General features: G+C 54.9%; 46 protein-coding genes and 1 pseudogene (1 of these 47 only partly in view). 6 read left to right on the top strand and 41 right to left on the bottom strand.

Translation table 11 applies throughout. The annotated features are described in order from the left end of the window. From ORG26_RS01310 to ORG26_RS01280, 8 genes and pseudogenes are all read right to left on the bottom strand, one after another. Positions 1-2,296 carry the 5' portion of a site-specific DNA-methyltransferase gene (locus tag ORG26_RS01310; RefSeq protein ID WP_266366641.1) on the bottom strand. Its footprint begins 239 nt before the window's first position, so 2,296 of the gene's 2,535 nt are visible here — the first part of the coding sequence; its start codon is at positions 2,294-2,296; its stop codon lies off the left edge, out of view. Between the two features lie 12 nt (positions 2,297-2,308). Further along, positions 2,309-5,446, bottom strand: coding sequence for a BPTD_3080 family restriction endonuclease (locus tag ORG26_RS01305; RefSeq protein ID WP_266366639.1), 3,138 nt, complete (start codon positions 5,444-5,446; stop codon positions 2,309-2,311). A gap of 246 nt (positions 5,447-5,692) precedes the next feature. Then, entirely contained in the window at positions 5,693-6,064 is a 372-nt protein-coding gene (locus ORG26_RS01300; protein WP_266366637.1) for a hypothetical protein, read from the bottom strand. Positions 6,065-6,112: 48 nt separating this feature from the next. Further along, entirely contained in the window at positions 6,113-6,742 is a 630-nt protein-coding gene (locus ORG26_RS01295) for a DUF6371 domain-containing protein (RefSeq protein WP_266366635.1), read from the bottom strand. Positions 6,743-6,856: 114 nt separating this feature from the next. Continuing rightward, a pseudogene (locus ORG26_RS23620) lies at positions 6,857-7,039 on the bottom strand (PG0870-related protein); the annotation flags it as partial. Between the two features lie 105 nt (positions 7,040-7,144). Next, positions 7,145-8,443, bottom strand: a complete 1,299-nt coding sequence (locus ORG26_RS01290) for an AAA family ATPase (protein ID WP_266366633.1) — start codon at positions 8,441-8,443, stop codon at positions 7,145-7,147. Positions 8,444-8,464: 21 nt separating this feature from the next. Continuing rightward, complete coding sequence (locus ORG26_RS01285) at positions 8,465-8,779, bottom strand: helix-turn-helix domain-containing protein (protein ID WP_266366631.1); 315 nt, start codon at positions 8,777-8,779, stop codon at positions 8,465-8,467. 208 nt (positions 8,780-8,987) lie between these two features. Continuing rightward, positions 8,988-10,370 (bottom strand): site-specific integrase, encoded by a 1,383-nt coding sequence (locus ORG26_RS01280; RefSeq protein ID WP_266366629.1) that lies wholly within the window; start codon positions 10,368-10,370, stop codon positions 8,988-8,990. A 455-nt stretch (positions 10,371-10,825) separates the two neighbouring features. Between ORG26_RS01280 and ORG26_RS01275 the strand changes: the two genes are divergently transcribed. After that, entirely contained in the window at positions 10,826-13,930 is a 3,105-nt protein-coding gene (locus tag ORG26_RS01275) for an ATP-binding protein (protein ID WP_266366627.1), read from the top strand. On the opposite strand, the gene ORG26_RS01270 is transcribed toward ORG26_RS01275, so the two are convergent. After that, positions 13,915-14,241 carry a hypothetical protein gene (locus tag ORG26_RS01270; RefSeq protein WP_266366625.1) on the bottom strand — a complete coding sequence of 109 codons (327 nt, stop codon included), beginning with the start codon at positions 14,239-14,241 and terminating at the stop codon, positions 13,915-13,917. The genes ORG26_RS01275 and ORG26_RS01270 overlap by 16 nt on opposite strands. A 164-nt stretch (positions 14,242-14,405) precedes the next feature. Further along, complete coding sequence (locus ORG26_RS01265; RefSeq protein ID WP_266366623.1) at positions 14,406-14,678, bottom strand: hypothetical protein; 273 nt, start codon at positions 14,676-14,678, stop codon at positions 14,406-14,408. Positions 14,679-14,890: 212 nt separating this feature from the next. Here ORG26_RS01265 and ORG26_RS01260 point away from each other — a divergent pair, with 212 nt between their 5' ends. After that, entirely contained in the window at positions 14,891-16,153 is a 1,263-nt protein-coding gene (locus ORG26_RS01260; RefSeq protein ID WP_266366621.1) for an MFS transporter, read from the top strand. 136 nt (positions 16,154-16,289) lie between these two features. Then, positions 16,290-17,186, top strand: a complete 897-nt coding sequence (locus ORG26_RS01255; protein WP_266366619.1) for a 3-hydroxyacyl-CoA dehydrogenase — start codon at positions 16,290-16,292, stop codon at positions 17,184-17,186. Between the two features lie 70 nt (positions 17,187-17,256). Here the strand turns inward: ORG26_RS01255 and ORG26_RS01250 are convergent, their stop codons facing one another. The 3 genes from ORG26_RS01250 to ORG26_RS01240 all read right to left on the bottom strand — a co-directional run bounded on the left by ORG26_RS01250 (position 17,257) and on the right by ORG26_RS01240 (position 20,460). Next, positions 17,257-18,444: a glycoside hydrolase family 88 protein gene (locus ORG26_RS01250; protein WP_266366617.1), complete on the bottom strand. Its 1,188-nt coding sequence runs from the start codon at positions 18,442-18,444 to the stop codon at positions 17,257-17,259. 264 nt (positions 18,445-18,708) lie between these two features. Next, on the bottom strand, positions 18,709-19,806 hold the full coding sequence (locus ORG26_RS01245; RefSeq protein ID WP_266366615.1) for a hypothetical protein: 1,098 nt from the start codon (positions 19,804-19,806) through the stop codon (positions 18,709-18,711). 240 nt (positions 19,807-20,046) lie between these two features. Continuing rightward, a complete protein-coding gene (locus tag ORG26_RS01240; protein ID WP_266366613.1) occupies positions 20,047-20,460 on the bottom strand; it encodes a hypothetical protein in 414 nt (137 codons plus the stop codon). Between the two features lie 150 nt (positions 20,461-20,610). Between ORG26_RS01240 and ORG26_RS01235 the strand changes: the two genes are divergently transcribed. Then, a complete protein-coding gene (locus ORG26_RS01235) occupies positions 20,611-21,156 on the top strand; it encodes a YciE/YciF ferroxidase family protein (RefSeq protein WP_266366611.1) in 546 nt (181 codons plus the stop codon). 92 nt (positions 21,157-21,248) lie between these two features. On the opposite strand, the gene ORG26_RS01230 is transcribed toward ORG26_RS01235, so the two are convergent. The 21 genes from ORG26_RS01230 to ORG26_RS01130 all read right to left on the bottom strand — a co-directional run bounded on the left by ORG26_RS01230 (position 21,249) and on the right by ORG26_RS01130 (position 46,258). Further along, entirely contained in the window at positions 21,249-22,457 is a 1,209-nt protein-coding gene (locus tag ORG26_RS01230) for an MraY family glycosyltransferase (protein WP_266366609.1), read from the bottom strand. A gap of 119 nt (positions 22,458-22,576) precedes the next feature. Beyond that, positions 22,577-23,365, bottom strand: a complete 789-nt coding sequence (locus ORG26_RS01225) for a glycosyltransferase family 2 protein (RefSeq protein ID WP_266366607.1) — start codon at positions 23,363-23,365, stop codon at positions 22,577-22,579. Then, positions 23,362-24,057 carry a WcaF family extracellular polysaccharide biosynthesis acetyltransferase gene (locus ORG26_RS01220; protein WP_266366605.1) on the bottom strand — a complete coding sequence of 232 codons (696 nt, stop codon included), beginning with the start codon at positions 24,055-24,057 and terminating at the stop codon, positions 23,362-23,364. The genes ORG26_RS01225 and ORG26_RS01220 overlap by 4 nt, the downstream gene beginning before the upstream one ends. Then, positions 23,948-24,946 carry a glycosyltransferase family 2 protein gene (locus ORG26_RS01215; RefSeq protein WP_266366603.1) on the bottom strand — a complete coding sequence of 333 codons (999 nt, stop codon included), beginning with the start codon at positions 24,944-24,946 and terminating at the stop codon, positions 23,948-23,950. The genes ORG26_RS01220 and ORG26_RS01215 overlap by 110 nt, the downstream gene beginning before the upstream one ends. Further along, a complete protein-coding gene (locus ORG26_RS01210; protein ID WP_266366601.1) occupies positions 24,943-26,130 on the bottom strand; it encodes a glycosyltransferase family 4 protein in 1,188 nt (395 codons plus the stop codon). Before ORG26_RS01210 ends, ORG26_RS01215 begins: the two co-directional genes overlap by 4 nt. An 8-nt stretch (positions 26,131-26,138) precedes the next feature. Further along, the gene (locus ORG26_RS01205) at positions 26,139-27,326 is read right to left on the bottom strand and encodes a glycosyltransferase (protein ID WP_266366599.1); all 1,188 of its coding nucleotides are present in this window, start codon (positions 27,324-27,326) and stop codon (positions 26,139-26,141) included. Positions 27,327-27,407: 81 nt separating this feature from the next. Next, positions 27,408-28,721, bottom strand: coding sequence for a hypothetical protein (locus ORG26_RS01200; protein WP_266366597.1), 1,314 nt, complete (start codon positions 28,719-28,721; stop codon positions 27,408-27,410). Between the two features lie 126 nt (positions 28,722-28,847). Further along, a complete protein-coding gene (locus ORG26_RS01195; RefSeq protein WP_266366595.1) occupies positions 28,848-29,741 on the bottom strand; it encodes a glycosyltransferase family 2 protein in 894 nt (297 codons plus the stop codon). A gap of 156 nt (positions 29,742-29,897) precedes the next feature. After that, positions 29,898-30,878, bottom strand: a complete 981-nt coding sequence (locus tag ORG26_RS01190; RefSeq protein WP_266366593.1) for a hypothetical protein — start codon at positions 30,876-30,878, stop codon at positions 29,898-29,900. A 3-nt stretch (positions 30,879-30,881) separates the two neighbouring features. Further along, a complete protein-coding gene (locus tag ORG26_RS01185; RefSeq protein ID WP_266366591.1) occupies positions 30,882-31,910 on the bottom strand; it encodes a glycosyltransferase family 9 protein in 1,029 nt (342 codons plus the stop codon). Positions 31,911-31,916: 6 nt separating this feature from the next. Further along, entirely contained in the window at positions 31,917-32,894 is a 978-nt protein-coding gene (locus tag ORG26_RS01180; protein WP_266366589.1) for a glycosyltransferase family protein, read from the bottom strand. Between the two features lie 5 nt (positions 32,895-32,899). Continuing rightward, a complete protein-coding gene (locus ORG26_RS01175) occupies positions 32,900-34,033 on the bottom strand; it encodes an acyltransferase family protein (protein ID WP_266366587.1) in 1,134 nt (377 codons plus the stop codon). A 34-nt stretch (positions 34,034-34,067) separates the two neighbouring features. Next, entirely contained in the window at positions 34,068-35,279 is a 1,212-nt protein-coding gene (locus ORG26_RS01170) for a glycosyltransferase family 4 protein (protein ID WP_266366585.1), read from the bottom strand. 75 nt (positions 35,280-35,354) lie between these two features. Further along, positions 35,355-36,008: an acetyltransferase gene (locus tag ORG26_RS01165; protein ID WP_266366583.1), complete on the bottom strand. Its 654-nt coding sequence runs from the start codon at positions 36,006-36,008 to the stop codon at positions 35,355-35,357. Positions 36,009-36,105: 97 nt separating this feature from the next. Beyond that, on the bottom strand, positions 36,106-36,804 hold the full coding sequence (locus ORG26_RS01160; RefSeq protein WP_266366581.1) for a WbqC family protein: 699 nt from the start codon (positions 36,802-36,804) through the stop codon (positions 36,106-36,108). A 75-nt stretch (positions 36,805-36,879) separates the two neighbouring features. After that, positions 36,880-38,910, bottom strand: coding sequence for an ArnT family glycosyltransferase (locus tag ORG26_RS01155; protein ID WP_266366579.1), 2,031 nt, complete (start codon positions 38,908-38,910; stop codon positions 36,880-36,882). 106 nt (positions 38,911-39,016) lie between these two features. Beyond that, entirely contained in the window at positions 39,017-40,105 is a 1,089-nt protein-coding gene (locus tag ORG26_RS01150; protein WP_266366577.1) for a DegT/DnrJ/EryC1/StrS family aminotransferase, read from the bottom strand. A 105-nt stretch (positions 40,106-40,210) separates the two neighbouring features. Next, positions 40,211-41,473, bottom strand: coding sequence for an ABC transporter ATP-binding protein (locus ORG26_RS01145; RefSeq protein ID WP_266366575.1), 1,263 nt, complete (start codon positions 41,471-41,473; stop codon positions 40,211-40,213). A gap of 111 nt (positions 41,474-41,584) precedes the next feature. Further along, positions 41,585-42,415 carry an ABC transporter permease gene (locus ORG26_RS01140; protein WP_266366573.1) on the bottom strand — a complete coding sequence of 277 codons (831 nt, stop codon included), beginning with the start codon at positions 42,413-42,415 and terminating at the stop codon, positions 41,585-41,587. A 135-nt stretch (positions 42,416-42,550) separates the two neighbouring features. Continuing rightward, positions 42,551-43,636: a hypothetical protein gene (locus ORG26_RS01135; RefSeq protein WP_266366571.1), complete on the bottom strand. Its 1,086-nt coding sequence runs from the start codon at positions 43,634-43,636 to the stop codon at positions 42,551-42,553. 21 nt (positions 43,637-43,657) lie between these two features. Then, positions 43,658-46,258, bottom strand: coding sequence for an SLBB domain-containing protein (locus tag ORG26_RS01130; RefSeq protein ID WP_266366569.1), 2,601 nt, complete (start codon positions 46,256-46,258; stop codon positions 43,658-43,660). A 316-nt stretch (positions 46,259-46,574) separates the two neighbouring features. Here ORG26_RS01130 and ORG26_RS01125 point away from each other — a divergent pair, with 316 nt between their 5' ends. Together ORG26_RS01125 and pheA are read left to right on the top strand one after the other, a co-directional pair. Then, positions 46,575-48,461 carry a DNA topoisomerase IV subunit B gene (locus tag ORG26_RS01125; RefSeq protein ID WP_266366567.1) on the top strand — a complete coding sequence of 629 codons (1,887 nt, stop codon included), beginning with the start codon at positions 46,575-46,577 and terminating at the stop codon, positions 48,459-48,461. 124 nt (positions 48,462-48,585) lie between these two features. Further along, a complete protein-coding gene (gene pheA, locus ORG26_RS01120; RefSeq protein WP_266366566.1) occupies positions 48,586-49,659 on the top strand; it encodes a prephenate dehydratase in 1,074 nt (357 codons plus the stop codon). 116 nt (positions 49,660-49,775) lie between these two features. Here the strand turns inward: pheA and ORG26_RS01115 are convergent, their stop codons facing one another. The 7 genes from ORG26_RS01115 to ORG26_RS01085 all read right to left on the bottom strand — a co-directional run bounded on the left by ORG26_RS01115 (position 49,776) and on the right by ORG26_RS01085 (position 57,323). Then, positions 49,776-51,998, bottom strand: coding sequence for a carbohydrate binding family 9 domain-containing protein (locus tag ORG26_RS01115; protein WP_266366564.1), 2,223 nt, complete (start codon positions 51,996-51,998; stop codon positions 49,776-49,778). Positions 51,999-52,087: 89 nt separating this feature from the next. After that, positions 52,088-53,035, bottom strand: coding sequence for a bifunctional riboflavin kinase/FAD synthetase (locus ORG26_RS01110; RefSeq protein WP_266366562.1), 948 nt, complete (start codon positions 53,033-53,035; stop codon positions 52,088-52,090). 48 nt (positions 53,036-53,083) lie between these two features. Continuing rightward, positions 53,084-53,803: a tRNA pseudouridine(55) synthase TruB gene (gene truB / locus ORG26_RS01105; RefSeq protein ID WP_266366560.1), complete on the bottom strand. Its 720-nt coding sequence runs from the start codon at positions 53,801-53,803 to the stop codon at positions 53,084-53,086. A 123-nt stretch (positions 53,804-53,926) separates the two neighbouring features. Next, positions 53,927-54,793 carry an undecaprenyl-diphosphate phosphatase gene (locus ORG26_RS01100; protein ID WP_266366559.1) on the bottom strand — a complete coding sequence of 289 codons (867 nt, stop codon included), beginning with the start codon at positions 54,791-54,793 and terminating at the stop codon, positions 53,927-53,929. Next, a complete protein-coding gene (locus ORG26_RS01095; RefSeq protein ID WP_266366557.1) occupies positions 54,790-55,008 on the bottom strand; it encodes a DUF3098 domain-containing protein in 219 nt (72 codons plus the stop codon). Before ORG26_RS01095 ends, ORG26_RS01100 begins: the two co-directional genes overlap by 4 nt. A gap of 88 nt (positions 55,009-55,096) precedes the next feature. Further along, positions 55,097-55,975 (bottom strand): cell division protein FtsX, encoded by an 879-nt coding sequence (locus ORG26_RS01090; protein ID WP_266366555.1) that lies wholly within the window; start codon positions 55,973-55,975, stop codon positions 55,097-55,099. A gap of 97 nt (positions 55,976-56,072) precedes the next feature. Next, complete coding sequence (locus ORG26_RS01085) at positions 56,073-57,323, bottom strand: serine hydrolase domain-containing protein (RefSeq protein WP_266366553.1); 1,251 nt, start codon at positions 57,321-57,323, stop codon at positions 56,073-56,075. Positions 57,324-57,671 lie beyond the last annotated feature (348 nt).

Here is a 57,671-nt window from a genome sequence, read left to right as displayed (position 1 = left end):
ATACTTGCTTCACGATGAAGTTGCTGCCGTCGTAGTCGTCATCTACCATCCAGTAAGCTATGTCGGCAATGTTGCGGGGCTTTACCTCGTCTTTCATCGGGTCGTAAATGTCCAGACCGCAGATTTCGACGGTTACCTCGTTACCTTGCCGGTGGAGGTTAATGTCGGGTTCACCAATGGTTACGAATGAGGCGGCTGTTTTAACTTTTTTAGTTAAACCTTCCTGCAATAAATCGTCGTGCATACGGACCTTCGTTACCTCGAATGTGCCTACGCTAGTAGTGACGTTCTGATTGCTGATGTCGGATTCGAACGAAAAGCCAAGAATGATAAGCCAATCGGCATCGCCAGCAGCGCGGCATTCTTTTACAGAATCGTTTACAGCCTGCTTGCTAACCGTTCCGAACTTAGGACCGATGTGGATGTATGCTTTGCGTTCTTTGCCTTCAGCGTCGTTATAAAAGCCTTCGGCGTGAAGCAATGCACTTCCTCTACGTTCTACCCGCTTGAAGACTGCATTCTCGTTACGGATGCCGTTTTTAATACCTGCCGACTTGAGGTGTTCGAAGATTCGTTGCTCGAATGCCGTAGTGTCTTCTATCTCTTGCGGGGTGATGCTGCCGCTGTCTAACTCCTGCGGTGATGCTGGTTCGAAGTTCTGTAAGGTTTCAACGGTAAACGGCCCTGCAACGCGAAGCTTCTTATTGTCCGGTTGTGGTTGGTCATACAGCGTTTCTTCATCAGCGGGGTCGTCGTTGGCAATATTCTTTAGTGTAATGTGCGAAACTTTCTTATAAATAAAGCCTTGCCTTATATCCTTGTTCTCCGTATCGTGAAGTCGATAGAAGGGATAAGTTGCGGTCATTAATCGAGTTTTAGCAATGTTTAATGCTATTCGACTGGTATCTATTGTTATCCACCTCCGGCCCCATTTCTCCGCTACATGTGCTGTAGTGCCACTACCGCAAGTTGGGTCTAAAACTAAATCACCTGGGTCTGTAGTCATTAATAAACAACGTTGTATTACCTCAGTACTAGTTTGCACTACATATAAGGGGTCAGATGCTCCACCTAGTCCACTCCACAAATTTGAGAATGCTCTATATGGAAAGTCATCAAAATAACTGATAAACCTTATACTATTCTCCGTTGCAGAGATACGGTTCGCTTTAATTACATTTTGAATCCCCTCTTTTGTGGTTCCCCACCACCTTTTACCTGATGTGTATATTCGGCCGTTATACTCAACGTCGAATTTAGAGCCAGGACCAGGTTTCGTCATAAGAACCGTCATAAAGGGCCTAGAGCCTTGTGGAAGAGGAATAAGACCTGATTTTTCATCTTGGGTCATTCCCCTTCTGTTACCGTTTTTTTCCTCTAGCATAACGTAGCCAGAAGAAACGGCATCGCCTTTCGCTTCGTATAAAGGTCTATACTTTATGTTATCAATGTCTTTACAATACCAGATGATATAGTCTAATACACTTCCAACTCGATTCGCCGCTCTAAGCCCTCCCGCAGCCTTTTGAAAGCTAATCATGCTTACGAAATTTTCACTACCGAACACCTCGTCCATGATACTTCTCACTAGATGTACATTATCATCTGAAATCTGAAGAAAGCATGATCCTGAATTACTAAGCAATTCTTTGGCAACTAAAAGCCGATCACGAAGATAACTGAGGTACGAATGAATCCCTTTTTCCCATGTATCCCTAAAAGCCTTAATCATTTCCGGTTCACCCGTCAGATGTTCGTCGGAGCCGTCTTTTACGTCGCGGTTATTCAGCTTTAATTGCCAGTTCGAGCCGTATTTAATGCCATAGGGAGGGTCGAAGTAAATGGTCTGTACTTTCCCCGCCATGCCTTCCCGTTCCAGTAATGAGGCCATCACCAGTAAGCTATCCCCCTGAATGAGCCGGTTTTTCCAGTTGTCCGAATATTGATAGTAGTCGGCTACCTTGTCGAGTTCATCCATTTGCAGGGTGTTACCAAACATCGAGAATAGGTCAAGCTGCGGGTTAGGTTGTTCCTTTAACTTGTACAAGTTCTGGATGAGTAGTTCAGGGCTGATGTGTTCGTGCCGGTAGAGGCTGCGAATGTCCACTTTCAGGAGTTCGTCACGGTCGTCGTTGCCGTACTTGTCCAGCCAATATAATTCAGGGTCTTGCCCGCGATGGGTAACCGGATTTTTCACGTAAGAGGCTTCTGTTTTGCTGGTAGGTTCCATGCCCGCTTCTTCCTTGCTGGGAATGTGGGCGCGTTTGTCCTGCGAATACTTAATGGATTCAATCATGGCGGAATAGGCTTACAGACTATTGATTAGGTCGGTGAGTTGATTCTTGATGGTGCGGATGTCGTTAGCGATTTCGATGAAATGCCACTCGTCCATGTCGTAATGTTCCCGAACGGCATTGACCGCAGGTAACCAGCGGTTTTCGACGTACCACTTCTTTTCGGCTTTTTCTTTGTTCATGCCGGTTACTTCCAGAATGAGGTTTATCGTATTTCCAGCCCCTGTACGGCATCGAATGATGAAGTCGGGTAAATACTGCCGGTCTCGTCCGTCAGCGGCTACATAAGGGATTTGAAAGCCAAGAAACGAGTTCTTGACGTAGCTAATAACCTGCGGCAGGTCGTCCAGCGTTTTGGCCGCAATGCCTTCCCAACCGGAATCCATCACCACTGAATTGACGTGACTTTTAATCGTGTCGTATACGTCCTTGCTGGTATTGCCGTTGACGTAAACCGTACTGCCGAACTTATTGTAGTGGTTGAAAATGGGCATGATTTTCTCCCGACCGCTTTGCTGGGAAAGGATACCCAGGTTAATATGGTCTACGATGGGTTTCATGCCGCCGTGGTCGAAACTGCCGTACATCACCAGTCGCTTGAGGGTAGGGTCTGTTTCCCCTACAAGTTGTAGCTTCGTCTCGTACCATTCATGAACGACTTTCCTGAGCTTGTTGAACTTCTGGAACTGCCGGTTACCGTCGATGTCGGCATAGTGGTAGCGGATGAGTTCTTTGGTCAGGTTATAAATGACCGTATTGTCCCGCAGGTTATCGCGAAAGTCCTTCAGTTCCAACGCTTCTTCCTTGTCCTGAAAGGCATTGCTCAGAACCGTTCTGACCGGAAAACGGGTAAAATCAAGCTGGTAGTTACCAAGACCAGTAAAGTCCGCTTTAATGTCGCCTTCTTCAACCTCCACCCGGTAACCAATGACGTTGGGAAAAGAAATCTCGTAGGCTATTTGCCGCTGAGGAATAGCCCGAATGTGCTTGTTCTCGGTCGGTTCTGGCAGGGTCGTCGTCGTGCCGCCTTTGAACATCTTGAAGGGAACACCGATGATGTGGGCGTACTCCGGGGGAAACTTCCAGATGAGGTTCTCTTCCTTGTAACGGAATACATCTTTGGTAGCAATAGGCTGACCGGATTCTCGGTTGTAAGCTTGCAGGATATAGGATTTACGCCGTAAGGCCCGTCCCGCTACCTGTTCGCAAAGAAGCTGAGACCCAAACGCCCGCAGACCCATGATGTGAGTGACCGTATTGGCATCCCATCCTTCTGTAAGCATGGATACTGATACTACGCAACGGATGTGAGAACCTAAAGCCCCTTTACGGCCTACGCTATTGACCACCTCCCGCAGGATGTCACCGTCTGTAATATTCTCAACTGACTTGTCTGGGTGCAGGATGCGGTATTCTCTCTTAAACTTCTGGATTTCAGTGGCAAAAACCTTCTTAAAATCCTCGTTGACCTGATTGCTGTTCTCTAAGGCGTCTGAGTCAATGAGAAGCGTAGGAGGCTTCTGGTACGGCTGTCGGGTTTGCGGGTTATAGTTGCTGAAGATGTCGTATTTGCCTGGAATTACTACCGCATTGCCTTCCTCGTCTACCGTTTCGTATCCGGCGATGTACTTATAAACTTCTTTTGAGACACCTGTATTGTTACAAACCGCGATGAAAACCGGTGGCTCACTGAAGAGATTAGCGCTACCTTCACCCATCGTGCGGAGGCCGTGGTCGTATTCGAGGTAGTGGTCTACAAACTGGTCCAATGCTGCAACCACCAGTGGAGGCAGATTGGGCTTTTCGTCGGTTTGCACCTTCCCGTTGCTTTTGGCGTCCTTCCGTTGGCGGGTTTGTCCTTTCTTGGGTAGTAAGTCCCGAACGTGTTCGTAGAGGTTACGCAGAACCGGCATGGTCAACTCCTGGGTGCTGTCCCGTTCCGGCAGGTAAGGAATCTTTACCAGCCCGCTTTCAATGGCTTCGATAAGGCCAAAATCAGAGGCTACCCAGGGAAACAATGAATAAGCGGGATAGCCGGAGCCGTTAAGGTAGTAGGGTGTTGCTGACAGGTCGTAGACGTGGCGTAGCTGATAACGCTGAGCAATTTCCCGCAGACCGGTAAACCAGACTGCAGCGCGGGCGTTTTCCTCTTCCGTATCGCCGTCTTCTGACTTAATACCCTTCATCTTGGGCAGGTAACAGTGGTGAGCCTCATCATTCAGCACCAGCAACCTACTACCAGTTTTGAACTTGCTGAGGATACGCTTGAAAACCTGATTGAAGTTCTCTTTGGCTTCCTGTTTCTTACCGTCCGCCCCAATCTTACCATCCATCGGACTACGCTTGTTCCCCTGCAAGGTACGAGGCTCGAACTGGTGGTAGTTGACAATGGTCATGCGGGCATTTAGTCCCTCCAAATGGGGTTCGTATTTGGCAGGAACCAAACCACGAAGCCGGTAGTAGTCGTTGATGGCGTTGTGGTTCTGCGTAATGGTATCGACATATAACACCCCTAGCCGGTCACGAATGGTGATGCCAGGAGCCACTAACAGGAAGTTGTCGGCAAATCGGTTATCGTTACGGTATTCCTGCCGATTGAAAAAGTGGTAAAGAATCAGCGTCGCCATCACAACGGTCTTCCCCGTACCGGTCGCCATTTTGAAGGCAAGTCGGGGTAACTGGTTTTCAGCCTGTTCCGATACGGTTTGCTGAGCTTCCCGTAGCCGGGCTAGGATGTTTGTACCAGCGTTCGAACGGTCGGCTACCTCGTTCAGCCAGATGGCGGTTTCAACGGCTTCCCGCTGAGCGAAGAACAGCCGTTTAGTGACAATCCGTTCGGGGTTATAGAACCAGAAGTCCAGTAATTCCTTCGTTACACGGGTTGTGTTCGGATAGCCATCGGCCCGCCACTTGCCGACTTCCCGACGAACGAGGTTGACGAGGTGTTCGCCGTACTGCGGTTCGAAGTCGTTTACGGAAAAGATGGACTTTTGTGAACCTTGCTTTTGAGGGATCACTTGAATATCGGGAGTGAAGATGCGCCGCCCGGTGCGGATGTCTTCATAGTTAAGATTGCCCTGTGCGTCGGTGGCATAGTGCAACACGGGTTCTTCGTAGGGGTTGTTAAGTATAGGGTTAGCGTCCTGAGCCATGGCGGGTACTGTTTGAGGGGCATAATCTACAAAGATTCAGCTATTTCAGCCATGACTAATTTTTTTATCGGCATACGTTTTTGTAATCCTCTGTAAGTCAGGGGCGACTTAAGGGTAGGAGTGCGGAAATCGAAAAAAAAGAAAAATAGGGTGATTTTGGGGTCGAGGACGCCCGCATGGATTCGGTCTGAGAGGGACCCAAAAAAAGCCGTACAGAATGCACGGCTTGAATTTTAGCACATTTATTTAACTTTTACGCAAATGTGGAGCTATTATCTCGTTAATCTTTACCCTTAAATTAGGCTCGGTTAAATAAGCAAGAAGTAAGGCCGTAATGTTACAAGCCTCGTCATTGGGGTTCGTTCCGTAGAGAGCTGGTTCATAGTTTAGCGCTATCTCTACCAGTTCTGCGGCCATATCAACATTCTTTGGTTTAGTGTTATAAAGGCCAGTAGGTCCACAGGTTGTTTTTCTTCTTGAGAACATACCTTTAAATGTAACGTGCTCATCTAACAGAGAGATCAACTTTTCATGTTCTAACTGGCGCTTTATAATAGCTTCTGACAAAAACATTGACCCAAAAGGGAGACCCACTCGGTCATAATCTTCCCATTTCATATCTTTAATTAATTTTTAGTGTAAGAAAATATTTTCGAATCCAGGCTATTAAGCCTTTAGGTTTGGGACTTGGCAGTATATTAAAAAGTCTGCTAAGTCTAAACTATCTTGCTTTTGCTGAGTAGTTGCAACATGTTCCAGAATATTGCTCACCTGGAAAGACGCGAGTTCTTGCAGCGCTTTGGCTTGATGCTGCCATTTTTCATAGGCTTTTAAATCAGGAAATAGATAGACACTTCGGCTTTTAAGGGAAAGACACCTTTCATGTGTTAGAAAACCCAGACCACCGCAGGCTAACCAGACATATTGGGGGAAGTAAACCGAAGCAATTAAGGCGGTTTTTTCACTTTCTACGACTGCAACCGGAGCTTGGGGGTGGGAGGACAGTAGATGCTCACCAAATAGGCATTGCTTGTATCTCGCGCCTGCTGGCTCGTTCTTGTGTACCCAAGTTATATGGTTGAAGGGATGTTTCACTCGCTTACCAGTATCGGCATTATACTGCATGACTTTGCCAGTGCGGACACGCCCAGTTGTGTCTACTTGCCAGAACACTACTGAACCAGGCCATACCTCCGATGTGCCGACATAATACCGACTGAATAATTCGGCCACTTTTTGTTCAGTAAATATGGTCTTCAGGAACCGAGCTAAATTATTCTGTCCGTAGTCCTTCATGCTATCCTCTACCAATTTAGGGGAAAGGAAAGAGATGATTTCAGGACTTGGTTCCAGGGGAGTTATGGAGCCAGCAAAATGCTTGTACTCATCTGGATTTAGCGAATAAAAGTCACGTGGACTTAGATGATAGCCACAATTGTTTTCGCGGCTACACCGGCCAACAAGGGGCGAAACGTGCTGCCCGCTCTGCGTATCAATGTACCGGCTGAATCGCTCAGGCTTGCCACATTGCGGGCATTCATATCGGGACGACCGACCGGAATAGGGCTCTAAAATATATCGGTGTATTGCCATTTCGTAACGGTTTATCTAACAGATGATTACCTTTTGTGTTGAGGCTGGCAAACTGGCAAGGCCCTATATAGGCGGTTGCCAGTTTGCCATGGTGCATTGCGTTCTTTATTTGGAAGCAATCGGCTCAAGTTTATAGTACATATGCCGGTCTTGGCGGTACTTCAACAGGCTTGCTTTGAATCCATCCGGACAAATGATGAGCGGCTGTTTCTCTACCTCGGATAGTCGGTCCCGTACGGTCCTATCGCTCGCCGAAAAGCGGTCCATCAGTTCCTTGATGATGGCTGAGTGGCTCAGCGGCCCCTCTGCCAGTAAGCATCCCAGTTCCTGACGGATTTCGTCGGTTCCCGCCTTTTGTTTGCGATTGTCCAGGTGTTGTGCCACGTCGTCGTCTTGGGCCAACACTAATCCCTTTTCGGTATCATCGTATTTGAGGTATATCTGGGCTGGTTTCTTGCCGTGTCGAAGCTTGAGAAACTTGAGCCGGATGAGGTCGTTGTTCTCGTTTTCGTAGCCGATCTGGATGACTGTGCTGGCCTTATTAATAGCTTCTGTCCCGACATGGCCTCGTGCTTTCTCTGAGCCAGGATTTTCGTGGATTACCAGCAGGAACGTAGAGTTAAACTCTTCGCAGAGTCTACCGGCAAAGTCGAACAGTTCCATGGCTTCTTTGTCATCGTTGAAACTGCCCACACAGTCGGTGACCACATCCAGCACCACAAACAGGTGGTCCGTAGTAGAACGTCGTAGCTCCTGAATAAATAGCCGTATTGCTAGCAGTCGCTGACTACGGGGATTATCTTTAATGCTGGTGAAGCGGAAGTTATCCGGTGTCTCTCCCAGGCTATACCCTGCCTTAAGCTTGATGTTTTGAATGGCCTTGGGTAATTCTTCGGTATTGTTCCTTTCGGTGTCGATATAGCAGACCGTAATTGGCTCGTCAGTTCCTCGCTCAAAGTCGAGGTTGCGGGCCGGAATCGGGTTAGTAGACAGCAGCAGTGCGGATAAGGTTTCGGCTATCCTCGACTTGTGTGAGCCATGGCGTCCCTGCACCACATTGAGAGTGCCTCGTCCCACAATGCCCACTCCTTGTCGGCTGATTAGAGAGGGGGAAAAAACCACTTCGGCACAGGCCCGCTCTTTCAGTCTGGCCTCTTTTTCTTTCAAGCGTCTAAGGACTTCTCCATCATCGCTGACTGGCTGTTTAGGCCGATGTACAAAGTGCCGTACGGGTTCAGGACTGACGTGAAGGGGCTGCAAGGGCAGTTCCACCACATGGGTATATAAGTCGGTGGCTGGAATGGGGCCAGATTCTCTTAGCCCCTCAATAGTTGCTCTTAAACGGGCCGTATCGGTAATAATTCCTGAAGCGCTTTGGTCGCTCAGGTGGACATTTGTTTTCATACCTTAACTGGTTTGCGTGAGTTAAATTTTAGCTTCAGTAGCGTCTTCTACGGTAACTATAGTCCCGGCAATCATCCAGGCATAAAGGGCTGATTTGCTGAACAAGAGCCGGTTTCCGCGCTTGGCAAAAGGGATGGATCGATTTTGCACATCCTTGTAAAGGGTAGCCACTGAGCGATTGGTGTAGGCGGAAGCCTCCTCAATAGTGAGTAATTCATCTTGAGGGGTAGTGGAAGACTCTCGAAGGTGCGTTACTTCTCTTTTTAGCTCTTCGACCATAGAGACTAAGTAGGCCATATACTTAGGCATCTGTTCAAAAGTGATTGATTGTGCCATAGGCGATATAAGTTTTGGTTTATATGAAGTTATCATCATTATTGGTAAAAGTCAATATCTGTTGGTAAATAAAATAATTTTTGTGTTTTGAATAATGTTTGAATTTAAGTTATAAGGGTAGAAAAAATAAAAAAGAGCCACTCGTTTGATGGCTCTTGTGGAAATGTGGAAATGTGGAAATGTGCAATTGTGTAAATGTGGAAGGCGGTCAAAGTAAGTTTCTGATTGCCTCGTCCACCATCTCGTTAGCGAATGATTCCAGGTAGACGGCCGTCACGGATTCGGATTTATGGCCCATTGCCTGACTAATGACAGCGGTGGATACTCCGCTTTGGCGAAGGTTGGTGGCAAACGAATGGCGGGCGACATAAGTGGTGATAGGGATAGTAATTCCCAGGCGCTCACCAATAGTTTTGAGGTCTTTGTTTACTTGCCCGCTCATCTTGTGGAGGCGGTTGGCCGTTTGGTTGTCGGTCTTGTGGCGCTTGTGGTCCAAAATAGGAAAGATATAGCTAGCGGGACCGTCAAAGGTCAAGGGCTTGAATTGCTCAATAATTGCCGCTGCCGGTTTCAGCAAAGCAAACGAAAACTTACCACCCGTTTTTTGCCGTTTATAAGTCAGGCGTAAACCGCCTTGGGCGTCATAAGAAAGATTCTCCCATCGAAGCTGGGCTAAATCAACAAAATTGATACCCCCAGCATAGAACGAAAACAGGAAGACGGCTTTCACCAGCCGCAGGCGCTCGATCTCGGCTTCATTCTTAATGCGGGCAATAGCTCTGGCATTTCGTTTACCTTTAAACTCCTCAGCGGTATGAACCCCAACTGGCTCATAAGCTTCAATTAACCGTATTTCTTCCCGGCTGATGGCTCTTTTCTGAGTGGTGGTGTCAAACTTGCCGATGCTGAATTTATGCTTCTCAGCGGTATTTCTGGCAAAAGGGTAGTGTTCAGACTTGACAATTCCTTCCGCGATAGCTCGGTTGAAGACAGCCCTTAAGGTACGGTAGCGATTGCTGAGGGTATTGTCGATGTTACCGCGCTGCCGAAGGAAAGTCTCTAACTGGTTACAGAAGCGGACATTGGCCTCGGCAAAAGTAATGTCAGAGGAACCCTCAAACTCGACAGTGAGAAAATCGGCTATCTGATTACGAAGGTCCCGGTACACGATGCTGTTGCCACGTCGGCCGCTTTTAACCATCGCTTCGACCAGTTCATCCATATAGGCCAGCAGTTTAATGCTACGGACTTTCTGACGGCTTTCAGCGGCTTTCGAGGCCACAGCAGCGGCGTCATGGGATTCGTCCAGAGCGGCTAAATCTTTGGCGGCTTTGGTATATTTTTCCTCGAGCTTCTTTAAGGCGTTAATCAAGTTCTCCCGGTGGGGTTCAGGATAGCTTCGCCGTATTTCGTTTTTTTCGGGGTTCCAGTATTTGGGGTGAAGGCTTAAGCCGGTGCTAATGTGCTGGCGGGTTTTGTCTTTGTGAATGCGAACAACGAAGGGATGCGACCCGTCAGCTAGGGTCTTGGAAGTGAAGTAAACAATCTTTACGCGGGCAGTGCCTTCTTTGTGTGAAGTTGTGCGGCTCATAAGTGGTTTGCAGGTCGGTTTGCACTATGGTTTGCATAAAGATAATTAAAAGATGAAAACTGATACCAGGGTATACAAACAAAAATGCTCAAAATGGCGATTTTTGGCTGTTTTTGCCAGTGCTTATAAGTTAAGGTAACATCCAATGGTATGCCTTCTAAGCAGACGGTCTTTGGTTCGAATCCAAACGGGATCGCGCCCGCCGCTTTACGACGTCGTAGAGCGGCTTTTTTATGGCCCGGTTTCCGGAATTATCCGGCTGGGAGCCGGACACCGAATTTCCCCGAGGTTTTAACTAAAGTTTAACCGCTTTTCGGCATGGTTGGACCGATTCTATGGGTTTACTTTGTGAGTAATTCCCGGCGGTGATTTCCCTTTAGTGATTATTGCTCACCCGATCTGGAGCCGTTTGCGGAATCAAGCTTTTCCCTTTTTCCGTAACGGGTAGTAATGTCATGCAAGATTCCAACCATAGCACCCCCCAGTTCTCTTCCAGCGACCTTCTGCAAAGTATCCTGAACACCTCCCTCAGCGGAATAACCGTATTCAGAAGCGTCCGGGATGAACAGGGGCAGATTGAGGACTTCGAATTTGTGCTGGTCAACCCCGTGGCCGAGCAACTGATGAACCGCTGCGGCCTGGTAGGGCAGAAACTCCGGGAAGTTCTTGGTCCGGCATGGACCCGCTACCTGCCCGATTACTTCCGGCAGGTCATCGAAACGGGGCAGCCCGTGCAGGTAGAACACCACCGCACGCTTCCCGGCCGCACAGAACCTGACTGGTTTAAAGTCTCCATTACTCCTCTGGGCGACGGCGTTACGGTCACCTACGACCTGATTACGGATTTGAAAAGGGCGGCCGGCCGCATTGAAAAGCAGGCCAGCCTGTTTGAACATACGCTCAACGGCGCGTCTCAGGGAGTGATTTCCTTCCGAACGATTCGAAACGAAGCCGGGCAGGTGTACGACTTTCAGGCTGTGCTTATCAACGAGGCGGGCCTCCGGTACGTGCCGTTTTCGAAGGAAACGATTCTTTCGCAGACCTGGCGGACCTGCCTGAGCGGCACCGACGATACGGCCGCGCAGCACGACCTGCTCGAACAGCTGCTGGCCGTTGCTGCTACCAACGAAGGCTTTTCCCGGGAAGGCTACTCGGACCTTCTTGATCGCTGGTTCGACTTTTCGGCCACTCTCTCCGAAGACGGGGTGATCGTGACCTTTACCGATATTGACGAACGGAAAAAGTCGCAGCTGGCCCTTCAGCAGGCTTCCAAGCGGCTGGACGAGCAGTCCCGGGAGTACAACGACGTGTTGAACAGTTCGGCCAACGGCATTCTCCGCTACCGCATTCTGCGCGACGCCACCGGGCGGCCGGTCGATTTTCAGGCCATTTACGTTAACGAAACGGCGGTGCGGGAGTCCGGCTTCTCCCGCGAAACCCTGCTGACACTGCCTTACAGCCAGATTCCCCGCGGACAGGAACGCCTGAATCTGCTCTCCTGGCTTTGCGCCGTTGCGGAAGAAGGGCAGAATGCATCCTGCCTCCTGGACGCCAGCGACCAGCGCCGCTACTACGAAGTAACCGCTACCCTGCACGGAACGGATGGCATGACGCTGACCTACAGTGATATAACGGACCTGCAGAGTCTGAAATTGAAACAGGAACAGGAAGCTGCCCGCCTGCGGGCGGTCCTGAACACGACGCAAACGGGGTTGTTTATCCTGACGCCTCTCCTGGACGAGATCGGCCAGATCACCGATTTTCGTTTTACGGATGTAAACAATACGGTCGGGGCGCTGGTCGGCCTGGAGCCGGAAGCGCTGCAGGGGAGCGTCGCCAGTCAGTTTTTCGGGGCTTACCTACAGAATGGGCTGTTTGACCGCTACCGCGATATTTACCAGCGCAAAGCGTCCGAGCGGTTCGAATTTCTCTACACGGGCGACGGGCTGAACGTCTGGTTCGACATCTCGGCCAAGCGGTTTGGCGAGGAGCTGCTGGTGAACTTTGTGGACATTACCGAAAGCAAAAATCTGCTTCTGAGTCAGGAACGAACCGTATCGCTGCTGCATACCGTCGTGGACAACATTCACTCCGGCATTGCCCTGCTGGAGCCCCTACGCGACGAGGCGGGCGAAGTAACGGACCTCAAGTTTCTGCTCGTCAACGACATCAATGCGGCCGTATCGGGCTATACGCCGGAAGAATTCCGGCAGGGCACCCAGCTGACGCTCTTTCCCGAATCGCGCCAAAGCGGCCTTTTTGACTGGATGGCCGAAGTGACCCGGACGGGACAATCCATCCGCCGCACGGTTCCGTACGGGCACGACAACATCAACGGCTGGTTTGACCTTTCCATCGTTCCGGCGGGCGACCTTGTGCTGTTTTCCTTTCTGGATGTCTCACAGACCAAGCAGGAGGAGGTGGCGCACCGCCGCACGGCCAATCTGTTGCAGACCATTCTTGACGTTGCCCCGGTGAATATTCTGGTGCTCGAAGCCATTCGCGAAAACCCGGAAGGGTCCGGCGATACCGGAAAAATCATTGATTTCAGGCATAAACTGGTCAACAGCCAGGCGTGCGAGTGGCTGGGCAACTCCTGCGAAAATTTCTACCGGATGACCGTCCGGGAAATCGAACCGGCCTTCCGGAACCCGGCTTTTCTGAATCGGTACGCGAGGGTTGTCGAGACCGGGGAACCGCTGACGCTGGAACTGGAACGAAACGGGGGATGGACGGCCGTTCAGATTGTGAAATTCGACGATGGGCTGATCGTGGCCGCGGTCGATATGACCGAAAACCACCAGTACCGGCAGACGCTCGAAAACAAAAACCGTGACCTCGAACGCTCGAACGAAAACCTGCGCCAGTTTGCCTACGTCGCTTCGCATGACCTGCAGGAACCGCTTCGCAAGATTCAGTCGTTCGGCGATATTCTCAATTCAAGGTACGCCCAGCAACTGGGCGGCCCGGCCCAGGACCTGATCGGCCGGATGCAGGCGGCTTCGCGGCGGATGTCGTCGCTGATCCACGACCTGCTGATGTTCAGCCGGGTATCTAACGAAGGGCTGAGCCCGACCCCGGTCATGCTGTCCACGGTCATCGACGGCATCGTTCAGGACCTCGACATTCTGCTGGGCGAAAGCGGCGGTCGGGTGCAGTCGGATACGCTGCCCGTTCTGCTGGGCGACGGCATGCAGCTGCAGCAGTTATTTCAGAACCTGATTACCAATTCCCTGAAGTTTCGCCGCCCCGACGTGCCGCCGCTGGTCCGCATCCGGGCCGAAAAAGTCAACGGCAGGAACCTCCCGACCGAAGTGGGCCTGGATGCCAGAAAGCCGTATTACCGGCTGGATGTCGAGGATAACGGAATCGGCTTTGACGAACGGTACCTCGACCGGATTTTCCAGATCTTTCAGCGTCTGCACGGCAAAACCAGTTATTCCGGAACCGGCATCGGGCTGGCCATCTGCAAAAAGGTTGTGGAGAATCACCACGGTTACATTACCGCCAGCAGCGAACCCGGCCGGGGAACTACCTTTTCCATCTACCTGCCCGCCTGATCGACGGCTTCGAGTTCGGGGACCGGGCGGTTCACGGACCGCCGCCGGGCCTGCTCACGCGCTTTCTGCCGGTTGGTGGCATCGCGGTCAATCCAGCCGAAGACCAGCAGACCGAAGAACGGAAACACCGCCGCCAGAATCAGTCCGGCGTGGGCATACAGCCAGCCAGCCGCCGGAAACCAGGTCTGTATTTTGGAAAGAAAAGAAAAACGCAGAGGAATATGCCGGACGCCGTAAAAGACGGTACACAGAACGCAGAGGACTACAAACGCAAGGCGGAGGGCCCGGGCAAAAAAACGCAGGTAATTCATTGGTGAGTACAAGTAAGTGGCGGATAATCAGGGAATCAACGCCCGTTTGCTCCCGCCGGAAGGAAAGGAGTTTCCCTTCAGCCGGGCGGCTGCCACAACCTGAGCAATAAATGTACCGGTTTTCATGCATTGCCCTGCGCACAAAAATCGAATATTTTGCCCGTTCACCCCGGGAGGCCGACCTGCCGGAGGTAGCGCCGGACCTCGTTTTCGTTGAACGGCAGGGGCAGATTCAGGCACCAGTTGGCCGCCACTATGCTGCGGTCGTCGCACAGGTGCAGCGCCAGCCGGCTGTCGGTAATCGTGGTCTGGCCGGGGAAGAAACCGTCTACGGGAGAGAGGTTCACAAACTCAAAGTCTTGGTCCGGGTCCTGCCCGAAAGCAAGCCTGAAAACCGCATAACACTCGTCACGGGTGAGGGTATCAATGGTACGCATTAAGTGGAAAATGTTGCTTTTTTGGATAGCTTTGTCGCCTGATTGTCTGTCCCGGCAGTCAGGAAAACGCGCAGGATGCATCCTGCAAAAATTACACCCGGTCTTTGCCGGAGCGGAAAATGCCCAAAACCGCTGTTGGTCTGGATCGCTTCCGTTTAGACGGAGGCGGGTCACATACCCGGAAGTCGCAACCCTTACACAAGCTCTCCCTGATGGAAACCCGCCCGCTCACCGCCCCGGCTTTTACGACGTACCAGAAATTTCTGATTGGTGTTCTGGCGCTGCTGCAGTTTACGGTCGTACTCGATTTCATGGTGCTTTCTCCGCTGGGAGACCTGTTGATGAAGACGCTGGACATGGGCCCGACGGGCTTCGGACTGGTCGTTTCGGCCTATGCCTTCAGCGCCGGTGGGGGCGGAATCCTGGCGGCGGGCTTTGCCGACCGCTACGACCGGAAGAAGCTGCTGCTCTTTTTCTACGCCGGCTTTATCGTGGGAACGCTTTTCTGTGGCCTCGCCGATAGTTTCTGGATGCTGCTGTCGGCCCGGATCGTGACGGGCCTGTTTGGCGGGGTGATCGGGTCTGTTTCGATGGCCATCATCACCGACCTGTTCGCCCTGAACCAGCGGGGACGCGTGATGGGGGCCGTTCAGATGGGTTTTGCGGCCAGTTCCGTGCTGGGTATTCCCATCAGCCTGTACCTGGCGACGCTCTGGGGCTGGCATGCCGCCTTTCTGATGATCGTGCTGCTGGCCTCGGTCATTTTTGTGGCCGTTCTGGTCAAAATGGCCCCGGTTACGGCCCACCTGGAGCTTCAGTCGGACAACAACGCCTTCCGGCATCTGTGGCACACTCTCACGGTCAAAAGCTACCAGACGGGCTATCTGGCTATCGCCTTTCTGTCCATCGGCGGATTTATGCTGATGCCGTTTACCAGTGCTTTTCTGATCAACAACGTGGGGCTGAAACAGGAAGAACTGCCGCTGGTGTACATGTTTACCGGGATTTCCTCGATTCTGGTAATGCCGTTGATCGGTCGGCTCAGCGATCGGTACAGCAAATTTCTGATTTTCACGGTCGGCTCGGTGCTGGCCATCCTGTCGTCCCTTGTTTACACCAACATCCCGCCGGTGCCGCTCTGGATCGTGGTCGCCGTCAACATCGTGATGCTCACCGGCGTAACCAGCCGCATGATCCCGGCGGCCACCCTCAACACCAGCGTCCCCGACCTTCGTGACCGCGGTGCCTATATGAGCATCACGTCCTCCCTGCAGCAGATGGCCGGAGGCGTCGCCGCCATCGCGGGCGGCCTGATCGTCACGCAGCCGGACCGGAACCGCCCCATCGAGCATTTCGACACGCTGGGCTACGTGGTCTCCCTCGTCTTTGTCCTCTGCATCTTTTTTGTGTACCGGGTCGATAAACTGGTGGTGCAGAAGAATGCCGTGAACCAGCCGGCAGAACCGATTCATTAACGCGGCGCACCCAGACCGTTCCATCACCAATAACCTCCGTTCGGGCCAACTTCCCCGTCGCATCTCGTTGTGACCTTTCAGGGCGGCCCGGTTGACACAATCCGGTCCTGTCGCAGGCTATCACAACGAACAGGTTATGGAAATAAAAAATGTCACTGTCTTCGGGTCCGGCGTTCTGGGCGGACAGATTGCCTTTCAGACGGCGTATCACGGATTCAACGTCGTGGTCTACGACATCAAAGAGGAGTTTTTGCAGAAAGCAAAGGAGAAATTCGCCGAGCTGGGCAGGCGGTACCAAAAGGATCTGGGCGCGAAACCGGAAGAACTCGAAGCGGCCATGAGCCGGTTAGCCTACACGACCGACCTGGCGGAGTCGGTCCGTGATGCCGATCTGGCCATTGAAGCCATTCCCGAAAACATTCAGATCAAAAAAGATTTTTACACCCAGCTCGGAAAAGTGGCGCCGGAAAAGACCATTTTCTGTACCAATTCCTCGACCCTGCTGCCCAGCCAGATTGCGGCGGAAACCGGTCGGCCGGAGCGTTTTCTGGCGCTGCATTTTGCCAACGAAATCTGGAAAAACAACACGGCCGAAATCATGGGCCATCCGGGCACCGATCCCGGCAACTTCCAGATTGTGGTCGATTTCGCCAAAGCCATCGGCATGATGGCGATTCCGATTCACAAGGAGCAGCCCGGTTACGTGCTCAATTCGCTGCTGGTGCCGTTCCTGCGGGCGGCCCTCGAACTGTATTTTAAAGGCGTGGCCGACCCGCAAACCATCGACCGGACCTGGATGAAGGCCACCGGCGCCCCAACCGGGCCGTTTGCCATTTACGATGTCGTCGGGCTGACCACGGCCTACAACATCACCAAAATGAACGCCGATGCCACGGGCGATCAGGCCATGCAGCAGGCGGCCCAGGCGATCAAGGAGAATTTTATCGACAAAGGAAAACTGGGCGTCGCTACCGGCGAAGGCTTCTACAAATACCCCAATCCGGCTTACCAGAACCCCGATTTTCTGAAATAAGTCCTTTCCGAAAATAAAAAATCCCTTCCGAAGCGCCGTCCGGAAGGGATTTTTTAGTGAAAGACAGGGATCAACTGCGTTTTTTCTGCATCGCGTCGTACCGCAGCAGGGCTTCCAGAAAGTAGTAATCGGCATACACCAGCGGCACGTCGATTTCGCTCTTACCGGGTTTGTGACCCACGCTGTGCCGGAGCAGGAAGTAGTTGTTCTCGCCGAGCTTCGCCTTGTAGGCCGGACTGGCCAGACTTTGCAGAATCTGCTCCGCCGCCGAGAAATATTCCTTTTTCGATTTGGGCGAATACGTGCTCAGTTCGAGCAGGGCCGACGCCACGATGGCCCCCGCCGAAGCGTCCCGCTCTTCGTTCGGAATGTTAGGCGCGTTGAAATCCCAGTAGGGAACCTTGTCGGCGGGCAGGTTGGGGTGTTTCAGGTAGAAATCCGCAATCCGCTGGGCCTGCGTCAGGTACTTTTTGTCTTTGGTTTCGCGGTACATGGTGGTGTAGCCGTACAGCGCCCACGCCTGTCCGCGGGCCCAGGCCGATTCGTCGGCGTAGCCCTGGTGCGTCCGCCGGGCCAGTACCTTGCCGCCATCGCCGTACAGCACGACGTGGTAACTGCTGGCATCCGGGCGAAAGTGGTTTTCGAGCGTTTTGTCGGCATGCGCCACGCTGAGGTCATAGAGTTGCTTGTCGCCGGATTCGCGGGCGGCCCAGAACAGGAACTCCAGGTTCATCATGTTGTCCACAATCACCGGATAATCGTACCGCTGTCCAGCCCGGTCCTTGAACGTTTCCCAGGATTTGATGACGCCGTAATCGGGCCGGAAGCGGGTCGCCAGCGACTTGGCTCCGGTAAGCATAATGGGCTTGTAGGCCGGATTTTTGGTGAGCCGATAGCCGTTTCCGAACGGGCAGTAGAGCATAAAGCCCAGGTCGTGGGTGCGGGTGTTGTACTGTTCCTTGGCCACGGCCATGGTCCAGCGGTGGGCGGCGTCCTTCCAGACCGGGTCTTTGGTGTATTCGTAGAGATACCAAAGCGAGCCGCCAAAAAAGCCGCTGCACCACCAGGACGAGGACATGTTGCGCGGACTGCCGTCGGGGTTGGTCGATTGCGGAAACTTGGTGGTGTCGGGGTGGGCTTTGAGCATCTGCTCGTACTGTTTGGCGGCAAAGGCAAACTCTTCCCGGACGTTGATCGGGCGCTGGGCCTTCGCCGTGCCGATGCCTAGCAGCGCCACAAAAAGGGCTATTTTTTTCATAGAAAAAGGGTACGTGTATGACTATGCGTTTTCTGATGTTTTCCGATTCGGTGCCCTTCGGCCGATGCGCTCAGCGGCGGGCCGGGTCGGTCAACGTCTAATAAGGAGCCAGCGGGGTAAAAAATACTGACTTCATCGACCGCATCCTTGCCCGAAACCGGAAATCAGGCGGGAACCGTCGGGGAGGAACAGGTTTTCGGGAACGCCGGAAACGCAAAAAGCAGGAATCGCTCCCTGCTTTTGCTCAATGTATGGGTCGTCCGGTCAGAACATGAAGCCGGTGGAGGCGCTGAAGACCTGCTGGAACATCCGCGTGTCCCGCATCAGGCTTTCTGCCCGGATGCCAAAGAACGCGTTGCGGGTCTGCAAACCGACTTCGGCCAGGGGACCGGCCACACCATTTTTGGGCTTATAGGCCAGAAACGAACTCCGTTTGGCCCCGGTCGCACCACTGACAATCCCGATGCCGACATAAGGCCGGATCAGCCCTTTGGGGGAGGAATAGCGCAGCATGGCGGCAAAGTCGATGTAATTCAGGCGCCGTTCGTCATTGTAGCCGACCAGCGTGTTTTTCTGGCTGAACAGGGCTTCACAGCGCAGACTCAGGTGGCGGTCGAGGCCCTCCAGCGGCACGTCGATGAAGGCCCCGAACACTTTTCCGCGCATGGTGCTGACGGTGCCCTGGTATTCCTGCACCTGCACGGTCGAGAGATTTTCGCCGTACTTAACGCCAACGCCGATGGATTTGCGGTTGTGGGCTTCGTACTTGCGGGCGGTGGCGGTATGCTCATCCAGATTGGACTGATACACGGCGGCCACCAGGTCTTCCTGCCGGAAGCGAGTTTCGCGCGTCAGCGGACGTTCCGGTTTCAGGACGTCGTTCAGGACGGTCAGATAAACGTATTCGGTCGGTTTGACTTTGCCGTCCGGACCGGGCAGCGGATCAGGTTTGTAGTTTTCGAGTTCGATCAGTTTGCCGTTCCGTTCCACGAAGAACAGAACCCGGCCCATACCTTCGGTGAGGCGGTACAAAGCGGTCTGTCCGCTGGCCAGAATCTGCAGGAAAGCCCGGCGTTCGAGCGTGCGGTCGCCAAGACGGTACCGGACCGTGCGGCTGACGTAATTTTCTTTGTCGAGTTGAAAAGACCGGAGGTCTGCCGGGGAAAGTCGCTGTTCGCGCCCATGCCGTTTGTTGCCCCGGAACAGGACTTGCCGCGAATCGTGGAGGGAGTTGAGGTAGCCGCGAAGAGTATCGCCGCTGTTTTTAACGAGGGTAACCGGCATGTACCGGTTCTGAGCCTGGGCCGTAGAGGCGCAGGCAAGCAGGGCCGCGAGGCCCGCCAGTTTCAGTAGGTTTTTCATAACGTTACGGTGGTAATAAGGTCAATAGAACCGAAGCAAAATTCACGCCACGCTACCACTCTCAATTGATAACATACAAAGTAAGTAGGTTATTGCGAGATTGTTGCATTAAAATTCAGGTAAAAGCAAAATTAAATGCCTGTAAAACAGCAGTTTGGCATATCTTTATATATTAATAAATAGCAAAAAAGCCGACCCTTGCGAGTCGGCTTTTAAGGCATAAAAATGGGCTGGGAAGCGCTAGGGGTTCATTTCGTCCAGGCGATTGATCTCATCATCCTTGTCAATGTCCATCGTCAGGTCGTCGCTTTCTCCATCGTAGGCCAGCGAGTTGGAACGCATCTCGGCGGTGTTGATGGAGGTATGCGTATCGGTATGCAGGATGGTATCCATGGCTTCGTCGCCGGCTTTGTTGTAGGGATCTTCGGCCCCCATGCCGAGGTCGGTAAACATCGGTGCCGTATCGGCTTCCGACAGGGGCGGAATGTCGTCGTCATCGTGCAGGGCCTGCCTTTCCGGCCCGGAGCCGGGGTACGGATCGGACTGGTTCTGACCGTAAGAATCGGAATACGTATCGGTTAAAAAAGTACCGCCTTCCTGGAAGGTCCCTTCGTCCTGAATTCGGTCCTGGTTGTTATCTGGATTGCTTTCCATACGTGTTTGACTCGTTTGGTTTAGTGGTAGTAGAACCCGCTGGGCCGTCAATTGTTCAGTCAGCCCACAGAGTAGCATCCGACGAACATTTTTGCCGGACCGGGGTTAATTCCTTGTGTAGTCACACCATTTTAATTAACTCAACGAACAATGGCATCAATTACCGATCAGGTCGCCGACTTCTTCAAGGGCGGCGACAACGAAACGTCCCTGCGGGAGCTGTTTCTTCACACGCTGAAAGACATTTATTACGCAGAACGCAAACTGACCGAAGCGCTTCCCCGCATGGAGGAGGCCGCCACGTCGAGCGAACTGAAAACCGCCTTCCGTACGCACCTGGCTGAAACGCAGCAGCAGGTCGGCCGTCTGGAGCAGGTTTTCAACTCGATTGGCGAAGAAGCGGAGGAGGTTACCTGCGAAGCGATGGACGGACTGGTTGAGGAAAGCGAAGAAACCATCAGCGACACCAAAGCGGGCACCTTGACCCGCGACGCCGGGCTGATTATCTCCGCCCAGAAGGTAGAGCACTACGAAATTGCCTCGTATGGTTCGCTGCGGACACTCGCTCAGATGCTGGGATACACGCAGGCCGCCCAACTGCTGGAGCAGACGCTGGAAGAAGAAAAGAAAACGGACGCCAAACTGACGCAGGTCGCGGAATCCTACGTGAACCAGCGGGCAGCGAAGGAAATGTAAAAGAGCTAAGAGTTAAAAATTAAGAGTTAAAAGTAAAGGCTCCGCCAATTAGGGTTCATCCCGGCGGAGCCTTTATTTTTAACTCTTAACTCTTATAAGTACTTGATTAGATTCTTTCGAAAGACCGAGCTCTGCAACTGCCTTACGTAGAGACCTTTGCGGCGGCTTTTGTCTACGGCCCGCACGCGCACCCGCATCTTCAGCAACACGCCCGTTCCGAGGTAGAGCAGGAACAGGCCGATCAGGATAAACAGAGATTCGGTATTGGTAATGTCCTTGTGGAGCAGGAAGAACAGCACCGTGTTCACCAGCGACATGATGCACAGCACCGCCGTAGCACCGGCATGCGAAAGGCCATTGTCGATGAGAATGTGGTGCATGTGGTTCCGGTCGGCGGCAAAAGGCGATTTGCCCGCCAGAATCCGCACCAGAAACACCCGCAGTGTATCGAAAATCGGCACAATCAGCACGACGATGGCGATCACCGGGGCGTTGTAGAACGCCGTCGGGTCAAAGCGGAACGTGTTGTTGAGGTTCACAAACCGGACGGCGAAGAAAGACAGCAGAAAGCCCAGAATCAGCGACCCGGTATTTCCCATGAAGATTTTGCTCGTCTTGGAAAAGTTGAACCGCAGAAAGCCGATCAGCGAACCCGCCAGCGTGAAGGCCAGACAGGCCATCGCAAAGTGATTGGTCAGCAGAAACCACCCGCCGAAGGTGGCACTCGCCAGGGTGGCAATGCCCGCCGCCAGCCCGTCGATGCCGTCAATCAGGTTGATGGCGTTGATGAGGGCGATAAAAATAAAGCAGGTAATGGCGATGGCGAAGAAATCGTTGATGTGGTGGAAGCCGAAGATTCCGTAGAGGTAGTCGATCCGTAAATCCCCGAAAAAGATCAGAATCAGCGAGGGCAGAATCTGGAAGAAAATCTTTTTGTTGGGGTCGATGCCCACCAGGTCGTCTTTGATGCCGATAAAAAACAGGATGGTCATGCCGACGATCGACAGGTTGGTCCGGTAGATGTCCGTCTGGTCAATGGCCGGCCACAGGAAGTAGCTGATCAGGATGGCCGCAAAGATGGCGATGCCGCCAAAGGTCGGGGTGGCCGTTTTGTGCGAGCTGCGCTCCCCGGGTTTCTCCATCAGGTGCTTCAGTTCGGAAATCTTGATGACAACGGGGATCGAAACGACGGATACAAAACAGGCAACCAGAAAAGAGAGAATACTCTGATAAAGACCGAGCTTGAACAACTCGTCGTTCAGTTTGCTCTGTATATAGGCTACCAGGAGATCCGGATTCATAAACTAGTGCAAGTGTTGGTGTTCTGTATTTTTGTTGTACGGATGGGTCGCTACGTTTTGCAAAGGTTACAAGAATAAAGCGCCGTTCCAACCGTTCGCGGTTTATCGTATAATGAATTTTAGGATACGGTTTTGCCGCTGTTGGATAAATCGGGCCTGTTGCCCGGTAAAAACTGGAATATCTTCCGCAGCGGTTTAAGCCAAATTGTAAAAAAATAAGGTTTTAAACCGTTTAGCCGCCACGCCTCCCGGTCTTCGCGGTTGGCCGCCACCCGGTTGTTGACTGTCCGGTTACTGACCCCGCCCGTTCGCATCTTCACCAGCACATCGTTGACGTAACCGACCCGGACGCCGTGCCGGTGGATCATCCGGAGCATCAGCTCGTAATCGGCGGCGCTGCGGAACTGAAGAGTGAACCGGCCGAATTTTTCGTACAGCTCCCGCTTGACAAAGAAAGTCGGGTGCGGCGGCATCCAGCCCCAGCGGAAAGCGCCCGGCCGGTAGACCCCGGCCTTCCAGTACCGCGTAACCCGCTGGGTATCTTCCTGACTGACATAGACTAAATCGCCATAGGCCGCGTCACATCCGGTAGCCTGAAATGTTTTGACCACGTTCTCGATGACCCGGTCGTGGCTGTAAAAATCGTCGGCGTTCAGAATGCCGATGACATCGCCCGTCGCCAGCGCAATGCCCTTGTTCATGGCGTCGTAAATGCCCTTGTCCGCTTCGGAGACGAAGCAGCTAACGGCGTCGCCATACGAACGCACAATGTCCTGGGTTCCGTCGCTGGAATTGCCGTCAACGACAATGTATTCGAGGTTTGGATACGTCTGGTTGAGCACGGACTGCATGCAGTCCCGAAGCGTGGCCGCTCCGTTGTAGACAACCGTTATGATGGATACCTTCACGCGTTAATTTCTCGTTTTTTTACAAAGACCGCCGGATTTCCCTGGTAAACGCCGTACGCTTCCAGCGGTTTGGTGGCCACGGAACCTACGGCCAGAACGGCGTGGGAGTGGACCGTAACACCCGGACAGACCACCGCCTGCGCGCCGATCCAGGCCCCTTCCTCCAGCGTGATCGACTTGACGATCAGATCGAAAGTCGGCTTCCGGAAATCGTGGTTGCCGCACAGCAGCATGGCACCCTGCGACAGGCAGGCGTTGGCGCCGATATGGACCGGAGCCAGGTTATCGATCCAGACCTTTTCACCTATCCAGACGTCGTTTTCCACCGTAAGTAACCACGGGTACTTGATATTGACGGCCGGTTTGATGACCACGCCCCGCGCGATCTTGGCCCCAAAGAGGCGCAACAGGCTGTTTTTCAGACCAACCGGAATAGGCAGGTAGGTGTTGACAAAAACCGGGTTCAGCAGAAACCACAACAGAATTTTCCAGCGGGAGCCGGGCTTGTACCAGTTGTTGTCGTAGTTAGCCAGCGCCACCTTTCCGGCAGGACGAGGCCCAGCATGGCCTGACCCAACGGTTTCAGCGCCCCGCGGGTGCGGGTTGGGCGTCGTCACGTCGGGCGTCGTCACGTCGGGCGTCGTCACGTCGGGCGGTGTCAGTCCGGGCGACGCTTCGGAGGTCTTTGCCATATTCGCTTTTGAAAAAATCAATGATTGCTTCGCGGTCGTAGCCTACCCGGTGATGCACTTCAAAGATTTTGGCATCGACCAGAAAGCGGTACCAGAAAGCCTGAAGAAAATGCCAGATAAGCCCTTTGCGGCCGTCGAGAAAGCCCAATTTAACAAAATACCGGTACAGGAAGTACAAAAACGGGCGCGTAAAGAGGGGCAGCGAGGCATACCGCAGCTTCAGATACCGTTTCCGCTGTTCCTGCGAGCCGAACAGCTTCGGCTCCACGTGCTGGTCGTCGCTGCCAAAATTGTAGCGGGTGCCGAGCAGGTCAATCATTTCGATGATGGTGTAATGATTGTGCTTCTGGGTCCACCAGGTCAGGTTGTTCAGATTGTGATCGACCAGATCCTGCTCAAAATTGATGGTCCGGCCCGCCGTTACCTTGATGTGCTCGTCGTGCCAGCGTTGTTCGCAGTAGCCCAGTCCGCGCCGCCAGAGCCGCAGCAGCCAGGTCGGGTAGAAGCCGCCCCGCCGAATCCACTGGTCCATGAACATGACCCGGCGTTTGACGTAGATGCCCGTCACGTCCTCGGGCTGGCCCGGCAGTTGGGTCAGAATCTCGCTGGCCAGTTCGGGCAGGACGTATTCGTCGGCGTCCATCCGCATGACCCAGGGCGTCTGAAACGGATTGTGTTCAATACCGTAATTGAACTGGGTGGCGTAATTGACCCAGGGATTCTGCACGACCTGAGCCCCCATCGAACGGGCAATTTCAACGGTAGAATCGGTGGAAAAGGAATCGACGATAAAAATGTGATCGGTGAAAAGCTTCAGGCTCGTCAGACAGCGGGCGAGATGCTTCTCCTCGTTATGGGTCAGAATGATGACCGAAACCAGATTTCTCATTGGGGGATAAACGATGCCGGTTGGTAGTTGGTAACAAGCAGAAAGCCCTGAAGCATCTGAGCGGCCACGTGCTGCAGGCTGTAGGGCTCAATCATGGCGGCGGACTGTTCGCCCATCTGCCGGGCCAGATCCGGCTGCTTCACCAGTTGCCGCAGGGCTTCTGTCAATTGGGCGGGCTGGTCGGGCGCGAAGGTGAAGCCATTCCGGCCGTTTTCGACGAGGTCGGGCGCGCAGCCGCAGCGGTCGGAGACCAGCACGGGCAGCCCGCAGGCCATCGCCTCGTTGACCACCAGTCCCCAGGGTTCGGAGTAACTGGGCAGCACCAGCACGTCGGCCAGCGCCAGATAGGCCGGAACCTTGTCCCAGGATTTGCCGCCCAGAAACCGGACGTACGGAATGTTTTCCTGCCGGATCAGGTCTTCCAGCGCGGGCTGGTCGTCGCCCTGACCCAGAATAATCAGGCCCCAGGGATTGTCCGCCGGAACGTCCTGCTGAACCGCCCCGAAAGATTGAATCAGCGTCCGGAGGTTTTTGAGCCGGTCGATGATGCGGCCGACGTAAATGAAATTGCGCGCCGGAAGGCCTTCCTGCGCCAGCCGTTCCGCCCGGCCGGGCAGCGACTGCTGGAACAACTGCCGGACGGCGTCGTTATCGACCGCGTTGCGTTTGAGCAGAATCTGCTCGGGACGCGCCCCCAGTTCGAGCATGTAGGCCGCCGAGAGCGTTCCGTAACAGAAAAAGCCGTCTGCCATGCCGATGATCTGCCGTTTGAGCGTCTCTTTCCAGCCAATCCGCTGGTGGTCGTCGGAGGTCGAATCGTTGGAGATAACGATCCGAATGCCCCGCATCCGGCAGTACATCGTCGCCAGAACCACCACCGGGTCGTAATAGCCCGGCGTATTGATGACATCCGGCCGGAAATCGTGAATGACTTTAATCAGCGCTTTAAGCCGGGCCTGGAACGGAAAATCTTCTAGAAAGCCGTCGTGCAGCACTTCGTAGGGATACTGGTGCAGGCTCAGGTCCGGTTTGCCCAGTTTCGCCCGCGAACGCTCCGTGGCCGCGATGTGCACCACTTTCAGCGAAATGGCATCGTCGAGTTCCTGACTCTGCCGGTAGAGTTCGGAATAGACGCGGGCTTTGTAATGGCTCCAGAGAACCGTATGGATGATGAGTATTTTCATACGTCAAGTCAGACAACGGGCTGTTTTTTTCGGACGGCCGAAGAACCGTCGGCCGACGATTCGGCCGAAACGGGCAGACCCCGGGAAACCTGGTCGTACAGCGTTGTCCATTCGCCGATGTGGCGTTTAATGTCAAAGTGTTCGGTCGCCAGTCGGTACGCCCGGTCGCGGTAGGCGTCGCAGGCCGCTTCGTCCAGTTTGATGACGTTCTGCAAAGCCGATGCCAGAACGGGAACCTGGTTGTCGGTCCACCAGCCGGCTCCGGTTTCTTCCAGAATCTCCCAGGGCGTATGAATCGAGGCCAGAACGGGCGTGCCCTGCGACAGGGATTCCACGACTATGACGCTAAAATTTTCGGTATGCGAAGGCAGCACGGTTGCCCGGGCGCTGGCCATCAGCCGGTATTTTTCTTCACCGGCCCGGAAGCCCAGAAACTGGACCCGGTCCGTCAGGCCCAGTTGGTTCACCTGTTCCCGAAGGGCTTTCTCGTACTCGGGTTCACCGATGCCGACCACTTTCAGATGCCAGCCGCCGGTCCGAAATTCGGGAACCGCCGCCAGCGCATCAAACAGCCGGTCCAGCGCCTTGACAGTATGCAGCCGCCCGACAAACAGCAGATACGGCTGGCCGGTCTGGCGGGTTTCGCGGGGCGGAAGTTCCAGAAAAAGCGGAATCACCTTCACCCGGACCGAAGCGCCCAGCACCTGCCGCACGTAACCGGCTTCTTTCGGGCTGGTGGCGTGAAAAACCGCCCGGTGCTTGATGAAGCCCAGCAAGGCCAGGAAAATCTTCTTGCGCCGGGGACTGTACCGCAGCGCCTCGGGGGCCAGTTCGCCGTGCACGGACCAGACAACCCGTTTACCCGCCAGCGCGCAGGCGTAGCCCAGCAGAATGGAAATCGGGTAAAAAACGGCGTTCAGATGCACTACATCCGCCCGCAGGGCCCGCCGCAGGGAGTACCAGAAAAGGCGCAGCGGCAGGTAGTGAATCAGCGTCCGGACGTAGACCACTTCCCCAAATTCGGTCGGTTTCCAGCGGTCAAACTCGACATCGCCGGGCTTCAGGCCCGAATTGGTGGTCGCCACCGACACCTGATGACCTTTCTTTGCCAGCGCCCGTACCATCCAGTAGGCCGAGTTATCGGCACCGCCAGTCTGGGCAGGATAGAAGGAGCCAAGGGCAAAAAAAAGCTTCATAGCGATTCAGATTTGAGGGATTGAATGACCGGGTGACCGAATAATTGGCTCGACGATTTCGGCATTCAGTCAATGACTCATTCAGACATTTGGGTTGAGCAGCCGCTCGGGCAGGAGCTTTTCCACGCCCAGAAACCGGACCATCAGCAGGTAGGGAAACCAGATGAAATAGTCGTACGGCCGCCCATTTGTAAACATCAAAACAAATACATAAATGTAGAAATACCCCAAAAAGGTAGCGAACGGGTGCTGATTCAATCGAATGGCGTTGACGGCATGGTAGAGCAGAATGCACTGCATGCCGCCAAAAAGGACCAGTCCCGGTATGCCGTGGTTGACCAGCGCCTCGATGATGGGAATATCCACGAACATGAATTTATACCCCTGCCCGACCAGCACTTTGGTGATATCTCCGTAGAAAAACAGCTGCGTGAAGTAGTTGAAATTGACCGAACGCGTGTTCGATGAAGCGTCAAAGGCCACGACCTGGTTGTTCATTTTCATCCCCAGCAAAGCATAAACGTTCTCCAGGTTCTTCTCGGCATTCGTGACGGCGTAGTGGATGACGATGTCGTATACCATCATGTTCCGGCGCAGAAAGAAAATGGCGACCCCGGCAATGCAGGCCATGATGAACAGCGAAAGCGGACTTTTCAGGACCCGGAACGCCTGTTTGACCTGGGCCGGACGCACGTTGAAGAAAAAGAAAAGCACCGTGATCAGCGCCAGCGCCACATAGCTCGACCGGGCAACGGTCAGGATCTGGATACCCAGGCTGAAAACGGCATTGACCAGACACAACCCTTTAACGTAGGTAGGCGTTTTGTCGCGGGCGGCCCAGACCAGCGAGGCAATCACGCCCATCAGCGCATTTTTGGCAAACGGGTGCGGGTTACCGCCGCGTTCGGGTCCGCCGGTTTCGTAGGAAATAAACGCCCGCTGCCCGATGGTCCACAGGGGGTCGCGCTGCAGGGCGTAGACCAGCGCCAGATTGGAAACCAGCGTAAAGAGGATAATGACCGGGACAATGTCGCGGATGATATCGTTGGGAATGTTGATGAGCAGAAACAGGAAAATGAGCATGTACGCCACGTAGATCAGGTCGGTGGTGTCGCGCTCGTAGCCCGCAAAAAAGAAGAAGTAATAAAACAGGGACAACGCAATGAAACTCAGGCCGAAAAGGGTGGCGTTCCGGTTGGGTTTGTAGAGTTTGTGCAGGGCCGTGGTCGGAATCATCAGCACCAGTCCGAAGGCCAGAATCGCGGCCGTCATGATGGTGCTGCCCGGTGCCAGCCCGAGGGTTTCCTTCACGAAAAAGATCAGCGGATTGCCGTCGATGACAAGACAAATGCCAGCGGCCATGCGCATCCGGTCCAGTTTGGCTATTGACAGCATATTGCGCAGATGATGATTTAGTCCTAAAAGTTTAAGGTTTAACGTTTAAGGGTTAACGTGGCTCCGCTCAGGGGCCCTGATGGGGCGAAGCAACTTTAAACCTTAAACGTTAAACTTCAAACGATTTTATTTCAACGTTAAACGATGCCAGATGTACCGGAAGTTGCCCTCCGCTATAAAGGCGGTTACTTTGCGAACCCGGCAAAAGGTTTGCCAGAAACCGGCCCCCATCGGAGTCCGGTGAAGCGGGCGGTAATGATTCCAGATGCGGCGGCTGTCCGAATCTCCCACTTCCGAAATGGTCGACGACTTGGCCGTCGAGTGGTGACGGAAAGCGCCCCAGAGGTCGATCAGGCGTTCCATCCGGATGCCGGGCTGAATGCCCAGGCGCGTCACAAATTCATAATCAAACGAAAAGCTGTAGGATTCGTCCAGATACCCGAAGCGGTCCAGCAGGGGGCGCTTCCAGAAAAGGGCCTGGTTGTGTACCTGCATGCCTTCGTACAACTGACATTCGAGGCAGAACGGCAGTTGTCGCAGTTCTTCCCGGATGGCATCGTGCTCGTCGATGATGTAGATGTTTCCGAAAAAAACATCCGTCTCCGGCTGCTTCCGGCTGGCCCTGGCGACGGCCTCAAAAGCGCCGGGCGCAAACAGGTCGTCCGAATTCTGAAACGTGACGATGTCTCCCGTGGTCATCCGCAGGCCCTTGTTGATGGCATCCACCTGCCCGCGGTCTTTTTCACTCACCCAGCCCGCCAGATATTTTTCGTACTTCCGAATCACGTCCACGCTCTGGTCGGTCGAGCCGCCATCCACGACGAAGTATTCCAGATTGGGGTAATTCTGATTCAGAACGCTGAGCATCGTCCGCTCCAGAAAGTCCGCCTGGTTGTAGGAGGGTGTCACCACGCTGATTTTCGGATAGGAGGCATCCTTGCTCAACAGGCGTTCCGGACTGAAACGGGGAACGGTTACAAAATCCCGGAGCGAACGGGTAGGCTGTTCGGCAGTTGTCACGTATTGTAGCAATTCATTTTTCCGGCCGGTCACACGGACCGAACTCGACAGGATTGTATTTTTTGAATATAACGCAAAGATAGCGAACTGCCAATTCCGGCGGAAGTTTCCGGTCGGGAAATGAGCGTAGGTTTTTCCAATGGCCCGGCAGGCGGACTACATTTTCCGGGGAACGTCCACCGTATCGATGAACTGGACCGTCTGCCGCAGGCTTTGCAGCAGCGATTTACGCCAGGCCGGTAACGGGTATTTGATCACCTGCCGGCCGTACGCCGGGGCGATGCGGGAAAGGTTCGCGTCCAGACGCTGGACGACCTGGCGGTAGGCCCGGACCAGCGCCTGAGCCACCGGAAAAGCCGACAGACGAACCCGGTTCTGCCCGTCAAAAAGGAGGGATCGGTTCACGAATCCGTCGAAGTTGAAGAAGGCAAGGGGTTGGCCGTCAGCCGTTTGCTGCGTTCCGGCGCTTCGCAGATTCCGTTCGTGCAGGTTCCAGAGCCCGACATGCCAGCCCGGATTTTTGACGATTCGGGTCGCCGGATAAAATACGACGGTCATCATCAGCCAGACCTGATCAAGGCACATGCCTTCGCAGAAATCGACAAAGGCCCGTTCGGGAGCCCGCTGGGACCACCATTCCACAAAATGATCGGCGTTTTCGGACCGGCGCAGACCCAGAAAACCGGCATGGAAAAGGCCCACGTTCTGAAAATACTTCTCGTCGGGCCACTGTTCGTCCGCGGGCGGTCGCAGCAGGTGCGGCGTAAGAAGCAGCGGAGAGTCGGCAAAAAGCGCCGTCAGTTCGGTCAGCGGGCGGTAAAGGTAGATCGAAGGGGCCAGGTAAACCACCTGCTCCGCTTCCGGCCGGGTTTGCCAGAGGTGCCGCAAAAAGAGCGGCTTGACGGCCGCGGCAAATTCCGCCGGATTGTATTTTTCCGAAAGAAGCGGCAAATCCACCGGCAGCGCCGTTACCGGAATCAGTTCGTACGGACACTGAAACGTAGCGGGAATCTGCCCGGAATCATCGGCAAGACCAATGACGAAGCGGTCGGCGGGCTGGTGCTGGCGCAGACTCTCGCCCAGGGCCAGCGCCTGCGGTAACTGCTGTAGGGTGGTTACGGTGAAAAATAAAGTCATTCGTTACTTGCTTACCGGCTGATTCAGTTTCTCTTCGGTGGCCTGTCTGACCCAATCCAGCGGAATGGTGGCGCAGTACAGACCGGGCTGGCTCAGGATGGCGACATCCTCGCCGCGTTTGAATCGGCCCGAATACACGTTAAATTCGTCAAATACGCCCGTTTTACCCAGCAGAATGACGGCTTCCGCGCCGACGGCATTGGCCAGGTGGGCGGGGCCGCTTTCCACACCGATGAACAGTTTGCTGATTCGGATCACTTCCGCGGTTTCGAGAATGCTTAGCTGACCGCAGAGGTTGACGATGCGCGGGTCCTTTACGCGGACGACGCTTTCGAGGCCCACTTCCACAATGGGATACGGATAGGTTTCCAGCAGCCATTTCACCAGTTTGTCCCAGTTGTCCTGAATCCAGTCGCGTTCGGGATAACTGGGCTTGCAGTGCAGCACGATGGGGCTTTCCAGGTTCAGCGCCGCGATTTTCTGCCGCGCTGACTCCGGGATGTACACCTTCGGTTCTTCGTCCATCGCCGGCAGACCCGCTGCCTGGGAGAATGTGTAGAGCAAATCTCCGTGGTGGAGGTAGTTATGGTAGGTAATGTCCAGGCGGTCGGCAATCGGATTCACGTGGTCGCCGCCGCAGTAGTGGCAGTTCCGGTGAGAGAGGTGGAGGTTGTAGACTTTGTCGAAAGCCCCCAGCCGCAGCAGCTGAATCCGGTGGCTCACGCAGTATTCCAGCAGGTAGCCGTCCAGATGCGGGTTGTGCTCGACCAGTTCCTTGTACGGCTTGCGCACCATCCAGATGATGTGTGCCTTCGGATGAAGGGCCCGAACCCGGCGCGAAACCGGTTCGCAGGCCACAATGTCGCCAAACTGCTCGCTGAGAATGATGGCTACGACTTCCTTTCCCTGAAGGTGCCGAATAAAAAAGAAACGCAGAAAGTCACGGTAAGCCAGGATAAACTTCCGTCCGATGTGAGAATACTTTTTGTATCGGTGTGTCCAGAGTGCAATGAATCGCTGCCAACTTGTCATAAGGTCTTATTTTTCGAGTGCCGCAATCAATTGATTCAACGGGTTTTTCAACGCCTGCCGGACGCGCTGGTAATAGAGCGTTTTCGGCGGTTTGATGTAATGACACGGATAGGTCCGGTAAACGTCGTTCCGGTTCGTCATCAGCCTGTTTCCGTAATCCTGGAACAGGGCTACAATATCGGGCCGGTCATTGAATGTAAAGCGGTTCTGGTATTTGGAAATTTCTTCGGGTTTGTACGGACTGTATCCACTGAAGTGGAAAAACTGCAATTCTGACTCGTTCACCAGCCATCGGTCACCGTCCCGCGAAATGGTGCGTTCGTGGAGATTCCAGTAGGCGACATTATAGCCCGGATGGCGTTCTACCTGAACCCTGTCAAAGTAAACCGGCGCAAAATTAACCCAGTGCTGGTCAACGAACAATCCGTTGCATAAGTCAATCCGGCATTCGTAGGCCAGGCGCTTTTTCCACCAGTCCACAAACCGGAGCGTCTCCTCCGACCGGCGAAGGCCGATAAAACCGAGGTTGAAGATGCCCGTGTTCAGGTGATTGAGCTCGTTGGGCGCCAGCCAGTCGTTGATGGGCGAACAGGTATGCGGAGTCAGCACCAGATTGGCCTCGGCGAGACTGGCCGAAAGCCGGGTAAGGGGTTGATAAACAATGATATCGGGGTCGAAGTAAATGACCTCGGTGGCGTCCGGATGGTGCCGGAACAGGTAATCCATGTAGTAGGGTTTGACGGCCGTGTTCAGCTCCGTAATATCGTACCGGTCGCACATGCCCGCAAAGTCCTCGATTTCAATCCGGTCCACCTCGATCATCGGGTAGGCGGGAACCAGTTCTTCCGGAAGATTCGCCTCCGCAAGGCGGTCAACCAGCCCGATGACAAACTGCCAGTCCGGATTGGTTTGCCGGAGGGAATCCCCTAACGTCCGTGCCTGGGCCAGGTAGTTGATGGAACACAGGGTAAATGCAAGCGTCATTCAGGTTATTTTTGGTAAGTAAAATAGCGTTTCAGATCGTTGAACGGCTTCTCGAAAAAGTACCACGAGAGCGAAGCGAGCGCCAGCAGCACCACAAAACTGAACGCAAGATACGGCCAAAAGCCGAGTGCCGGAAATCGGGGAATGTGGCGCACCATCCAGCCCATCATTACATTGGCCAGGTGGGAGGAGACCAGCATGTGAAAGACGTACAGCCCGTAGCTGATTTTGCCCATGTACAGCAGCGAGGGCTGGTTGAGCACCCGTCCCACCGGTCCGCCGATGCCTTCGGCCGCCTGCGCGACGGCGTACAGACTCAAAACGGACAGGACCAGCCGCAGAAAGACGATCCGGAGGGGATGGGCGTCGGGCAGCTGGAGCATGAAGACGAATACCGCCAGACTGATGGCCGCCGCCGCCGGAAGGGCCCGCCGGAAAAAAGCGCCGGTAACCGGGCGTTCGTAGGGCAGGGCGGCCCAGAGTGCGCCAATGCCGAAGGCGTCGAGGCAAGTGGGTGTCAGGATGTTCTGGATCTCGCCCTGGGTCAGAAAATAAGCCCGGAACGTGACGCCCAGCCCGATACTCAGCCCGATCATGGGCAGCAGCAACCGCCGGGGCGTGAGCATGACCACAAACGGCCAGACGAGGTAAAACTGTTCTTCCACGGCCAGCGACCAGAACGGGGAAAGGATGTCGGCCCAGTCCTCCGTCCGGTTCAGCAGAATGTTGTACGAATAGAACAGATAATACCCCGGATACTCGTCGATGGCGGAGGCGTGGGGCAGGAAGAAATAGACAAACCCCAGGATGAGAAAATACAGCGGAAAAATACGAAGCGCCCGGCGAATCAGAAACGTCTGGTACGCTTCGCGGCGGGTCATGGTCCCCGCCAGCACCTGGTTGCGGCTTTTGATCAGAATCCGGGTGATCAGGAAGCCACTGAGCACAAAAAAGAGGGTCACGCCAATGGCTCCGTTGGGCGTCCGGTTGATGAGCCAGTTGTGCGGCAGCCAGTGGTGAACGATGACGGCCATCACCGCAAAGGCCCGGAGCGAGTCCAGCTGCGGCATAAATTCCGCGGCCCGGCTGGTGGCCCGAACGGGAATTCCATCTGAATAAGCCCCAAGTGTTGAATTCATTTTCCGCTTTCAAGATTTGTGGATGAAGACCGTCTCAGGACAAAGCCGTTTGAGTCGTCTGAGCCTGTTGAAACAGGGCTACCAGTTGTTCAATGTTCTGGCTGGTGGGATGCCGTTCGGCCACTTTTTCAAACAGCCGCCGACCGGCCTGCTCCCGCTGCGCGGGGTTCTGGGCCAGTTCTGCGACCGCTTCGGCCATCGCGTCGAGGTGCAGGTACGGCACCACCCGGCCGCCGTCCTCCTCCACCAGTTCGGGACCTCCGCCCGCGCCGTCGAAGCACACGACCGGAACCCGGCAAAGGGCGGCCTCCAGCATGACCAGCGGGTAAGGGTCCTCGCGGGAAGTAAGGGCAAAAATGTCGAACTGGGTGGTGTACCGGAACACTTCCGGCGTCGGCTCCACGAAGTGAACCCGGTCCGTCAGGCCCGCTTTTTCGACGTCCATCCAGAGGTCGTCGTACCAGGGATTTGTTCGCGGAACGCCCACCCAGACGAAATGAATGGGGTAATCGGGCAGTTTGTCCACCACGAGCCGGGCCAGCGACGTAAACAGATCGTTGCCTTTTCGCCATTCGGCATTGCCGCAGGCCCCCACCACAATCGCGTCCGCCGGAATGCCGAGGTTCGGCCGGATGGATGGCAGCGACCGGGCTTCGTCCCGCAGCTGTTCGAAATGCGGACGGTCGATGAGCGTCTGAAGCTGAATCCGGGCCGGGTCGTAGCCGTACACCGAAACGTAATGGTTGGCCACCGCTTTGGAAACGGCAATCAATGCACGGGAGCGGTCGAGCAGAAACCGCAGATCGTCGGGCTGGCTGTACATCCGGATCGACAGCGCGAGTTCGTGCGCGAACAGGATGACGGGGGCGTTGACAAACCGGGCGAGTTGCCGGTAATAGACTGCGCAGGCCACGGTATTGACCACCACAAGCTCCACCTCCGGCGCCCCGACGGCGCTTTCGAACGCCTGCCAGCGGGCCGCCTCTTCGCGGCGCAGGACCGGGCCCGCCAGCCGGTGCAGTCCCGGAATGTGCCGGGCGTAGCGGGCCAGGCGGTTGTCCGGCGCCATCGGCATCCGGGTCACCGTAGTCACTTCCTGAAACTCCGCTTCCAGCGGACCGCCCCCGCCAAGGACCAGTTGCGTCGGGATGTTCCGCTGCTTCAGCAGGCGCAGCAGTTGCAGCAGCACCAGTTGAGCGCCCGCCCGGTTGGCGTCATGGCCGATGAAAAGAATCTTTTTTTTCAAAATGCTCGTCGTCCGTCGTCCGTCGGGCCGTCCTCATCCGGTCGGAGTAGGGACGGCCCGACGGACGACTCGTGTTTAATAGACTTCGTAACTCGGTTGCGGGAGTTTTTTGGCCGGATTGCCAATGTACACGCCCCATTCTTCCGTGGGTTTGTAAATGGCTGCGGCCATGCCTACCAGGGTGCCCTGCGCGATGGGCGTATAATCCCGGATTGTGCTGTTGACGCCGAAGAACGAGTACGACTCAATGACGCAGTGCCCCGACATGACCACGTGGGACGTGAAAAAAACGTGGTCCTTGATTTCGCCGTGGTGGCCGATGTGGTTGCCGCTCCAGAGAACCACGTTGTTGCCAATGCGCGTGAACGGCTGGATGGTGTTGTCCTCCAGAATAAAGCAGTTTTCGCCGATTTCGTTGCCGAAGAGTGTGGCTTTGGAACTGACGTAGGAGACGAACGAATACCCTTTGGCTTTGGCGTCCTGGTACACTTTTTCCCGGTTCCGGTTCATGTTCCGGCCGGTCATCGGCGCAAAGAACTGGAATTCGCCCGGCGGATAAATCTCCTGAACGTGTTCGAACGCAACTACCGGCAAACCCCGGAATTCCGTTTCTTTCAGGTATTCTTCATGAACCGTGAAGGCCACTACTGTGTGCTCCGAATCATGCGTGAGGTAGAAATGGGCCAGCTCGGCCGTATCCAGCACGCCAAAAATTACTACGTTCGCCATAGAATTGAATTGTTGAATAATTGAATGATTGGATGATTGAATGGCGGGTTAGCTTACCTCATCTATTCAGTCATTCGGTCATTCAATCATTCAATCATTAAACAAGGTCGTATTCATCCAGCATTTTCCCAACAGCTTCCCGGTCGTTGTACATCAGGATGTCGGCGACGGATAGCCAGGGAACAAAATCATTGCCTGCCTGCGGATATTCCGCCCGGCGGGAACGGTGAAAAAACAGTTCGATGCCTTCCTGCCGGAAAAGCTCTTTATCGTACAATTCCAGTCCTCCAATCGGGTTGATGTACCGGGTGGCGCCTTCCTGTTTGCAAATGTCCAGAATCCGCTCCTGGCCTTTCAGGTGCTGGTTTCCGTAAATCGTCGATGTCGGGACGATTTCGGTTTTTATTCCCATAAAGTCATTGATTAATACCAGACTTTCCCGGACCAGCTCAGCAATTGTCTTAACCTCCAAGTTTACAATTTTTTCCAATAAAGGAAGGGCCGTTGTGTAGAAAGGTGCTTTCCGGTAGCTCTGGTTGATGGTTTGCAGCAGTTTGGCGCGCCATTTCGGATCGTCGCCCAGCGCGATGTCCCGAATCATCCGGTTCTGGCTGGCGTCTTTCAGCGGCACCGTGAACAGAAAGTCGCGGCCGTTGACCAGCAGGCGATTGCGGTTGATCCAGCCCCGGTTGATGAACGCCACGTCGTCGTACAGCACAAATTTGTCCACGGCGTGCATCAACTGGAAATACCCGATATAGGGTAGAAAATAGGGCTGCATGATGGCGATGGTCATGGTGTTTCAGGAGTCGCCCGTCGCCGGTCGGTCAGGCCAGAGGCCCAGCCGGAACGGCCCGACGAGGGGCAACGGTTATTTTAATTTTCGTAAATAATAATCTTCACCCGGCACGATCAGACCCTTGATGGTCGTGTCGGTGCCGAGCCGAATGTCGCCGGGCTGCGGCTTGATGACGTTCTTCGAAAAGAAAAGATAGCTCGCCTCTTTCGGAATCGGCTGAACGCCCTTTTCAAACGGGTTGATGGTGATGAGTCGCCGGGACAGGTGTTTGCCGTAGAGCGGGTACTCAAAATCGTCGTTGATGGTGCCCAGGGCCACGGTGGCCGAATCGGGGACCATTTCGTCAAACCGTTTGTAAGGCACGTAAGTATCCGGCCGGAAAAGCGTCATCTGGTAAATGCGCTCCGCCCGGAAGGCCGACGGGCGGCCGTATGCCGAGAAAGGCAGGCAGCGTTCGTTCAGAAAAACCGCCAGCAGGGCCGACAAACTGCCGATCACCACCACCAGTCCAAGCCAGGCTTTCCCCAGCGTCCGGCCCGGCAGCGAAACGTCCACCCGGCGGTTTGAAAAAAGGAGGCCCAGAAACAGGGCGCCCATCAGTCCCGTGCTGATAAAGTACCGTCCCTTGAACGGGTCGTACGCCGCCGAGTAGGAGAGTGCCGCAAAGTGCAGCAGCACCGCAATGCCGATAAAAACATGCGCCCGCGAACGGACCACCCCGAGCAGCGTCAGAAACAGCAGCGGCCAGACCAGTCCGAAGCCGAAGATCCCCCAGTAGGGATTGGCATTATAAAATTCGAACCGGCGGTTGAACGTAAAGGGCACAATGCTGAATTCGGTTTTTTCGTCCAGCCGCAGATTCAGCTTGTCTTCGAGCCAGACCAGCGGCCGGCGCATCGCCACGTTGGCATCGAGGCCGAACTGGGCGTTGCGGAGGCCGTCGAGGTTGACGTGGTCGTAGGCGTACCGGATCACGTTCCGGGAGCCCTGAATGAACAGGTTCTTCTTGGTCCCCGCCCGTTCTACGGACTGGTGCTTCAGGGCCGTCGGCGGACCAATGGGGTGCCCGAACACCTGAATATTCCGGATGTAGCCGGTAGGGAAGGTCCACAGACACATTGCCAGCCCGATGGCTACCCCGAGCCGCACCGTCCGCCGCACCGTCTCGCCAAAGTTGGGAGCCAGAAACACCGTGTAGATCATGATGACAAACACCGACGGGAGCATCAGCGTAAAGGTAACTTTGTGCCCGTAGGCCACGGCAAACGCCATTCCGGCCAGATGCAGATAGCGATTGTCGCGCGTCTGCTGGTAGGTGAAGAGGAAATACAGCAGGATGCTGAAATAGGCCGTCAGGACAATGTCCGTTTCGGTGGTGATGGACTGCATCAGGACGTTGGGCAGCAGGGCGTAGGCCAGCCCGGCAAAAAACGAAGCCGACAGCGAACGCGTCAGTCGCTGGGTAATCCCAAACACGGCCAGGGCCGCCATCCAGTACGAGGCAAAGTGAATGAACTTGAAGGCATTTTCGAACCCGCCCGTCATCAGATACGCGTAAATCTGGAGTGTACAGACGCTTTTCGGGTAGGTGTCCATGTTCCAGTTCGTGCCGCCAAAATGCGCCATAGAACCGCGCTGGAGGTACTGCATCACCCGGTTGAGGTGCCCCGTCATGCTGTCCCATTCGTTGGGAACCGTAAACAGAACGAGCAGGGTATTGGTCACGGCGATGAGGCCGAGGGTCAGAAACAGCAGACCGAAGACGCCTTTCAGGAAACCGGAAAGGCCGGAAAACCAGGCGGCAAACGTCCGTCGGCGGTCGCCCAGCAGCTCGCCGAGCGCCCAGGGCTGCGCCTGGGGCGTGATCCGGACCAGAGCCAGCCGCAGAACGGTGGCCGTTACAAACACCGACCCGGCCCAGGCCGGACTGGTGGCGGTCAGGTCGAGGGCGGACAGGATAAAACCCGTGAGAATGACGCTGGCGGCAAAGAACAGGAAGCTCAGCAGCAGCCATTCCGACAGGGAGCGTCGGCTGATCTGCCTCGCGGAATCCCCGGAATAAGCGACAAAGAAAGCAAAGGAAAGCAGGTAAAGCAGTGTCATTGCGATAGACGGAAAGGCTGACAGGCAGAAAGGCTGTGCCCGGCGTAGTACGGCCGTTCCGTTTCGAACGACCTTTTCCGCCTCACAGCCTTTCCGCCTGCACGACCTACAGATTTTCGTTGATTACTCGGCTGATCCGCTCGGCATCTGCCTGAGCCAGATCGGGATAGAGCGGCAGGCAAAGCACGCGGAGGGCAATATCTTCGGATACCGGACAGGGCTGCAGGCTCCGGCCACTCAGTTTCTGCACAAACGGCAGCGTATTCAGGGAGGGGTAGAAGTACCGGCGCGGATAAACCCCCACGGCGTTCAGGGCGTCGCGAACGCCCAGCATCTGGGCTTCGGAACGGAACACGACCGGGTAGTACGCATAATTGTATTCCAAATCCCCCATGCGCGTCGGTTTGCTCAGGCGGCTCCAGTCCAGCAGCGAATCGTACCAGCCAAAGCGTTCTTCCCGGGCCGCAATCAGGTCCGGTACTTTGGGCAGGTTGCAAAGCCCCATCGCCGCGTGCACTTCCGAATTTTTAGCGTTGATTCCGATGTCGATGTAATCGTCGTTGCGGTGGCCGAAGCTGCGGTACAGGCTCAGCTGATTCGCCATCTCGTCGGTCTGGCAGGTAATCAGGCCGCCCTCCACGGTATGGAAGACTTTCGTGGCGTGGAAGCTACAGGTCGAAATATCGCCGTACGAAAGAACCGATTTGCCCTGATAGGTCGCCCCGAAGGCATGCGCCCCGTCGTAAATCACTTTCAGGTGGTGTTTATCCGCAATGCGCTGTATGGCTTCGATCTGGCAGGGATTACCGTAGACGTGGGTCGCCATGATGGCCTCCGTGTTCTCCGTAATCTGGCGTTCGATCTGCGTCGGGTCGATGGTGTAGTCTTCCGGGCGGATGTCCGCAAAGACCGGCGTGCACTGTTCCCAGATGATCGTGTGGGTGGTGGCGCAGTACGAGAACGGGGTGGTGATGACCTCTTTGGTGATGCCGAGCGCCTTGATGGCCATTTGCAGAACAATCGTGCCGTTGCTGCAGAACCACAGGTGTTTGACGCCCAGATAATCGCGGAGTTCCTGTTCCAGACGAAGAGACAGCGGCCCGTTGTTGGTCAGGTAGACGCGGTCCCAGATGCCTTTCAGATGTTCGACATACTCGTCAAGATCAGGAAGATATGATTTGGTTACGTTGATCATAGGAGAGAATAAAAGTCGTCAGTCACCCCTTCTGGGCGGTCGGTCGCCTGCGGAGAGATGGTCTCCGGCGAAGCAACGAACCGTACAGAGCGGATGACTGACGGACTATCGGGTTAATTCAGTTTCGAGCGCATCCATCACAAACTGGAATTGCGGGCGGACGTAGCCTGGCCATTTGCCGTACCAGGCCACATTTTCGCGGTAATCTTCAACGTCAAAGATAAGCCCTTCTTCCAGATTGAACAGCGGCGTCACGGTATCTTTTACAATCATGACCGAAACCGAGTAGGAGCCGTCGTTGAGGAAATGTCCCGGGACGCGCACCTCGCCGCTGACCACGCCTTTGCCGTAAGGCTGCGACGCCGAACCCACGTTGAAAATACACTCTCCGGTCATCGAGTTCAGGTGCAGACTGAGGTTCAGTTTGGCCCCTTCCACCATGTTCCAGAATTCAAAGCGGATGCGGAACGACGTGCGGACATCGATATGCGTTTGTCCGTCAATGTATTCCGGAATCAGTTCGATGCGTTTGACGCGCACCTGGTCATTACCGGGAGCTTCCTCGGGGGTGTCCCAGGTCCGGATGAGGCGTGTTTTTGACACCTTGCTCAGGTAGGACGTGATGACCTGGTTGGTTTCGCCCTGTTCGAGCAGGCGGCCCCGTTCGAAGTAGAACGTCTTATTGCAAAGCGCCTGCACGGCCGTCAGATTGTGGCTCACAAACAGAATGGTCCGTCCGCTGGCGGAAACGTCGCGCATTTTGCCCAGACATTTCTTCTGGAACTCGGCGTCCCCCACGGCTAGCACTTCGTCGATAATCATGATTTCCGGGTCCAGGTGCGCGGCGATGGCGAACCCGAGCCGGACGTACATGCCCGACGAATACCGTTTGACGGGCGTATCCAGAAACTTGCTGATTCCGGCAAAATCAACGATTTCGTCGAAGGACTTCTTGATTTCGCCGCGGGTCATGCCCAGGATGGAGCCGTTGAGAAAAATGTTTTCGCGGCCCGTCAGTTCGGGGTGGAAGCCCGTTCCTACTTCCAGCAGGCTGGCGACCCGGCCTTTGATGCGGATGCTGCCCGTGGTAGGTTCGGTGATTTTGCTGAGAGTCTTCAGCAGGGTGGATTTACCGGCCCCATTGTGACCCACAATACCAACCCGGTCGCCCTGCTCAATCGAAAAGCTGACATCCCGCAGGGCCCAGAACTCTTCTTTTTCTCCGGATTTTTCTTCGGCCGATTTGCCGTTGAACAACCGCCCCAGACCTTCGGCCAGCACGTCTTTCAGACTGTGGCTGCTTGGCTTGCGCTTCTGGTGGTCGATGATGTATCGTTTACTGATGTTTTCGGCAGAAATAACGGACATAGTCGGTTAATTAAGTCAATGAGTCGTAAGCGGTCCGCCGCGGCGGTCGTAAGTCGTCAGTGGATGCACAGTACCTGGCGGAGCCACTTCCGGCTTGCTGACTAGTATTGATTAGATATCATCTACAAAGGTATTTTCCCGCTTCCGGAAGAAATAAACGGAGATCAGCAGAAAAACACCGATAAAGACCATTGAATATACTAAACTGATTGGATTAAAGAACGATTTCTCGCCCAGCAGCGACCAGCGGAAGCCGTCGATGATGCCAACCATGGGATTCATCAGGTAGTATTTGTAGAACCAGTTGGAAGTAACCAGACGGCTGCTGTACGCAATGGGACAAATGTAAAAGCCAATCTGAACAATAAACGGAATCAGGTGAATAATATCCCGGAAACGAACGTTCAGAACCGAAAAAATCAATCCAAAGGCAAAGGCCGCCAGCAGCGCCAGGGCGATGAAGAAAGGCAGAAAGACAATGTGCCAGTCCGGAACGTATTGATACCAGACACAAAGCACAATAAACAGCCCCAGCGAAATCAGGAAGTCGATGAAGCTCACCACGATAGAGCTCAGCGGCATGATCAGCCTCGGGAAATAGACTTTGGTCACCAGGTTGGCGTTGGTCGTAATGCTGGTGCTGATCTGGGTGAACGCGTTTGAAAAAAGGGTCCAGATCGTGATGCCGGCCAGTACGGTCAGCGGATAGGGGATGGGGGGATCACCGGGAAGCTTGGCGACAACGCTGAAAACAAACACCATGATGAGCATGGTGGTCAGCGGACGGATCAGGCTCCAGGAGGTGCCCAGAATGGTTTGTTTGTAGCGAACCGAAATATCCCGCATCGACAGAATGTACAGCAGTTCGCGGTTGCGCCACAGGTCCCGCCAGTAATGCCGTTCCGAACGGCCCGGTTCAATAACAACTTCGTGGTTTTTCATAAAAATGAAGGCAGTAAGTGCTTACTGTCGTAAGCGGGCAGGTCGTAGGCCGTAAGGGGATTTGCTTCAGGACTACTTTGGCGAAGCCACTTACAACTTGCCGACTTACGACCTGCCAGCTTATTAAACTGTATTTCAATCCTGTCGCATGATGCTTTTGTACGTCTCCCGAACGAAGACCACCAGAAGACCCAGAAGCAGGCCCAGCGTCAGACCGGCCTGCAAACCGCGGGGTTTGGTGACGGTCTTCTGCAGCGGCATGGCCACCGGCTCGATAATGGTAAACAGCGGAGCTTCCTTGATGAGCGTCAGCCGCAGGTTGTCGAGCGAAGTCAGGGAGGCGGTGTACTGCCCCTGCAGGAAGGCGGAGTTCCGGGTCAGGCGCGTCTGCTGAACCTGGCCTTCGGCCACGACCATCTGCTGGTTCTGGTCCATGTAACGGGCCAGACTGCCTTCCGTCCGGTAGAGGCGGCTCGCCAGCGAATCGACGCGGTGCTCCAGTACTTTTTCCATCTGCCGGGTCTTCTTGGTCTGCTTTTCCCGGTAATCTTCCTCGATGGTTTCGAGCAGCTTCTCGGCAATGACTTTCGACAGTTCTTCGTGTTCCATCCCCGTCCGCAGTTCGATGAACGACGATTTCCGGTCGGGCTGGTACACGATGGATTCGCCCTTGATGCGGTCGAAAATCTGACCCATGGCGATGTTTTCGAGCTTCGTGAACTTGGACACCGGCTTCTTGGTGAACAGAAGATTACGCAGCGTGTCGTCCTCTTCCCAGTCCACTTCGCGGATGCCGCTGAGGCGGACGTAGTGGTTCACCAGGAGGTCCCGCTTGCCCGCCACGGTATCTTCTTTCATCAGGGTCTTCTCCACCACCGGGCGCGAACGCGAATAGTACAGGAAGTTGTCGCCCGTAAAGATGTTGGCGTCCGGAGCGCCACCCGCCAGCCCGAAGGCCCCGGCCAGTCCGCCCAGTTCCCCGAAGGTCGAGCCGGAGCTGCCCCCGCCCAGGTTGAAGGTGATGGCGGCCGTGTAGATGGTCTTTTTCCGGGTGGTCAGATCGAAGACAAAGCCGATAATTCCCCCGATAATCATCATGATCAACACCCGTTTCCAGTTACGGAGCAGGATGTTTTTGGCCTCAATGAACCGCAGAATCACCGACTTCGGGGAAATCTGGTCGGGCGGCACTACTGGTTTTACTGAATTTGTTGAATTCATACGAAACGTTCGATCAGCGTCTTATCGAATACGGGTAATAACGAGAATAGTGGTCAGCAGCGTCAGGATCGACCCGGCGATACCGGTCGCTTCCGACAGTGCCTGACGAGCCGTCAGATCGCCCGTGGCCTTCTGCGGAACGATGATTTCGGCACCCGGCTCTACCCGCGGGTAGATGTTGAAGAACGCAAACTTGCGGGTCCGGTCGGCCGAGCCGTTGGCGTACACGACGTAAGCGCGCTTGCGGGCCGAACGGGAAGTAAACCCGCCTGCCTGCGAAATGTAGTCCTGGAAGGTCTGGCCGGAACGGTATTTCACCGTGGTCGGCAGCAGCACTTCACCCCCGATACGGATGGTTTCCAGACGCTTCGGAATCCGCAGAACGTCGTTCGACTGGAGCAGCATGTCTTCCGACGAGCCCGGACGGTCCAGAATCCGCTTCAGGTTGATGCCGATCAGTTCCTGACGGACATCCGATGTCGGAGCTACGTCAACCACCGTACGCTGGCTGTCGTCGGCCAGTTCGGAGATGGTCTGCTGCTTCTGCTGGGCTTCCTGCTGGCTGATAACCACGGTACGCACCAGCGTAGCGCCTTCGATGTAGGCGTACGGCGTCAGACCGCCGGAGAGCTTAATGAGGTCCGAAACGCGCTGGTCTTTGCTCCGCAGCGGGTGGGGACCCGGCAGCACCACTTCGCCTTCCGCCTGCACATACGACTGCTCGCGGTAGTTCGGCGAGCGGCGCACCAGCACTTCGTCGAACGGCTCCAGCAGGAAATTGCTGTCGCCGGGCTTGATGCTGAGATCGCGGCCCACATCGACGCGGTATACTTCGGCGATCTGGCCCGTCGTGGAAGTCGGGTCAACGTCTTTTTTCCGGCGGATGATTTCCACCTGCGAGGCCGCGGCTGATTCCCGCAGACCACCCGCTTTGATCAGCAGGTCGGCCAGGGTCATGTTGGCCGTGTAGGGCACTTCGCCAATCGGGATGTTCACGTCCCCGGTCAGTTTGACGTTGGCAAACTCGGCCATTTCAAAGCGCGACGGAATTACGATCTGGTCTTCCCGGCGCAGTTCCACGTCCGGGTCGACGCCGTTGATGATGTTGGCCAGATTGAGCGAGATGTTCTCGACGGCCATGTCTTCGCGGGTACGGATGATGTTGATGCGGCCCGTAAAGGCGTCTCCCCGCAGGCCCTCAGCCGATTGCAGCACCTGACGCAGGGTCTTGTTCTGATCGAGTGAGTAGGTGCCCGGGCGGAAGACCGCACCGGAAATGACCACCTGGTTTTCGTAGCGGTTTAGAATCTGTTCGACCGATACGTTGTCGCCGTCCTGAAGCGTAAACGTGCGGAAATCGGCCTCGGTCACGTCGATCACTTTCAGTTCTTTGTTGGTGAAACGCGTCACCTTGATGCGGTTGCGGTAGGCGTTGCTGCTGAAGCCACCGGCCAGATCGAGCAGGCGCTGCATGGTTTCGCCCGGGACGAGTTCGAAGATGTTGTTCCGCTTGACGGGGCCGCTGATTTCGACCCGGAGGCGGAAGGCGTTGAACCGGAGCACGTCGTTGTCCTGCAGGCGCAGGTTATTGCGCTGAACGCCCGTGGTCAGGAAGTCGTAGAGGTCGATGGTTGCCGCTACCCGGTTGTTGCGGATGAGCTGGATGTTCCGGAACGAGCCGATGCCGTTGGGACCGCCCGCTTCGTAGATGGCGTTCAGCACGGTCGAAAGGGACGACAGCGTGTAGGTGCCCGGTTTGCCGGCCTCGCCCAGTACGTTGACCCGGATGCTGCGGATGTTGCCCAGCGTAACGACCAGATACGTGTTGGCCGCCCCGTAGGAACTGGTTTTCAGACCGACGTAAATCTTGGCCAGCCGGTCGCGGAGGCGGGCTTTAGCCTGGTCAATCGTCAGACCGGCCACGTGCACGGGTCCGATTTTTTCGATGTACACAAAGCCGTCCGGATTCACCGTCAGGTTGTAATTGAATTCGGAATAACCGTAAACGTTGACGTTCAGCTGGTCATCCGGCCCGATGACGTATCCGGCGGGCGTCGCAATCCGCAGGTTCGGCTGGAACGTGCCCTGATAGTTCGGGTTATTGAAAACGTCAAAGCCGAAAAGCTTGCGGCGCTGGCGCTCCAGTTCGTCCCGGCGCAGGTTTTCGTACTGTTCGTCGGCGCTTTCCTGGCGGGCGTTTTCGTCGGCTTCGGTCAGCGGGTCGTCGGAGTTCCGGCGGCGTTCGTTGTTGACCGCGTCGCCGTTCGCATCGGTCTGGCCGTTGTTGTTGTTGCCGGTCTGGGCGTTGCCCTGCTGCGTGCGGCCACCCTGCTGGTTGTTGTTTCCCTGCTGGGTGTTGCCCTGCTGGGTCCGGGTACCCTGTTGCGGAACATTGCCCTGCTGGGTGCGTGTGCCCTGTTGCTGGGTATTGCCCCGGTTGGTGTTGCCGGGCAGATTGGCAGGAAGCTGGGTGCCGGGAGCTCCCGGCTGAGCGGGCCGCGGAATACCGGCCGGAAGGCCGGAAGGAGCCGGGCTGGTTGGTGCAGGTTGGATTTGTGCGAACGTGTCCAGGGTAGTGCTCAGGAAGAGTACTCCCAACATCATGCGGCGTACCGATTGCATGGATTTCAAATATGAGATATTTTCAGTTGGACGCTGGAAAATTGCGGAAATTTGCATATTTTTAAGAAACCGTACGAGCTCCTTATGAGCCGGTTACCGCTGACTTTTAACGAAAAAAGGGCGAAAATGATATACAAACTTACTTTGCCTCACAAAGTAAACGAACTTTTTATACAATTGAAACAGTTTTCTTTTGTACGGGGCGTTTTCATAGTTTGTGCCACAGCAGTGAAATTTGCTCACCGTTTTGTCCCATATTCAATTATCGTACCGTTGAGACTCTCCTAGTTAGTTTGGGTTACAAATTGCTTCATGAATGGCTGAAAATAGCAACGTACAGTACACCGAAGACAGCATTCGTTCGCTCGACTGGCGCGAACACATCCGGCTTCGTCCGGGTATGTACATTGGGAAACTGGGCGACGGCTCGGCTCCCGATGACGGGATTTATGTTCTGTTGAAAGAGGTGGTCGATAACTCCATCGACGAACACGTCATGGGTTTCGGCAAAGCGATCGACATTAAAGTGACCGACCACCGGGTCGAGGTGCGCGACTACGGCCGGGGCATTCCGCTCGGGAAGGTGGTCGACGTGGTTTCCAAAATCAATACCGGCGGGAAGTATGACTCCGGCGCCTTCCAGAAATCGGTCGGCCTCAACGGGGTCGGCACCAAAGCCGTCAATGCCCTGTCGTCCTATTTCAAGGTCCAGTCGTACCGCGACGGCAAGACGGTCTGGGCAGAGTTTGACCGCGGCGTGCTGAAGAACAAAGGCGAAGAGGCGACTACCGAGCGCAACGGAACGCTGATGGTCTTCGAGCCGGACAATACGGTGTTCAAGAACTTCCATTTCCGCGGCCAGTTCGTCGACAGCATGATCTGGAACTATTGTTACCTGAACGCCGGGCTTGTCGTCAACTTCAACAAGCAGAAGTACGTTTCGCAGAACGGCCTGCTCGACCTGCTCCGCAACAAGACCGACGAGGAAGCCCTGCGGTATCCGATCATCCACCTGAAAGGGCAGGACATCGAGCTCGCCCTGACCCACGGCAACCAGTACGGCGAAGAATATTACTCCTTCGTCAACGGCCAGTATACGACCCAGGGCGGCACGCACCTGGCCGCCCTGCGCGAAGCCATCGTCAAGACCATTCAGGAACACTTCAATAAATCGTACGAGGCGTCGGACATCCGGGCGTCGATCATCGGCGCTATCAGCCTGCGCGTGCAGGAGCCGGTCTTTGAATCGCAGACCAAAACGAAACTGGGTTCGCAGACGATGGCTCCTGAGCCCGACAGCCCGAGCGTGCGGACTTTCGTCGGCAATTTCCTGAAAGAACACCTCGACAACTACCTGCACATGAACCAGGCCGTTCGCGACGCCATGAAAAAGCGGATCGAGCAGTCGGAGCGGGAGCGGAAGGAACTGGCGGGCATCAAGAAACTGGCCAACGAACGGGCTAAAAAAGCCAACCTGCACAACAAGAAACTGCGCGACTGCCGCATGCACCTCACCGACGCCAAATCGGACGAACGGCTCAACACGACGCTGTTCATCACGGAAGGGGACTCGGCCAGCGGTTCGATCACCAAGTCGCGGAACGTCCAGAACCAGGCGGTCTTCAGCCTGCGCGGCAAACCGCTGAATTCGTTCGGGCTGACCAAGAAGGTGGTGTACGAAAACGAAGAGTTCAACCTGCTGCAGCACGCCCTTGATATCGAGGACGGTCTGGAAACCCTGCGCTACAACCGCATCGTGATCGCCACCGACGCCGACGTGGACGGCATGCACATCCGGTTGCTGATGATGACTTTTTTCCTGCAATTCTTTCCGGATCTGGTCCGGAACGGGCATCTTTACATTCTCGAAACGCCGCTGTTCCGCGTTCGGAACCCGAAGAACCACAAAGAGACCGTTTATTGCTATTCGGAAGACGCCAAACAGCGGGCGATCGATAAGCTGACCAAAGGCGGCAAGAAGGTGGAAATCACCCGCTTCAAAGGGCTGGGCGAAATCTCCCCCGACGAATTTGGCCTGTTTATCGGCGAGAACATGCGGCTGGAGCCGGTGATCATGGAGAAAGAAACCTCCATCCCGAAACTCCTCAGCTATTATATGGGCAAGAACACGCCCGACCGCCAGCGCTTCATCATCGACAACCTCCGCATTGAAAAGGATGTGGAGGACGTAGCCTTAGTGTAGTTATGAATTAAGAGTTATGAGTTATGAGTTGGCTTCGCTTGTAGAAATATCTGTTATTTCAGCGGAGCCGACTCATAACTCATAACTCTTAATTCATAACTCTTAATTCATAACTCTTTCCAAAGTGACCCTTGAATCTCTCCGTACCCAGATTGATGCCATTGACGATGAACTGCTTCAGCTCCTGAACAAACGCATGGAACTGGTGCGGCATGTGGGTGAAGTGAAGAAGTCCAGCAACTCCATCATTTACCGGCCCGAGCGCGAACGCCAGATTCTGGAACGGCTGAACGCGCAGAACCAGGGCCTGCTGACGCCCTCCGCCATCGAAGCGATTTTTCTGGAAGTGTTCGCCGTTTCGCGGAACCTCGAACTGCCCGAGCGCGTGGCCTTCCTGGGGCCGGATGGCAGCTTCACCCACCAGGCCGCCGAAAGCCGTTTTGGAGCCATGAGCGAATACATGGCCCTGCCCACCATCCGGTCGGTATTTGAAAGTGTCGAAACCGGCCGCGCCCGCTTCGGCGTGGTGCCCATCGAGAATAACCAGGAAGGGGTGGTGAACGAAACCATCGACCTGCTGTTTGAAAAAGAACTGCTAATTGCGGCGGAAGCCCAGATCCCGGTTCATTTTACGTTTGCCACGCAGACCGACAAACTTCACGAGATCACGCACATCTACTCCAAGGACATCGCCTTCCGGCAGTGCGGCAAATTCCTGAACGAATATTTTGAAGGGCTGGATGTCGAAATGGTGCCGGTGGAATCGACCTCCAAGGCGGCCAAACTGGCGGCCCAGCAGCCCCGCGCGGCGGCCATCTGCTCGCATATCGCGGCCAAACTGTTCGGCGTTCCCGTCCTGTTCGATAACATCGAAGACTCGGACCTCAACCGGACCCGCTTCCTGATTCTGGCCAAGAATTTTCAGAATGGGAAAAGCGGCAACGACAAGACGACCCTTGTCGCGAAACTCCAGAACACCAACAAGCCCGGCGTGCTGGCCCAGTTCCTCCAGGAATTCGACGCCCGCCAGATCAACCTGACCAAGATCGAAAGCCGCCCCCTGCGCGACGGCGCCTCGTTCAAATACTGGTTCCTCATCGAATTCGAAGGCCACTGCGACGACCCACAAGTACAGGAAATCCTCCAGCACCACGGCACCGAAGTAAAGTGCCTGGGCAGCTACGTGAAGGTGTCGTAGAAGTAGGTATGAGGCGTTTTAGGTATGAGGTGATAGGTATGAGGTATGAGGTGGTTTTGCCGGTCAGTTAACACTTCGGCGGAGCCACCTCATATTTTATACCTCATACCTATATTTCAGAACTGCTTCAGAAAGCTCACTTTTCCGATCACGTGCTGCTCGTTCTGGCGGCTGCCCGCCTGCTGGTAGCCCCGGTGGTTGAAAACCAGATACAGGAACGAGAGCGGCCGGTATTCCCAGGCAAGACGGATGTTGTAGATGTCCCGGTTGTTGTCCGTATTTTTCTGGTAAAAGCCGATGAGCTGGACGCGCGGGTTCAGGGCGAAACGGCCTTCTACCGTGTACAGGTCCACCGTTCGGCTAGTCTTTTCCTCGCCAACTTCTTTAAACCGGTTTGTCGTGTACCGCATATTGATGGAAATATGCGGAATGGGCGAGTACCGAACGGTCCAGTCGGCCGAGCCCAGCCGCCCGTCATAATAGCTTCCGATTTCGTAATTCAGCGTGGAACTGATTTTGCGGGAGGGATCGGTGGCTGCCCAGAATGCGTACCGGGTGTAATTATAACATCCCGGCGCGATCGTCACGCCCAGCGGCACAAAGGCTTCGGTGAGGTACTGGTACGTCGGGGTAACCAGCACACCGAAGAAACCGCCGCGCTGGAAGTTGAACCAGATCGGGTTGAAGGCCAGCTGGCGCTCAATCAGCCGCCCGGTGGACGCCTGGTGATAAAACTCCGTCATAATGCCCGGTTCGAAGGCCCGGATATGTTTCCGGAACGGAATCCAGCGGCCCCGGTTGTACCAGAAAATGCCCGGTGTCGTGGCGACCACGTCGCTGCGGGAGACAAAACCGACCGAAGGGTTGAAGTTTTTGGTTACCACCGACTGCGTCCACCAGATTTTCCACTGGTTTGTCGCAAACGTATACCGCGCGTAGCCCGCCACTCCCTGTCCCTGCCCGTCGGAAGCTGCCGACTGAATGAGCATGCCGTTCAGCGTTGATTTTTCGCCAAAGCGAAAGAAGCCATCGACGGCCCCGACCCACTCGCTGCGGCTCGGAAGTGAATCCAGACGCTGCTGCTGTTTGAGCGTGAAAAGCCCGCCGATCCGGTTCTGGGCCCCGATGTTCTGGGAATAACGCCCGACGGCAAAAACGGTGGCCGGGCTGTCCGCCTGCTCCATCTGCCGCATCAGAATACCGCCGTAATTCCGTTTGAGGGAGCGGTACACGTACCGGGCTCCGGCCTGAATCGGAATGGGATTCCCGAAATCATCCAGACCAATGCGTCGGCTGAAAAACGGCTGAATCCGCATGCTTCCGCCCGACTGGTCATCGCCTGGGTAAAGGCCCGTTCCGAAAAGACTGGCGTTTTCGAGGAAGAACTGACGCCGCTCCGGGAAGAAGACCGAGAACCGGGTGACGTTGTTAACCTGCCGGTCGGCATCTGCCTGGGCAAAATCGGTGTTGAAGGTCAGGTCCAGCACGCTGTTCGGATTGATGGCCCACTTGACCTCGCCGCCGAGCTTCAGGGCGTCGCGGCTTCGGTTGCCAATCTCAGAGCCGTCGTAGCGGTCGTTGGACCAGAGCAGGTAAGGATTGACCTGGATGTTGGGCGAGGGCGGCGGTGGTTGCAAATTCGCCAGTTGACCGGCATAATCCATCCGCAGCGGGCTAAATGCCCTCGGGAAAGGCGACCAGGCCGTGGCTTCGTTGGTCATCCGGCGGTTGCGGAAAAAGTTGATGCCCCACGTTTGGGTGCTGTCCGCTGATTTTGGATACCGCAGCGTTTGCCAGGGAATGGCAAATTCGGCCACCCAGCCCGAGTCGAGCCGGCTTGTCCGGACACGCCACAGTCCGTCCCAGTCCGTATCGTACAGCGCATCGTCAAACGAAAGCAGGTCGCGCTGGGTGCCGTAAGGGTTGGTCATCATCATCATGGCGTTTCGCCGGTCGCCAAAGCCGTCGATGGCGATGCCAAAATGGTCGTGAGAGCGGGGGCTGAAATCCCGGCGGAAGTCGGTGACCCGCAGGCCGCGGCGGCCCAGCGAATCGCGGCAGAAGGCCGAAATGTACAGAAAGTGGTGATTGTATAAAACGCGGACTTCGGTCTGCTGGGTGGGACGGCTGCCCTGCACCGGCTCGATCATCACGAAATCGGCCAGAACGGGTGCTGTTTTCCAGGCGGCTTCGTCGAGGCGTCCGTCGATGCGCAAAACGGCATTGACCGGCCGGGCCAGCAGGGTTTTTCGGACGGAATCAGGCGCAAAAACGGTAGCGTCCTGGGCAACGAGTCGGGAAGAATACAGGAAAAGAAGTAAGAAGAAACGTTTGGTCATAGATAGCGGTTGGGTAACGAATCGGCAAAAGTACAAAGCCCGTGCCGATCCGACGAAACCACTCATCACGAATAGAAACCAAAGCGGGTTTATCCGTTCCCCAGAATGCCTTTGGCCCGTTCCACATCCCGGTTCATCTGCTCCACCAGCTCCGGCAGGCCGTTGAACTTCATCTCCGGACGCAGGTACGCCCGCAGCTTCACGGTCAGATGTTCGCCGTAAATGTCCTGATTGAAATCGAAGATGTAGACCTCAATGGTCCGGTTCGTGCCGGCGACCGTCGGGCGGGTGCCGATGTTCATGGCGCCCTGCAATAGCTGGTTCCGGTAGAGGACATCGACCGCGTAAACGCCGTTGGCCGGAATCAGCTTTTCGTGGTCATCAATCTGAATGTTGGCCGTCGGGAAGCCGATGGTGCGGCCCAGTTGCCGGCCTTTGACGATGGTGCCCGTCAGGCTGTAAGGCCGTCCGAGAAACTGGGTAGCGATGCGCAGATTGCCTTCCAGCAGCGCCGCCCGGATTTTGGACGAACTGACACCGACCGCTTCCACGTCCTGCCGCGGAATTTCTTCCACTTCAAAGCCATATTCGGGAGCGTGCTGGCGGATGTAGTCAAACCCGCCTTCGCGGTTACGCCCAAACCGGTGGTCGTAGCCGATAACCAGCTTCCGGGTGCCGATTTTGTCGAGCAGAATCTGCCGGATGAACTCTTCGGAGGTCAGCTCCGAAAACGACCGGGTAAAGGGAATGATAATCAGGTTGTCGATGCCCGCCTGTTCGAGCAGTTCTACCTTTTCGTCGAGGGTAGAAAGCAGTTTCAGGTCCTGGCTGTCGTTGGAAACCACCGTGCGGGGATGCGGCCAGAACGTGAGCACGACCGTTTGGCCAGCGGCCCCGGCCGAGCCGCTGTTCCGGGCGATTTCCGTTAATCGATTCAGGATTTTCTGATGCCCGAGGTGAACGCCATCAAAGGTACCGCTGGTCACGACGGCAAAGGGCAATGGCTTGAAAGACTCTATTCCGTGGTAAACGTTCATGAAAAAGTCGTCAGCGGTCCGCCGCTGCGGTCGGTCGGTCACCGGTGGTCAGTCGTTGGGGCCCGCCTCCGGGCTGGCGACTGACGGCTGAGGGACGGATGCCTTTATTTTCGTTATAAATTCCTCTACCGTGTCGGCGTCTTCCACCCGGAAGTTCCCGATGCGGGTGCGGCGCAGCACTTTCAGGTACGCGCCATTGTTGAGCAGAAGGCCCAGGTCGCGAACCAGACTGCGAATATACGTCCCTTTGGAACAAACAATCCGAAAATCGATTTCCGGGAAACGGCTGGTTTCTACCTCAAACACCGGAACGGAAACGGTCCGCGACTTAATTTCGGCGGTTTCGCCCCGACGGGCCTTTTCGTAAAGCCGTTCGCCGTTCACTTTGACGGCCGAATAAATCGGGGGAATCTGGGTAATTTCGCCGGTCAGCTGGCGGACGGCCTCCTGAACCGCTTCGGCGGTCAGACCAGCGAGGTTGTATTCGGCATCAAACTCCGTTTCCAGATCGACCGAGGGCGTGGTTTTGCCCAGCACAAGTGTTCCGGTGTACTCTTTTTCCTGCGCCTGGTACTGGTCGATCTGCTTGGTTTTCTTTCCGGTACACAGAATCAGCAGGCCCGTAGCCAGCGGGTCCAGCGTACCGGCATGGCCTATTTTCTTAAATTTTCCGGCGTATCGGAGTTTGTTGACGACGTCGAAAGAGGTCCACCGCAGCGGTTTATCGATCAGAAGAACCTGCCCTTCGTCCTGTTGTGGTTGTTGCATGGGGCAAAGATACGGAAGGATTGGCTGGGATGGTTAAAATGGTTGAATGGCTGTAAATGGCTGGATGGTTAAGTGGCTGTGGATTTAGCCATTCAGCCATCTACAACCATTCAACCACCCATCCTACACCACCTCCAGCTTCACCCCCGCCGCCAGCAGGCCCAGCAGAAGTAGACCGACGGCAATGCGGTAATAGCCGAAGACCTTGAAGCCATACCGGGTCAGAAAACTGACGAAGCCCCGAATGGCCAGCAGACCGACCACGAACGCCACGGCGTTGCCGATCAGCAGAATCTGGATGTCGTCGGCGCTGAGCATTTTGTAGGTTTTCAGCAGTTTGTAGCCCGTAGCGGCGGCCATCGTCGGAACGGCCAGGAAGAACGAGAATTCCGCCGCCTGCGTGCGGGTCAATCCCTGAAACATCCCGCCAATGATGGTGGCCGCCGACCGCGAAACCCCCGGAATCATGGCAATGCACTGGAAAAACCCGATTTTCAGGGCTTCGGGGAAAGTCACATCGTAGTCGCGGTCCACCCGGTTGATGAGGCGGTCGATGTAAATCAGGACAAAGCCACCGAGCAGCAGCGAGATGGCGACCACATAAATGTTTTCCAGCAGCGAATCGATGAAATCGTTCAGCAGAAAGCCGATGACCGCTGCGGGCAGGAAGGCAACAAACAGTTTGATGTAAAAATCAAGCATGCCCACATGGCCGCGGGTGGCCTTTTGCAGACCGGCCGGCAGGGCCGAGTACCAAATGGGAGTTTGCTGAACGGCTTTCCGGGCTTCTACCAGAAATCGGCGGCGATACAGCACCAGAACCGAAAGAATACAGCCAAACTGAATATTGATGGTAAAAAGCTTGGTAAACTCCTGGCTGCTGATACCGACCAGAGAAGAGTAAATAATCATGTGGCCCGTGGAAGAAACCGGCAGAAACTCCGTCAGTCCTTCGATGATCGCCAGCATGATGGCGTGAAATAAACTCATTGATTCGACTGACTATCCTGCCCGGTGCGGCGAAGTATGGCAAAAAATTCAATAATAAATCCGGAAAACACGATCAGGGGGCCAACCGTCAGGCCGAGCGCACCAAAGCCGAATTCTTCTTTGTCCAGGCTCATGATGAAAAAGCCCAGCAGAATGACCACCACGCCCACAATCATCAGCGTGTAGTTGGCTTTGCCAAAGGGAAGTTTAGTCATAAAAATCAGGTTTTAACGTATTCATTCTCCGGCCCTTATCGACTTCGCGTTCAGTTTTTACGAAGCGACTATTGACCGTAATTAATTCTTAATAAAGTTCATCGAGCGACATTCGCAGGTAGCGATGAACGGCCTGGAACGTACTGATCAGGCCAATAATCATGCCCAACACCAGCAGACCGGCAAACATCAGACCGATTTTGTCCAGTTCCTGAAGCATGGCCCAGCCTTCGATGTTCTGGTTTGCCAGTTGCTGCAGGCCGATCAGCAGACCCGTGGCGATAAGTCCGGCCAGAAAACCCTGAACAATGCCCCGCCACAGGAATGGCCGCTGAATAAAGCCGTTGGTCGCCCCGACGAGCTGCATACTCCGGATGAGCAGCCGCTGGGAATACAGCGCCAGCCGGATCGTATTATTCATCAGCACGACAATGATAATCAGCAGAATCACCGCAAAAACTGAGAGCACGATGTACACTTTTGTGATGTTGCGGTTGATTTCATCCACAATATTTTCCTGATAAACGACTTCAAAGACGCCGTCGACGCTCTCCAAATCCTGCTTTACGGAACGAAGTTTGGCTTCTTCAAAATAATCCTCGCGCAGTTTGATCCGGTAGGAGTCACGCAGCGGGTTTTCCGTCAGCAGGTCGTTGAAATTCTCCTTTGTTTCGGCGATGAATTCCTTGGCGGCATCATCCCGGCTAACGAAGGTGACCTGGGGAGCCGTATTCGTATATAATATATAAGGCTTGGCGTAAATGGTTTTCTGCAGGGCTTCCCGTTTATCTTTTTCCAGATCCTTGTCGAGAAAAGCCCGCACTTCGTTGTTTTCCTTGATATACTGAACCAGCTTTTTGGACTGCAGGGCAAGCAGTCCGCAGAAGCCCATGAGAAACAACGCCGAGGTCAGGCTGAAAAGAATCATCCCGCTCGGATACGAACCCACTCTCTTTTTGGTAGCCATAAAAACGTTGACAGGCGATTGGTGTTTCCGCAAAAATAGACATTTTGCCCGAACGCCAACCGCCTGCCTGAACCGCCAGGACGGATTTTAGGAAAAATTAACGGATTGCCTGAAAGGAAGAAGTTTCCGGTCCGGTCAGCGCCTGGTAGACGAGCACCTTGAATTTGTCGTCCACATCCCCGAAGCTGTTGGGGTATTTATTGATAAAAAGGATACCGATCAGATTCTCTTTCGGATCGGCAAAGAAGGTCGTTCCGAGAATGCCGGACCATTCCATCGTGCCTTCGGACACCGGCCGCAGGGAAGCTTCCTGACTGGTAGCCAGGGCCATACCAAAACCGAACCGTCGGGCCCCGATGGCCAGGCTGCCGATCTGGTTGGTGGCCATCATCCGCACACTCATCGGGCTCAGGATGCGCTTGCCGTTGAATTCGCCCTGATTCAGAATCATCTGGACCAGAGCGGCATAATCCAGAGCGGTTGAACAGAGCCCGGAGCCGCCCGATAAGTACGTTCCGGCCGCTTTGGGGTAGTCAGGATTCATCTGAGCGGGCATCTTCTTGACCGTCCGGGTCGTGTCTTCGGTATAAAGCGGAGTGAGCAGGTTGGCTTTTTCGGCAGGAAGGTAAAAATAAGTGTCTTTCATGCCGAGCGGCTCAAACAGGCGGGTCCGCAGAAACTGATCCAGCTTCTGACCGGATACCAGTTCCACCAGGTAGCCGAGCACATCGGTATTGAGGCCGTAAGTGAATTTCTCGCCGGGCTGGTGCATCAGCGGAAGCTGAGCAAGAGTTTTTACCGAAGCTGCCAGGTTTGCGCTGGGCGTACCGACTCCGTTCGGAATGCGGTTTTTCTGGTAAATAGCCATTGCCTCCTTTGGGCCTAACCCGACAATGGGGTAACTGATTCCGGACGTATGATTGAGCAGATTTCGGATGGTAATCTGTCGTTTGGCGGGCACGGAGGTAAAGGAGCTATCCCGTGGATTGAACCTACCCAGAACCTTGGCATTGCGGAACTCGGGAATGTACCGGGCAATCGGGTCGTCCAGCAGCAGCTTGCCCTCTTCGTACAGCATCATCACGGCAATGGTGGTTGCCAGTTTGGTGAGTCCGGTAATGCGAAAGATGGCTTCCCGTTTCATCGCCTTTCCTGCCTCCGTATCGTCCTGCCCAATGCCTTTATGATACACCAGTTGTCCGTTGCGTGCCACCAGCGCAACCGCGCCCGGAATGCGCTTTTTATCGACATATTCCTGAAGGAGGCGGTCAATGCGCTGGAGACGATCGGCGCTGAAGCCAACCCGCTGCGGGTCCGTTTCGCTCAAACCGCCAGCATGGCTCGCCACAGAGGTGAACGGCTGGGCGGAGGGCGGCTGAGCTACTGGTTTGGCAGGCGGTGTAGATTTAGGCTGAGCAAATAAAGGGGAACAAAAACAGCAGGAGAGAAAAAGGGCAGAAAAGTGACGCATGATGTTAAAGATTTAGGCGCAAAAGGTAAGAGAAATCCATAAATCAGTACTGAGGAAACAGACAAATTTTGATAGGGCTTTATTGATCGGTTATTAGACCGCCGGCCGTCGGTCGTTTTAAAGAGTGTTGGAAAAGTTAAATTTTGTGTCTTTTAGGTTACTTAAGAGACTATATAAATCATGACTGGCGAGGAACAAAAAAGGGTGTAGAATCGGTTATTTATA

This window comes from Tellurirhabdus rosea (assembly GCF_026278345.1).
Taxonomy (GTDB): Bacteria; Bacteroidota; Bacteroidia; order Cytophagales; family Spirosomataceae; genus Tellurirhabdus; species Tellurirhabdus rosea.
Note: the sequence above shows the minus strand (reverse complement) of the source record. Positions and strands in the feature narration are given on the sequence as shown.

What these genes read in the sequence shown, in the direction of transcription:
- ORG26_RS01280 (WP_266366629.1), bottom strand. Translation starts at nt 10,370, where the DNA reads ATGAGCCGCACAACTTCACACAAAGAAGGCACTGCCCGCGTAAAGATT.
- ORG26_RS01230 (WP_266366609.1), bottom strand. Translation starts at nt 22,457, where the DNA reads ATGAATCCGGATCTCCTGGTAGCCTATATACAGAGCAAACTGAACGAC.
- ORG26_RS01210 (WP_266366601.1), bottom strand. Translation starts at nt 26,130, where the DNA reads ATGAAAATACTCATCATCCATACGGTTCTCTGGAGCCATTACAAAGCC.
- ORG26_RS01275 (WP_266366627.1), top strand. Translation starts at nt 10,826, where the DNA reads ATGCAAGATTCCAACCATAGCACCCCCCAGTTCTCTTCCAGCGACCTT.
- ORG26_RS01175 (WP_266366587.1), bottom strand. Translation starts at nt 34,033, where the DNA reads ATGAATTCAACACTTGGGGCTTATTCAGATGGAATTCCCGTTCGGGCC.
- truB (WP_266366560.1), bottom strand. Translation starts at nt 53,803, where the DNA reads ATGCAACAACCACAACAGGACGAAGGGCAGGTTCTTCTGATCGATAAA.
- ORG26_RS01160 (WP_266366581.1), bottom strand. Translation starts at nt 36,804, where the DNA reads ATGACCATCGCCATCATGCAGCCCTATTTTCTACCCTATATCGGGTAT.
- ORG26_RS01220 (WP_266366605.1), bottom strand. Translation starts at nt 24,057, where the DNA reads ATGGCAAAGACCTCCGAAGCGTCGCCCGGACTGACACCGCCCGACGTG.
- ORG26_RS01240 (WP_266366613.1), bottom strand. Translation starts at nt 20,460, where the DNA reads ATGGAAAGCAATCCAGATAACAACCAGGACCGAATTCAGGACGAAGGG.
- ORG26_RS01135 (WP_266366571.1), bottom strand. Translation starts at nt 43,636, where the DNA reads ATGAATTCAACAAATTCAGTAAAACCAGTAGTGCCGCCCGACCAGATT.
- ORG26_RS01110 (WP_266366562.1), bottom strand. Translation starts at nt 53,035, where the DNA reads ATGAACGTTTACCACGGAATAGAGTCTTTCAAGCCATTGCCCTTTGCC.
- ORG26_RS01265 (WP_266366623.1), bottom strand. Translation starts at nt 14,678, where the DNA reads ATGCGTACCATTGATACCCTCACCCGTGACGAGTGTTATGCGGTTTTC.
- ORG26_RS01295 (WP_266366635.1), bottom strand. Translation starts at nt 6,742, where the DNA reads ATGAAGGACTACGGACAGAATAATTTAGCTCGGTTCCTGAAGACCATA.
- ORG26_RS01115 (WP_266366564.1), bottom strand. Translation starts at nt 51,998, where the DNA reads ATGACCAAACGTTTCTTCTTACTTCTTTTCCTGTATTCTTCCCGACTC.
- ORG26_RS01165 (WP_266366583.1), bottom strand. Translation starts at nt 36,008, where the DNA reads ATGGCGAACGTAGTAATTTTTGGCGTGCTGGATACGGCCGAGCTGGCC.
- ORG26_RS01300 (WP_266366637.1), bottom strand. Translation starts at nt 6,064, where the DNA reads ATGAAATGGGAAGATTATGACCGAGTGGGTCTCCCTTTTGGGTCAATG.
- ORG26_RS01235 (WP_266366611.1), top strand. Translation starts at nt 20,611, where the DNA reads ATGGCATCAATTACCGATCAGGTCGCCGACTTCTTCAAGGGCGGCGAC.
- ORG26_RS01140 (WP_266366573.1), bottom strand. Translation starts at nt 42,415, where the DNA reads ATGAAAAACCACGAAGTTGTTATTGAACCGGGCCGTTCGGAACGGCAT.
- ORG26_RS01260 (WP_266366621.1), top strand. Translation starts at nt 14,891, where the DNA reads ATGGAAACCCGCCCGCTCACCGCCCCGGCTTTTACGACGTACCAGAAA.
- ORG26_RS01305 (WP_266366639.1), bottom strand. Translation starts at nt 5,446, where the DNA reads ATGGCTCAGGACGCTAACCCTATACTTAACAACCCCTACGAAGAACCC.
- ORG26_RS01270 (WP_266366625.1), bottom strand. Translation starts at nt 14,241, where the DNA reads ATGAATTACCTGCGTTTTTTTGCCCGGGCCCTCCGCCTTGCGTTTGTA.
- ORG26_RS01255 (WP_266366619.1), top strand. Translation starts at nt 16,290, where the DNA reads ATGGAAATAAAAAATGTCACTGTCTTCGGGTCCGGCGTTCTGGGCGGA.
- ORG26_RS01090 (WP_266366555.1), bottom strand. Translation starts at nt 55,975, where the DNA reads ATGGCTACCAAAAAGAGAGTGGGTTCGTATCCGAGCGGGATGATTCTT.
- ORG26_RS01100 (WP_266366559.1), bottom strand. Translation starts at nt 54,793, where the DNA reads ATGAGTTTATTTCACGCCATCATGCTGGCGATCATCGAAGGACTGACG.
- ORG26_RS01150 (WP_266366577.1), bottom strand. Translation starts at nt 40,105, where the DNA reads ATGATCAACGTAACCAAATCATATCTTCCTGATCTTGACGAGTATGTC.
- ORG26_RS01250 (WP_266366617.1), bottom strand. Translation starts at nt 18,444, where the DNA reads ATGAAAAAAATAGCCCTTTTTGTGGCGCTGCTAGGCATCGGCACGGCG.
- ORG26_RS01095 (WP_266366557.1), bottom strand. Translation starts at nt 55,008, where the DNA reads ATGACTAAACTTCCCTTTGGCAAAGCCAACTACACGCTGATGATTGTG.
- ORG26_RS01145 (WP_266366575.1), bottom strand. Translation starts at nt 41,473, where the DNA reads ATGTCCGTTATTTCTGCCGAAAACATCAGTAAACGATACATCATCGAC.
- ORG26_RS01205 (WP_266366599.1), bottom strand. Translation starts at nt 27,326, where the DNA reads ATGAAGCTTTTTTTTGCCCTTGGCTCCTTCTATCCTGCCCAGACTGGC.
- ORG26_RS01130 (WP_266366569.1), bottom strand. Translation starts at nt 46,258, where the DNA reads ATGCAATCGGTACGCCGCATGATGTTGGGAGTACTCTTCCTGAGCACT.
- ORG26_RS01215 (WP_266366603.1), bottom strand. Translation starts at nt 24,946, where the DNA reads ATGAGAAATCTGGTTTCGGTCATCATTCTGACCCATAACGAGGAGAAG.
- ORG26_RS01155 (WP_266366579.1), bottom strand. Translation starts at nt 38,910, where the DNA reads ATGACACTGCTTTACCTGCTTTCCTTTGCTTTCTTTGTCGCTTATTCC.
- ORG26_RS01190 (WP_266366593.1), bottom strand. Translation starts at nt 30,878, where the DNA reads ATGACTTTATTTTTCACCGTAACCACCCTACAGCAGTTACCGCAGGCG.
- ORG26_RS01245 (WP_266366615.1), bottom strand. Translation starts at nt 19,806, where the DNA reads ATGAAAAACCTACTGAAACTGGCGGGCCTCGCGGCCCTGCTTGCCTGC.
- ORG26_RS01200 (WP_266366597.1), bottom strand. Translation starts at nt 28,721, where the DNA reads ATGCTGTCAATAGCCAAACTGGACCGGATGCGCATGGCCGCTGGCATT.
- ORG26_RS01285 (WP_266366631.1), bottom strand. Translation starts at nt 8,779, where the DNA reads ATGGCACAATCAATCACTTTTGAACAGATGCCTAAGTATATGGCCTAC.
- ORG26_RS01125 (WP_266366567.1), top strand. Translation starts at nt 46,575, where the DNA reads ATGGCTGAAAATAGCAACGTACAGTACACCGAAGACAGCATTCGTTCG.
- ORG26_RS01180 (WP_266366589.1), bottom strand. Translation starts at nt 32,894, where the DNA reads ATGACGCTTGCATTTACCCTGTGTTCCATCAACTACCTGGCCCAGGCA.
- ORG26_RS01185 (WP_266366591.1), bottom strand. Translation starts at nt 31,910, where the DNA reads ATGACAAGTTGGCAGCGATTCATTGCACTCTGGACACACCGATACAAA.
- ORG26_RS01290 (WP_266366633.1), bottom strand. Translation starts at nt 8,443, where the DNA reads ATGAAAACAAATGTCCACCTGAGCGACCAAAGCGCTTCAGGAATTATT.